Below are 55,928 nucleotides of genomic sequence, written 5' to 3' on the forward strand. Positions count from 1 at the left end.
GACTCGAGGCCATGCGATTTCCGTTATCGAAGGTGAAAGACCTAGCGGCTTACTGGGGATAAAACGTATACCAGCAAGAAGATTTGTACAAATCGTTTTGCGCCCAATGCCGCATCAAAAAGGGTGAAACTCCTTGAATGCTGGCGCATTTTGTCAGCGAATCGATAATCTTGGATAAATTTTCTTGTACGAAATTTGTGTTTTGTACAATTTTATTCCGGGCTCGTACAATTCTCTGCCGGGTCGCCGCGGCTCGATTGCGTCATAATGGCCGCCTTTGTACGCCATTGGAGTCCCCATGAAAGTCGCCATTCTGTCCGGGTCGGTCTACGGCACCGCCGAAGAGGTCGCGCGCCACGCCAAGCGCCTGCTGGAAGCCGCCGGCCTGGAAACCTGGTTCGAGCCGCGCGCCACGCTGGAAGCGCTGGTCGCCGCCGACCCGCAGGCCTTCCTGACCGTGACCTCGACCACCGGGTTGGGCGAGCTGCCGGACAACATTCAGCCGCTGTACTACGCCATCCGTGACCGCCTGCCGAACTGGCGCGGCCTGCCCGGCGGGGTGATCGGCCTGGGCGACTCCAGCTACGGCGACACCTTCTGTGGCGGCGGCGAGCAGGTGCGCGAGCTCTATGGCGAGCTTGGCGTGCGTGAAGTGCTGCCGATGCTGCGCCTGGACGCCAGCGAGACGGTCACCCCGGAAACCGACGCCGAGCCCTGGATCGCCGATTTCATTGCCGCGCTGAAAGGCTGATGCACCCGCGCGTCCGGCAGCTGATCGAGACCCTGCAGCTCGCCCCGCATCCGGAGGGCGGCTTCTATCGCCGCGTCTTCGAGTCGCGGCTGGCAGACACGTCGGGCCGGCCAAAATCCTCGGCGATCTTCTTTCTCCTGCCCGCCGGCGCGGTGAGCCGCTGGCACCGGGTCGATGCCGACGAGCTCTGGCATTGGCACGAAGGCGGCTCGCTCGAATTGCTGGTGGCAGAAGCGCCGGAAGCCGAAGTTCGTCGCGAAATCCTCGGACCGGTGGGCGCGGGCAGCCTGCCGCAACGCGCGGTGCCTGCCTACGCCTGGCAGGCGGCACGCTGCCTGGGCGATTACGTGCTGGTGGGCTGCACGGTTTCGCCGGCTTTCGAGTTCGCCGGGTTCGAACTGCTCGCGGGCGATGTCGAGGCGCAGCGCGAGTGGCCGCGGTTGATGGCGGAGTTTCCTGAGCTGGTCTAAGTCGCCGCGCAGTCTGTAGGAGCGGATCTCATCCGCGAACGGCCACGCACGGTGTTTCCCCGACGGAGCGCGCCATACGCGCGATTTCGCGGACAAGGTCCGCTCCTACGAAGGGCAGTACACCGCAGGCTTCACGGGCGGGGATGCAACGGAAACTCCTCCAGCAGCGCCAGCCACGCCTTCGCCGCGTGCGATAGATAGGCGCCGCGGCGCCACATGAAGCAGATGTCCCAGCGCAGGTCCGGCTCGCTCAGCAGCACCCGTTTCACCCCCGGCCTTTCCACTTCCTTCGCCACAGCCCTCGGCAGCAACACCACCCCTTGTCCGGCGGCGACCAGCGCGCCGAGGAAGTCCGCCTGGCCGCTGCGGCCGCCTTCGCGGGGCTCGAAGCCGGCCTCGTGGCAGGCGCGCAGCAGGCGGTCGTTGAGGGTGAAGCTCTGCTGGTAAAGCAGGAAGGGCGTGTCGGCCAACTCGCCGAGGACGATGCTGTCGCGCCCGGCGAGCGGGTGCTCCGCCGGCAGCAGCGCATCCAGCGGCTCGTTGCAGAAGGGCTGCCAGTCGAAACCCGGATCGTTCGGGGTGAGCGCTCCGGCCAATTCCAGTTCGCCGGCGTGCAGCGCCTGCTCCAGGCTCTTGCTGCCGCCTTCCACCAGGTGCACCTGGATGTGTGGATAACGCTTGCGGTACTCGGCGAAACGCCAGGCGAACAGGGCGTCGGCGCCGAGCAGCGGCAGGCCCAGGCGCAGTTCGCCACGCCTCATCTGGCTGAGGTCGTCGAGCTCGGTATGCAGCTCGCGTTGCAGGCGCAGCATCTCTTCGGCACGGCGCAACACCACTTCGCCGGCGGCGGTCAGGCGGACGTGCGGGCCGCTGCGTTCCAGCAGTTGCACGCGCAGGCTCTGCTCCAGCTGGGCGACCTGCTTGCTGATCGCCGACTGGCTGGCGTGCAGTTGCACCGCCGCCTGGGTGAAGCTGCCCTGGCGTACCACTTCGGCGAAGCTGCGTAGCTGGCGGAATTCCATTTTGGAATGGCCTCGATTCGAACAATTCGTTTTGGGGATGGTAGACCCGGACTTATCCTGAACGCCATCCCGAACCCATGCCAGGCAGGCCCCGAAATGATCCGTCGCATCGCTCGTCTGAGCCTCGAACTCGCTGCACTGGCCGCCATCTGGTGGTTCGGCGGCTGGCTGGCCAAGGCCGCCGGCCTGCCGCTGCCGGGCGGGGTGATCGGCCTGGGCCTGCTGCTCATGCTGTTCGCCAGCGGGGCGATCCGCCCGAGCCTGCTGCAGGGCGGCGCCGGCCTGCTGCTGGCGGAGATGCTGCTGTTCTTCATCCCCGCGCTGATGAGCCTGCTGGATTACGGCCCGCTACTGCGCAGCGAGGGCTGGAAGATTCTCCTGGTGATCATGTGCAGCACCCTGCTGGTGATGCTGGTCACCGCGCTGTCGGTCGAAGGGATGTACCGCTGGAGGTTGCGCCATGAGTCTCGATAAGCAAGCCCTGTTCTGGTTGGCGCTGACCCTGGGCGGCTACCTGTTCAGCCGCCAGCTTTACCAGCGCGTGCGCTGGTACGGATTCGCGCCCATCGTGTTCGTCCCCGCGCTGCTGTTCGCCGTTGCGATCCCGCTGCACGCGCAGTACGCCGACTATTCCCGCGACACCAACTGGCTGGTGGCGCTGCTCGGCCCGGCCACCGTGGCGTTCGCCGTGCCGATCTGGCAGCAGCGTGCGTTGCTCGCTCGCAACTGGCCGGCGCTGCTGGTCGGTATGTGTGCAGGCTCGGCGGTAGCCATCGGCAGTTCCTGGGCGCTGGCCAATGCGCTGGCGCTGGACAACCAGGTGGCGCTGTCGCTGGTGCCGCGCTCGATCACCACGCCGCTGGCGATGGAAATGTCCCACGACCTGGGCGGCGTGCCGGAGTTGACGGCCGCCTTCGTGATGATCACCGGGGTGTTCGGCGCCCTGGCCGGCGGCCTGCTGATGAAGCTGCTGCCGCTGCGTTCGACTCTCGCACGTGGCGCGCTGCTGGGGGTTGGCGCGCACGGTGCTGGCACTAGCCGGGCTTATGAGTTCGGTGGCGAGGAAGGTTCCACCGCGGGGCTGCTGATGGTCCTTACCGGGCTGTTCAACCTGCTGCTGGCGCCGGCCGTGGCGCTCTGCCTGTAGCTTCGTAGGATGGCGTTGAGCGGAGCGAAACCCATGCCGCATGGGTTTCGTACCTCAACCCATCCTACGCATCCTGGAATTCCTCATCATACATAGGATGGGACTGTCAGACCCCCGACAGTTCCGTCATCCACGTCTCACTAGACTGCCCCCATCGAACAACAACAACCGATGAGGACAGCCCCCATGAATGCCGCCACTCCCGCTCCTTCCGTCAAGGACCAGGTATCCGAGGCCGAATGGCAGACCCGCGTGAATCTCGCCGCCTGCTACCGGCTGATCGCCCTGCACGGCTGGGACGACCTGATCTTCACCCACATCTCCGCGCGAGTGCCGGGCACCCACGATTTCCTCATCAACCCGTACGGCATGATGTTCCACGAGATCACCGCTTCCAGCCTGGTGAAGGTCGATCTCTCCGGCAAGAAGCTGATGGACAGCCCTTACGACATCAACCCGGCCGGCTACACCATCCACAGCGCTGTGCATGAAGTGCGCGACGACGTCGATTGCGTGCTGCACATCCACACCGCCGCCGGCATCGCCGTTTCGGCGCAGAAGCAGGGCCTGCTGCCGCTGTCGCAGCAGTCGCTGTTCGTGCTCTCGAGCCTGGCCTACCACGGCTACGAAGGCGTGGCGCTGAACCATGACGAGAAAGGCCGCCTGCAGGCCGACCTGGGCGACAAGAATTTCATGATCCTGCCCAACCACGGCCTGCTCACCGCATTCCCGACCATCGCCGACGCCTTCCTCGGCATGTTCACCCTGCAGCGCGCCTGCGAGGCGCAGATCATGGCGCAGAGCGGCGGTGTCGAACTTATCCACATTCCGCAGCAGATCCTCGATGGCGCCAAGGCGATGGTCGCCGGTGTCACCCGCAGCAAGCAGGGCATGGGCGGGCAACTGGCCTGGCCGGCGCTGCTGCGCAAGCTCGACCAGCAGATGCCCGGGTACGCCGAGTGATGGGCCTGGCCGGCATTCCCCTGGGCGACTGGCGCGCCCAGGGGAGCACCTTCGATTTCAACGGCCACGCCATCCGTTACTGGTCGGCCGGCAGCGGCGAACCGCTGCTGCTGATCCATGGTTTTCCCACCGCCGCCTGGGACTGGCACTACCTGTGGCAGCCGCTGACCGCGCGCTACCGGGTGATGGTCTGCGACATGCTCGGTTTCGGCGACTCGGCGAAACCGCGCAAGCATGACTACCGCATCCTCGAACAGGCCGATCTGCAGGAAGCCCTGTTGCGGCACCTGGACGTGCACGAGCCGGTGCACCTGCTGGTCCACGACTACGGCAACAGCGTTGCGCAGGAGTTGTTGGCGCGGCACGAGAGCGGAAAATTCCGCCTCGCTTCCTGCGTGTTCCTCAATGGCGGTTTGTTCCCCGAGACGCATCGCGCGGTGCTCTCGCAGAAGCTGCTGCTCAGTCCGCTGGGCGGCTTCTTCGGACGCTTCTTCGACCGCGCCAAGCTGGCCGCCAACTTCGCCAAGGTGTTCGGTCCGCGCACCCAGCCCAGCAGCGATGAGCTGGACGCGTTCTGGAGCCTGATCGCCTTCAACGACGGGCCGAAGGTGATGCACCGCCTGATCCACTACATCCTCGACCGCCGCGAACACCGCGAGCGCTGGGTCGGCGCCATGCAGAAGACCCGCGTGCCGCTACGCCTGATCGACGGGCCGGTCGATCCGATCTCCGGCGCGCACATGGTCGAGCGTTACCGCGAGCTGATTCCCCAGCCGGACACGGTGATGCTCGAGGGCATCGGCCACTACCCGCAGACCGAGGCCCCGGAGCAGGTGCTGGCGCACTACCTGGCGTTCCGCGAACGCCTCGCCCCGCTCGCCAAGCGCGCCTGAAACCCGCGTGGGGCGGGTGCCGGTGCGCCGGCATCATCCCCTCGCGTTATCGAGCACCATTCAGGTCCGGCGTCTTGGTTGTGACCGAAATGCGCTTACCCGACACTCGATAAATACTTACCTGCCACGGAGTTCCAACCATGAGTGATGCCCTGCGTTTCGATGACAAGGTCGTGATCGTCACCGGCGCTGGCGGCGGCCTCGGTCGTGCCCACGCCCTGCTGTTCGCCAAGCATGGCGCCAAGGTGGTGGTGAACGACCTGGGCGGCAGCACCCATGGCGAAGGCGCCAACGCCTCGGCGGCCGACCGTGTGGTCGCGGAGATCCGCGCCGCCGGCGGCACCGCAATCGCCAACCATGACTCGGTCACCGACGGCGACAAGATCGTCCGCCAGGCCGTGGAAGAGTTCGGTCGCATCGACGTGGTGGTGAACAACGCCGGCATCCTGCGCGACAAGACCTTCCACAAGATGGAAGACGCCGACTGGGACCTGGTCTACAAGGTCCACGTCGAAGGCGCCTACAAGGTGACCCGCGCCGCCTGGCCGCTGATGCGCGAGCAGGGCTACGGCCGGGTGATCTTCACTGCGTCCACCTCGGGCATCTACGGCAACTTCGGCCAGTCCAACTACGGCATGGCCAAGCTCGGCCTCTACGGCCTGACCCGCAACCTGGCGCTGGAAGGCCGCAAGAACAATATCTTCGTCAACGCCATCGCCCCCACCGGTGGCACCCGCATGACCGAAGGCCTGATCCCGCCGCAGGTGTTCGAGCAGCTCAAGCCCGAACTGGTCAGCCCGCTGGTGGTGTACCTGGGCAGCGAGCAGTGCCAGGAAACCTCCGGCCTGTTCGAGGTCGGCGGCGGCTGGATGGGCAAGGTGCGCTGGGAGCGCAGCCTGGGCTTCGGCTTCGATCCGCGCGAAGGCTTCGATGCCGAGGATGTGGCTGCCCACTGGCAGCAGATCACCAGCTTCGAGGACGCCGTGCATCCGGCGGACAACGTCGAGGCGCTGCGCGAGATGATGGCCAACCTGCAGAAATACGTCGGCTGATCGGGACAAGCGGACGGGCGGAACGGCCAGAGTGCTGTCGCCCGCGCCGCGACGCAGTAAGGTGAAAGGCCGGCGCAAGCCGGCCTTCGCTTTTTCCGCCTGCCCTGGAGTCCGCCATGAGTGTGATCGTCGAGAAGAATGGCCCGGTTACCACCCTGATCATCGATCGCCCGGCGGCTCGCAATGCGGTCGACCGTCCCACCGCCGACGCCCTGAGCGAGGCTTTTCGCGAATTCGAGGCTGACCCGCAAGCGCGCGTCGCCGTGCTGACCGGCGCGGGCGGCACCTTCTGCGCCGGCGCCGACCTGACGGCGGTGGCCGAAGGCGGCGAGCGACGCAACCGCCTGGAAATGGAAGGCGATGCGCCCATGGGGCCGAGCCGCATGCACCTGACCAAGCCCTTGATCGCTGCCATCGAAGGCTATGCCGTGGCCGGCGGACTGGAGCTGGCGCTGCTTGCCGACCTGCGGGTGATGGCCGAGGACGCGGTGTGCGGGGTGTTCTGCCGGCGCTTCGGCGTGCCGCTGATCGACGGCGGCACCGTGCGCCTGCCGCGCATCGTCGGCCAGGGCCGGGCGCTCGACCTGATCCTCACCGGCCGCCCGGTGGCCGCGCAGGAGGCCTTGAACATGGGCCTGGCCAACCGTGTGGTTGCCAAGGGCGAGGCGCGTGCCGCGGCAGAGGACCTGGCACGGGAGATCGCCGAGTTTCCCCAGGGCTGCATGCTGGCCGACCGCGACAGCGTCTACACGCAGTGGAACCGCTCGCTAGACGTGGCGATGGCCAATGAGTTCCAGGGTGGCCTTATGGTCATCCGCAGCGGCGAGACCCAGGCCGGCGCGCAGCGTTTCGCCAACGGAGAGGGGCGCCACGGCAAGTTCTGAAAGACATGAAAAAGGGCGGCTGGCGCACGCGCGCCAGCCGCCCTTTTTCATTCATCAGCCGAGGAACTGTTCCGCGTGGTGGCAGGCCACCTGGCGCTCGTCGAGCAGTCGCAGCTCCGGCACTTCCGCCTTGCAACGCTCGGTTGCGTAGGGGCAGCGCTTGTGGAAGGCGCAGCCGCTCGGCGGGTTGAGCGGATTGGGCAGCTCGCCCTGGATGCGGATCTTCGGCTTGTTCGGGTCCGGGTGGATTGCCGGGGTGGCCGACAGCAGGGCGCGGGTGTAGGGGTGCAGCGGGCGCTCGTAGAGCTTGTGCGCCGGCCCCATTTCAGCGGGGCGGCCGAGGTACATCACCAGCACGCTGTCGGCGACGTGTTCGACCACCGCCAGGTTGTGCGAGATGAAGACGTAGGCGGTGCCGTACTCCTGCTGCAGGTCCATGAACAGGTTGAGCACCTGCGCCTGGATCGACACGTCGAGCGCCGAGGTCGGTTCGTCCGCCACCAGCACCTTGGGCCGCAGCATCATGGCGCGGGCCAGGGCGATACGCTGGCGCTGGCCGCCGGAGAACATGTGCGGGTAGCGCTGGTAGTGCTCGGGGCGCAGGCCGACCTGCTGCATCATCGCCTGCACCCGCTCGCGGCGTTCGGCGCGCGACAGGCTGGTGTTGATCAGCAGCGGCTCGCCGAGCTGGTCGCCGATCTTCTGCCGCGGGTTGAGCGAGGCGTAGGGGTTCTGGAAGACCATCTGCACGTCGCGGCGCAGTTGCTTGCGCTGCTCGGCACTGGCGCCTTTCACTTCCTGGCCGGCGATCTGCAGCGAGCCTGCGGTCGGCTCCTCGATCAGCGTCAGGGCGCGCGCCAGGGTCGACTTGCCGCAACCGGATTCGCCAACCACGGCGAGGGTCTTGCCGGCTTCCAGCTCGAAGGACACGCCATTGAGCGCGCGCACCAGGGCGGTCGGCTTGAACAGGCCCTGGGAGATCTCGTAGTGGCGGGTCAGGTCGCGGGCGGTCAGTACGGCGCTCATCGGGCCACCTCGGCTTTGGCAATCAGGTTCAGCGGGTAGAAGCAGCGCACCGCGCCACGTTCATGCGCCTGCAGGGCAGGGCGGGTGCTGCGGCAGTTGTCGTGCACGTACGGGCAGCGCGGCGACAGCAGGCAACCCTGTGGACGGTCGTAGCGGCCGGGGACGATGCCGGGCAGGGTGGCCAGGCGCTCGGCGCCCTGGCTGTGCTCCGGAATGGCCTTGAGCAGCGCCTCGGTGTATGGATGGGTCGGCAGGTCGAACAGTGTCGGCACTTCGCCGATCTCCACCGCCTGGCCGGCGTACATCACGCAAACGCGCTGGGCGGTTTCGGCGACCACGGCGAGGTCGTGGGTGATCAGGATCAGCGCCATGCCCTGGTCGCGCTGCAGGTTCAGCAGCAGCTCCATGATCTGCGCCTGGATGGTCACGTCCAGCGCGGTAGTCGGCTCGTCCGCGATCAGCAGCTTGGGTTCGCCGGCGATGGCCATGGCAATCGCGACGCGCTGGCTCATGCCGCCGGACAGCTGGTGCGGGTAGGCGTCCAGGCGCTGCGCGGCCCCGGGGATCTCGACCCGTTCGAGCAGCTCGATGGCGCGCTGGCGGGCAGCCTTGCCGCGCAGGCCGAGGTGCAGGCGCAGCACTTCCTCGATCTGGTAGCCGACCGTGTAGCTGGGGTTGAGCGCGGTCATCGGGTCCTGGAAGACCATGGCGATGTCCTTGCCGACGATGCGCCGACGCTCGCGGCCCTTGAGTTTGAGCATGTCGGTGCCGTCGAAGCGCATGCGCTCGGCGGTGACCTTGCCGGGGGCGTCGATCAGGCCCATCAGCGCCATCATGGTTACCGATTTGCCGGAGCCGGACTCGCCGACGATGGCCAGCACTTCGCCCTTGTCGACGCTCAGGTCGAGGCCATCGACCACGGGCACGGCATCGGCGCCGCCGAAGCGCACCGAGAGGTTCTTCAGTTCGAGGAGGCTCATACGGCGGTCTCCATCAGGTATTTCTTATTGGTGTGGGGAGCGTGCAGGTTCGCTCCTGCGCAGCGCGGGAAGGTCTTCATGGTCGTCGTCCTCACGCCGCGCTCTTCAGTTTCGGGTCCAGCGCATCGCGCAGGCCGTCGCCGACCAGGTTGATCGCCAGGACGCTGAGCAGGATGGTCAGGCCGGGCAGGCTCACCACCCACCAGGCGCGCTCGATGTAGTCGCGGGCGGAGGCCAGCATGGTGCCCCACTCGGGGGTCGGCGGTTGTACGCCGAGGCCGAGGAAGCCCAGGGCGGCGGCGTCGAGTATCGCCGAGGAGAAGCTCAGGGTGGCCTGCACGATCAGCGGCGCCATGCAGTTGGGCAGCACGGTGACGAACATCAGGCGCAGGGTGCCGGCGCCGGCGAGGCGCGAGGCGGTGACGTAGTCGCGGTTCAGTTCGCTCATCACCGCGGCGCGGGTCAGGCGCACGTAGGAGGGCAGCGAGACCACGGCGATGGCGATCACGGTATTCATCAGGCCTGGGCCGAGCACGGCGACGATGGCCACGGCCAGCAGCAGCGAGGGCAGCGCCAGCATGATGTCCATCAGGCGCATGATCACCGGGCCCAGGCGGTTCGGCGAGAAGCCGGCGAGCAGGCCCAGGACCAGGCCGGGCACCAGCGAGATCACCACCGAGCTCAGGGCGATCAGCAGCGACAGGCGCGCGCCATGCATCAGGCGCGAGAGCATGTCGCGGCCGACTTCGTCGGTGCCCAGCAGGAACTGCGCGTTGCCGCCCTGCATCCATACCGGCGGGGTCAGCAGGAAGTCGCGGAACTGCTCGCTCGGGTCGTGCGGGGCGACCCAGGGCGCGAAGAGCGCGCAGAAGATGATCAGGGCGATGAACAGCAGGCCGCCGACGGCGCCCTTGTTGTGCGCGAAGGCTTGCCAGAACTCCTTCAGCGGCGATGGGTAGACCAGACTCGGGTCGCTGGCGGGAGCGGTTTGCACGGTGCTCATGTCGGGCTCCTCAGCGCTGATGGCGGATACGCGGGTTGACCAGGCCGTAGAGGATGTCCACGACGAAGTTCACCAGGATGACCAGGGTGGCGACCAGCAGGATGCCGTTCTGCACCACCGGGTAGTCGCGGCGGCTGATGGCGTCGATCAGCCATTTGCCGATGCCCGGCCAGGAGAAGATGGTTTCGGTCAGCACGGCGCCGGCGAGCAACGCGCCGACCTGCAGGCCGAACACGGTCAGCACCGGGATCATGGCGTTGCGCAGGGCATGGATGAACACCACGCGAGCCGGCGACAGGCCCTTGGCGCGGGCGGTGCGCACGTAGTCCTCACGCAGCACTTCGAGCATCGCCGAGCGGGTCATGCGGGCGATCACCGCGAGCGGGATGGTACCCAGCACGATGGCCGGCAGGATCAGGTGGCGCAGGGCGTCGACGAAGGAGCCTTCCTGGTCGGAGAGCAAGGTGTCTATGAGCATGAAGCCGGTCTTCGGCTCGATGTCGTAGAGCAGGTCCAGGCGTCCGGAAACCGGCGTCCAGCCCAGGGTCACGGAGAACAGCATGATGAGGATCAGGCCCCACCAGAAGATCGGCATCGAGTAGCCGGCCAGGGAGATGGTCATCACCCCGTGGTCGAACAGCGAACCGCGCTTGAGCGCGGCGATCACCCCGGCCAGCAGGCCGAAGACACCGGCGAAGAGCATTGCCGCGATGGCCAGCTCCATGGTCGCCGGGAACAGGGTGAGGAATTCGTGCCAGACGCTGTCGCGGGTCACCAGCGATTCGCCGAGGTTGCCGTGGGCGAGGTTGCTGACGTAGTCGAAGTACTGCAGGTACAGTGGCTTGTCGAGGCCCAGGCGGTGCATGGCTTCGGCGTGCATCTGCGGGTCGACGCGGCGCTCGCCCATCATGACCTCGACCGGGTCGCCCGGGATCATGCGGATCAGCGCGAACGTCAGCAGGGTGACGCCGAAGAAGGTCGGGATGAGCAAGCCGAAGCGGCGTGCGATGAAACTCAGCATGGTGGTGGAGGACTCCTCATCGCGCGGCTCGCCGCCGGGATGCTGGCGGGGGCCGGTTTCTTGTTACTTCACCTGGATGGCGGCGAAGTTCTTCTGGTCAGGCGGGCCTTTGGTGTGGCTCGCGCCGCTGCGCTGGCGCGCATTCAACAGCTTAGGATGCGCCAAACGAACGCAAGGCGCTTGCGCGGGGAATTTCTTTGTCGCTTTTTCATAAACTTGTGCCAAAAATGACCGTTCATCGGGTGTTTGTTCGCGTCGAGTAAGAAGGTCGATTTTCCGGTCGCGCTAGTCGGCGCACGAAGACGTTCGTCGCACGCAGGCGTGCGGCGGGCGATTCAGGGGCGCTGGCTGGTGCCGTGCGGACGCCGGAGTACGGATGGGCAGAAGGAAGGGGCCGTGGGCGAGCCGTTGGCGGCTGGCATGGGCGGGGAGATTCGACGCTGCATAAGCGTGCCTAACCTCATTGTTGTTGTTCTGAGGGCCTGCCTGCGGCGTTGTGCACCGCGCGGGGCGAGAGCCGCCGGGATGGCCGGCGGCGGGCGAAGGCGGAAATTAAGTCATGCTGAAATCAAGATCAACCTGAAATTCAGTATGGCTTCAAAAAGGCGACCGACGCTCAGTTGCCGGGGTGCTCGCCGAACAGCGGCATGGTGGTGACGGTGAGCACTTCCGCGGCGCCCTCGCCGACATTGCGCAGGCAATGACTCTTGCCGGCATCGAAGTGCACCGAGTCGCCGGGGCCCAGCGGGTAGGCGTGGCCGTCGATGGTGTAGACGATGTGGCCGCTGAGCACGTAGGCGAATTCCGCTCCTTCGTGGGCGATCAGTTCCGACTGGTAGCCCGCCGGCATGTTCATCTTCACGGCGTTGAGCAGGTTGCCCGGGAAGCTGCTCGACAGCCGCTCGTAGGCCAGCGGCTGGCCCTCGATGGTGTAGCGCACGCGCTCGCCGTGGTGGGAGTCGGGCTGCGGCTGCTGCGGCTGGTCGAACAGCGAGTTGAGCGGCACGCCGAGGGATTTGGCGATGCTCGCCAGGGACGAAATGGATACGCCGGTAAGGTTGCGCTCGGCCTGGGACAGGAAGCTGGCGGTGAGGCCGGACTCGGCGGCCACCTGGTTCAAGGTCTTCTTCACCGCGCGCCGATAGCGGCGCAGGCGTTCTCCGATTCGATCGACGGTCATGTGCAAGGCTCAGCGTGGAATGCCGGCCAGTATACCGGCCGGTTCTGCCGCTTGGAGCGGCGCGCGGTAGCGGTGGCCATTCGGCAGAAATTTAAGTGGGACTGAATAATTGGCATTGACCGGATATTAAGCCCTACTTAAATTTCGTGCGATTCCACGTATTCGAGGTAAGGCGAAATGACTCTGGGCGTCGGGGGAAGCACTCCCCAGCAAGCACTGGCGCGGCTGCATGACATGACGGCGGGTGCCGAGGCCATCGGCCTGGCCGAGTACCGCACGCGGGTGGCCCGGCTGCAGGGGCAGATGCGCCAGCGCGGGCTGGCCGCGGTGTTCGTCGATGCCGGCGCCAACCTGCGCTATTTCTCGGGTGTGAAGTGGAGCCCCAGCGAGCGCATGGTCGGCCTGCTGGTGCCCGATATCGGCGAGCCGCAGTACATCGCCCCGGCCTTCGAGGAAGGCACGGTACGCGACTTCCAGATCCTCCCCGGGGCGATCCGCACCTGGCAGGAGCACGAAAGCCCCTATCGCCTGCTGTGCCAGGTCCTCGCCGAGTGGGGCGTGCCCGCCGACGGCCGCGTAGGCCTCTGCCCGAGCCTGCCGTTCGGCATGTTCGAGCGCCTGCGCCGGGTCGCCGGGGCGCCCGAGTTCGTCGACGCCAGCGCCGCCGTCGAGCATTGCCGCCAGCGCAAGTCGCCGGCCGAGCTGGCGCTGATGCAGCGCGCCAAGGACATGACCCTGGAGGTGCACAAGGCCGCCGCCAGCATCCTGCGCGAGGGCATTACGCCCGCCGAAGTGACCCGTTTCATCGAGGAGGCCCATCGCCAGGTCGGCGCCAGCGGCTCGACCTTCTGTATCGTGCTGTTCGGCGAAGACAGCGCCTTCCCCCACGGTGTGCGCCAGCCGCGCCCGCTGCGCAAAGGCGACATGGTGCTGATCGACACCGGCTGCCAGCTGCACGGCTACCAGTCGGATATCACCCGCAGCTACGTCTTCGGCACGCCCAGTGAGCGCCAGCGCGCGATGTGGAACCAGGAGAAGGCGGCCCAGCAAGCCGCCTTCGAGGCCGCCACGCTCGGCGCGCCCTGCCAGGTGGTGGACGCTGCCGCCCGCCGCAGCCTGGAGGCCGCCGGCCTGGGCCCGGACTACGCGCTGCCCGGCCTGCCGCACCGCACCGGCCATGGCATCGGCCTGGAGATCCACGAAAGCCCATACCTGGTACGAGGCGAGGAAACCCTGCTGGACATCGGCATGTGCTTCAGCAACGAACCGATGATCTGCGTGCCCGGCGAGTTCGGCATCCGTCTGGAAGACCACTTCTACATGAGCGCCGAAGGCCCGCGCTGGTTCACCCAGCCCAGCCATTCGATCGACGATCCGTTCGGCCTGCAGGCCTCGTAGGAGCGGATCTCATCCGCGAATTCTCCGCTCCGAGTTTCCCTGTAGGAGCGGGCCACGCCCGCGATTCGCGGACGAAGGCCGCCCCTACAATGGAGGCGCCAGGACTTTCGTCCGCGTGAATCCCACCCTGTAGGAGCGGATCTTATCCGCGAATTCTCCGCTCCGAGTTTCCCTGTAGGAGCGGGCCACGCCCGCGATTCGCGGACAAGGTCCGCTCCTACGAAGAGCGGTACGGCGCCTCAGGGCGCCAATTCGACCCGCGCGAAGTTGTTCGAGCCCAGCGGGCTCAGGGTGAAGCCCTTCACCTTCGGGCTGAGCACCACGAACTGCTTCGGATAGGCCAGGGCGATCCACGGCGCTTCGCGCTGGAAGATCGCCAGTGCCTGGCGATACAGGTCGGCGCGCGTCGCCTGGTCGGTGCTGGCGCGGGCCTGGCGCAGCAGTTCGTCGAACTGCGCGTTGCACCAGCCTGAAAGGTTCTCGCCATTGCGCGCCGCATCGCAGGACAGGTTGGGCGTGAGGAAGTTGTCCGGGTCGCCGTTGTCGCCGACCCAGCCCATGAACAGCAGGTCATGCTCGCCGCGCTTGCCGCGGCGGATCAGCTCGCCCCACTCGTAGACGCGGATGTCGGCGCGGATGCCTAGCTTGCCCAGGTCTTCCTGCAGCATTTGCGCGCCTATTCCAGGGTTGGGGTTGGTCGGCCCGCCGCCCGGGCGGGTCCAGATCGACAGTTTCAATCCGGGTTGGATACCCGCTTCGGCGAGCAGCTTGTGCGCACGCTCCAGGTCGCGCGGCCAGCCCTGCAGGCTCGGGTCGGAGCCCCACAGTGTCGGCGGATAGGGCGCCACCGCCGGGCTGGCGCCGCCCTCGCCGAACTGCGCCGTGCGGTAGGCGTCGCGGTCGAAGGCGAGGTTCAGCGCCTGGCGTACGCGTACGTCGTCCAGCGGCTTGTGCCGGGTGTTGAGGGCGACGTAGGCGACCAGCAGCGAATCCAGTTCGGCCACCTTCAGTTTCGGTTCCTGGCGCAGTGCCGGGATGTCGGTCGGGCGCGGGTAGAGCGCGACCTGGCAATCGCCGGCGCGGATCTTCTGCAGGCGCACGCCAGGGTCGGGAGTGATCGACAGCAGCAGGCGGTCGACCTTTGGCGTGCCGCCCCAGTAGGTCGGGTTGGCGGCGAAGCGCACCAGCGCGTCCTTCTGGTAGCGCTGGAAGACGAAGGGACCGGTACCCACCGGCAGGTTGTTCAATTGCTCGGCCTTGCCGGCCTTGAGCAGCAGGTCGGCGTACTCGGCCGAGTAGATGGAAGCGAAACCCATGGCCAGGTCGGCGAGGAAGGGCGCCTCGGGGTGGCGCAAGGTGAAGCGCACGCGGTTGTCGTCGAGCTTCTCGATGCGTTCGATCAAGCCCGGCAGCCCCATCGAGGTGGCGTAGGGGAAACCGCGTGGCGCCAGGCGGTGCCACGGATGCTTGGGATCGAGCTGGCGCTGGAAACTCCAGAGCACGTCGTCGGCATTGAACGGGCGGCTCGGGGTGAAGTAGTCGGTGCGCTGGAACTGTACGTTGCGGCGCAGGTTGAAGGTGTAGCTCAGGCCGTCGGGGCTGATCTCCCAGCTCTGCGCCAGCGCGGGCGCGACCTGGGTGGTGCCGGGGGCGAATTCCACCAGGCGCTCGTAGACCGTCTCGGCGGCGGCGTCGGCGGTGGTGGCGGCGGTGTACTGGGCGATGTCGAAGCCTTCGGGGCTGGCTTCGGTGCAGACCACCAGCGTCTGCGCGCTGGCCAAGGAACAACAGAAGAACAACGCCAGGGCCGCCCACATGCGGCGACCCTGGTGTCGTTGCTGGAAATGTCCTTGGTGCATGCCGGTAACGGAAAACGGCCGCCTTGCGGCGGCCGTCTGCCTTACTTGCCGACGCTCACGCCATAGAAGGAGTTGAGCGCGAAGGGACTGATCTTGAAGTCCTGCACGGTTTTACGCATCGGCTGGTACACGGTGGAGTGGGCGATCGGGGTGATCGGCACCTGCTCCTTGAGGATGTGCTGGGCCTGCACGTACAGCTCGGTGCGCTTGGCCTGGTCGGTGGTGCGCTTGGCCTCGGTCACGAGCTTGTCGTAGGACTTGTCGCACCATTTGGAGAAGTTGTTGCCGTTGATCGCGTCGCAGCTGTACAGGGTGCCCAGCCAGTTGTCCGGGTCACCGTTGTCGCCGCTCCAGCCGATCAGCATGGCGTCGTGCTCGCCGGCCTTGGCGCGCTTGATGTACTCGCCCCACTCGTAGGTGACGATCTTCGCCTTGATGCCGACCTTGGCCCAGTCGGCCTGCAGCATCTCGGCCATCAGCTTGGCGTTGGGGTTGTACGGGCGCTGCACCGGCATGGCCCAGAGGGTGATCTCGGTGCCTTCGGGCACGCCGGCCTTTTTCAGCAGCTCCTTGGCTTTTTCCGGGTTGTAGCCGGCGTCCTTGATGCTGTTGTCGTAGGACCACTGGGTCGGCGGCATGCCGTTCACGGCGAGCTGGCCGGCGCCCTGGTAGACGGCGTCGATGATCGCCTTCTTGTTCACCGCCATGTCCAGCGCTTCACGCACTTCCAGCTTGTCCAGCGGCTTGTGCAGCACGTTGTAGGCGATGTAGCCGAGGTTGAAGCCCGGCTGCGACGGCATGTTCAGGTTCGGGTCCTTCTTCAGCGACTCGAGATCGGCCGGACGCGGGAAGAGGGTGATCTGGCACTCGTTGGCCTTGAGCTTCTGCATGCGCACCGAGGCGTCGGTGTTGATCGCGAAGATCAGGTTGTCGACCTTGACCTCGCCGGGCACCCAGTAGTCCTTGTTGGCCTTGAAGCGGATCATCGCGTCCTTCTGGTAGCGACTGAACACGAAGGGACCGGTGCCGATCGGCTTCTGGTTGATGTCGCTGGCCTTGCCTTCCTTCATCAGCTTGTCGGCGTACTCGGCGGACTGGATGGAGGCGAAGCTCATGGCCATGTTCTGCACGAACGCGGCGTCGACATCGTTGAGGGTGAACTTGACGGTGTTGTCGTCGACCTTCTCCACCTTGGCGATGTTGGTGTCCATGCCCATGTCGGTGAAGTAGGGGAATTCGGTCGGGTACGCCTTACGGAAGGCGTTGTCCTTGTTCAGCATGCGGTCGAAGGTGAAGACCACGTCGTCCGCGTTGAACTCGCGGCTCGGCTTGAAGTACTCGGTGGTGTGGAACTTCACGCCCTTGCGCAGGTGGAAGGTGTAGGTCTTGCCGTCCGCCGAAACGTCCCAGCTCTCGGCCAGGCCCGGGATGACCTTGGTGCCGCCGCGCTCGAACTGAGTCAGACGGTTGAAGATGGTTTCCGCAGTGGCATCGAAATCGGTGCCGGTGGTGTATTGGCCCGGGTCGAAGCCCGCCGGGCTGCCCTCGGAACAGAACACCAGGTTGCCCGCGGCGTGGGCGAAGGGCGCACTGGCGATCAACCCAGCGGCGATCATGGAGCGGATGACGGCATTCTTGCGCATGCTGACCTCTGTTTATTCTGGTTGTCATCGAGGCACGACCTTGTGGGCCGTGGTGGGCCGAAACTATGCACGCCACATGCCGGGTGCAAGGGTCTCTTTGGCCACAGTGTAGAAGTTGTGACGAAGTCATAAGGGAATGTCGCAAAAACGCAAAACGACCGAATGGTCACCTTGTGGCGTCGTCCTCGCGGGGGCGGGCGGCAGCGCGGGAGAGGGCGCCCCGGAGCGGCTCCGGGACGCGTGGGGAACGAGTCAGGGCATCTGCACTTCGATGGTGCCGTCGGCGCTGACGGTGACCTGGCTGGTGCCCGCCTCGATCTGCGGCGCCGGGGCATAGCCGGCGGCATCGGCCTTCATCGTCGCCATGCGCATCACCGGCATCGGACGCGGCGCGCCGGCGCTGTTCAGGTTGAGGTTCACCAGGCGGTAGTCCTTGCCGCCGAGGGCGCTGGTCAGCAGTTGCGCGCGGGCCTTGAAGGCGGCCACGGCGTTCTTCATCAGGTTGTCTTCGTTCTGCTGGCGGGTGGCGTCGGCGATGCTGAAGCTCATGCCGCCCATCTTCAGCTTGCCCAGCAGGTCGGCGCTGAGCTGCGAGAGGGCGGCGAAGTCGGCACTTTCCAGGCGCACTTCGGCGCGCTCGCGCCAGGCGGTGATCTTCTGCCCCTTGTCGTCGTAGACCGGGTAGCTGTTGCGGCTGCCCAGGCTGACGGTGACGTTCTTGACCTTGCGTGCCTGGGTCACAGCTTCGTTGATCGCGGTGGTGGTCGTGGCGGCGAGCTTGGCCGGGTCGCTGGCCTGCTCCTCGCTGTACAGGGTTACCTGCATCAGGTCGTGGGCCACCTCCTGGCTGGCCTCTGCGTGCAGGCTGACCAGGTTGTAGCGCGGCTCGTCGGCCACGGCGGACAGGCTGGTGGAAACCAGCGCGATGGCGGCGGCGAGGCTGGCGAGGGATTTCTTCATGGTGGACATGCGTAGCTCCTTGGTCCTGTTCGAGTCCCGGATGCAGGGTAGCGGACCCTGCGCGCGGACAGTCAGACCCTTTGACGCAGGTCTGGGTTCGCACGGGTTGATTCGCGATAGGCTTTGTTGTCGTTATGCTGTGTCGCTTTGACGCAGAGAGAGGGGAAGGGGCTTGGCTATACTCGCGCAAATTCCGGAATTCACCATGCGCACACCGGTTTTCCAGTTATCAGCCAGCCGGCAGAACCTGCTGCACCTGACGCTTATCCGCGTCCTCGTGCTGGCCGCCCAGGCCGGTTCGGTGGGCATTGCCTACAAAGCCCAGCTGATCCAGCTGCCCTGGATGGCACTGGGCGTGACCCTGGCCATCTCTCTGGTGTTCTGCATCGCCACCGCCCTGCGCCTGCGTGGCCCCTGGCCGGTGACCGAGGTGGAGTATGCCGTCCAGCTGGCCTGCGACCTGCTGATCCACAGCGCCCTGCTGTATTTCTCCGGCGGCTCCAGCAACCCCTTCGTTTCCTATTACCTGGTGCCGCTGACCATTGCCGCGGCGACCTTACCCTGGGTCTACACCATCGTCCTCGCCGGGCTCGCGCTGGCCGCGTACACGGTGCTGCTGGTGTGGTTCCATCCGCTGAACATTTCCCCGGGCCAGCGCGATTACCTGCTGATCAACGGCATGTGGCTGAGCTTCGCCCTCGCCGCCGGGCTGATAACCTTCTTCGTCGCGCGCATGTCCCAGGCCCTGCGCCGGCAGGAGCAGATAGTCGCGCAGCGCCGCGAGGAGAGCATGCGCGACCAGCAGCTGCTCGCCGTGGCCACCCAGGCCGCCGGCGCCGCCCACGAGCTCGGCACGCCGCTGGCGACCATGAAGGTTTTGCTCAAGGAGCTGCGCCAGGCGCATCCCAATGATCCAATGCTGCAGGAAGACCTGGCCCTGCTGCAGGAGCAGGTCAGCCTGTGCAAGGAGACCCTGCAGCAACTGGTGCGCGCCGCCGAGGCCGACCGTCGCCAGGCGATCGAGGAACAAGGCGTCAACCAGTGGCTGGAGGCGACCCTGCAGCGCTGGCACCTGATGCGTCCAGAAGCCACCTACCGCTACCAGAACCTCGGTCGCGGCAGCGCGCCGCGCCTGACCCCGCCCACCGACCTCAGCCAGGCCCTGCTGAACCTGCTAAACAACGCCGCAGACGCCTGCCCGGACGACCTCGACATTCGTCTGGACTGGGATGCCACGGACATCTGCCTGAGTATCCGTGACCACGGCCCGGGGGTTCCCCTGGCCATCGCCGAGCAACTCGGCAAACCCTTCTTCACCACCAAGGGCAAAGGCTTCGGACTGGGCCTTTTTCTCAGCCAGGCCAGCGTTACCCGCGCCGGCGGCACGGTGAAGTTGTATAACCATGAAGACGGCGGCACGCTTACCGAGCTGCGCCTGCCGCGTAGTTACGGTGTGGTCTGATCCACGCGCGAGGAAGTACCCCAATGAGCGAAGAAATCCTGTTCGAAGGCGAAGAGCAACCCCACCTGCTGCTGGTGGATGACGACGCCACTTTCACCCGCGTGATGGCACGCGCCATGAGCCGTCGCGGCCTGCGCGTGTCGGTCGCCGGGTCCGCCGAGGAGGGGCTGGCGCTGGCCAAGGAAGACCTGCCCGACTACGCCGTGCTCGACCTGAAGATGGACGGCGACTCCGGCCTGGTGCTGCTGCCCAAGCTGCTGGAGCTGGATGCCGAGATGCGCGTGGTGATCCTCACCGGCTATTCGAGCATCGCCACCGCCGTGGAAGCCATCAAGCGCGGCGCCACCAACTACCTGTGCAAGCCGGCCGACGCCGACGACGTGCTCACCGCGCTGTTGTCGCAGCACGCCGACCTGGATTCGCTGGTGCCGGAAAACCCGATGTCGGTCGACCGCCTGCAGTGGGAACACATCCAGCGTGTGCTGGCCGAGCACGACGGCAACATCTCCGCGACCGCCCGCGCCCTGGGGATGCACAGACGAACTTTGCAGCGTAAGCTGCAGAAGCGCCCTGTAAGGCGTTAAGTAATTCATAAGACAGGGAGCGCCAACTGAGCGCTCCTTCTTTTTTGTGCCTGTGCCGAGCCCGACCCGATGACCGATAGCGCCGAGTACCGCGCCGCGAACGATGCCGTTCGCGGGCACTTCTTTTCCCAAGTCTGGAAGTTGACCGCGCCCTACTGGCGCAGCGAAGAGAAGGGCGCCGCCTGGCTGCTTCTGATCGTGGTGATCGCCCTGTCGCTGGTCGGCGTAGCCGTCTCGGTGTGGCTCAACAGCTGGTACCGCGACTTCTACAACGCCCTGCAGAACAAGGACCTCGACGCCTTCATCCGCCTGGTCCTGTACTTCTGCGGCATCGCCGCCGCGGCCATCCTGATCGCCGTGTATCGCCTGTACCTGACGCAGATGCTCACCATCAAGTGGCGGCGCTGGCTGACCGAGAAGCACTTCTCCACCTGGCTCGGCGACAAGAACTACTACCGCCTCGAACAGCGCGGCTTCACCGACAACCCCGACCAGCGCCTGTCCGAAGACCTCAACAACTTCACCGACACTACCCTGACCCTCGGCCTGGGGCTGATTCGCAACCTGGTCAGCCTGGTGTCGTTCTCGGTGATCCTCTGGGGCGTCTCCGGCAGCATCGAGCTGTTCGGCATCAGCATCCCCGGCTACATGTTCTGGGCCGCGCTGCTCTACGCCCTGGTCGGCAGCTGGCTGACCCACCTGATCGCCCGCCGCCTGATTCAGCTGAACAACCAGCAGCAGCGCTTCGAGGCGGACCTGCGTTTCGGCCTGGTGCGCATCCGCGAGAACGCCGAGAGCATCGCCCTGTACAACGGCGAGCAGAGCGAGAACGAGCGGCTGATGACGCGCTTCCGCAACGTCTGGGGCAACTTCTGGGAACTGATGAAGGTGCAGAAGCGCCTGACCTTCTTCAGCTCCGGCTACGCGCAGATCGCCATCATCTTCCCGCTGGTGGTCGCCGCGCCGCGCTACTTCGCCGGCAAGATCCAGCTCGGCGAGCTCATGCAGATCAACTCCGCCTTCGGCAACGTCCAGGACGGCCTGAGCTGGTTCATCGACGCGTACGCGAGTCTGGCCAACTGGCGCGCCACCTGCGACCGTCTACTGAGCTTCCGCAACGCCATGGCCGAGATCGCCCACGAGTCCGAGAACATCGAGGTGCACAGCGCCGGCGAGCGCCTGCAGCTCAAGCACCTGAGCCTGCGCCTGGGCGACGGCACCGTGCTGCTGGAGCCGACCAACCTGACCCTGGAAGCCGGCGAGCACGTGTTGATCAGCGGCGCGTCGGGCGCCGGCAAGAGCACCCTGCTGCGCGCCATGAGCGGGCTCTGGCGCTACGGCAACGGGCAGGTGGTGATGCCGGCCGAACGCAGCCTGTTCGTGCCGCAGAAGCCCTACCTGCCGATCGGCAGCCTGAACGCCGCGCTCTGCTACCCCGAAGAAGCCGGCCAGCACAGCCCCGAGCGTCTGCGCGAAGTGCTGCGCCTGTGCCGCCTGGAGCAACTCTGCGGTCGCCTCGACGAAGCCCAGCACTGGCAGCGCCTGCTCTCGCCGGGCGAGCAGCAGCGCCTGGCCATCGCCCGAGCGCTGCTCTTTGCACCGCGCTGGTTGTTCCTCGACGAGGCCACCTCGGCGCTGGACGAAAACGATGAGACCGCGCTCTACCAGGTCCTGCGCGAACAACTGCCCGGCGTGACCCTGGTGAGCATCGGCCACCGCGCCGACCTCAGACGCTTCCACCCGCGCCAGCTGCGCCTGGAAGACCGCCACCTGCGCGAAGTCGAGGTCGTGCTTCCGGCCTGATCGGCTCGATAACCCCGGCGCCGCCCTGGCGCCGGGTGCATTCGGCGACAGGGGCGGCGTATCATCGCCGCTCTTGTCCGCCCGGCGCGCCTCCCTCCCATGCTCGCACTGCTGCTCCAGACCTTCGGCATCACCGCGCCGGTGTTCTCCATGCTGTTCCTCGGCGTCCTTCTGCGCCGTATCGGCTCGATAGATCCGCCCTTCATCAACACCGCCTCGGCCCTGGTGTTCAATGCCACCATGCCGGTGATGCTGTTCCTCGGCATCTACCACTCCGACCTGCACCGCGCGGCGAGCCCGGCGGTGATGCTGTATTTCTGCCTGGCCACCCTCGGCGGCTTCCTGGTCGCCTGGGGCTGGGCGATCTGGCGGGTGCCGCGCGAGGACCGTGGTGTCTACGTGCAAGGCGCTTTCCGAGGCAACAACGGCATCGTCGGGCTGGCGCTCGCCACCAGCCTTTATGGCGAACATGGCCTGGCATTGGGCTCGGTCCTCGCCGCCCTGGTGATCCTTTGCTACAACACGCTCGCCACCGTGGTCCTGGCGATCTACAGCCCGGTGCTCAAGTCCGACCCGCTGAGCATCGCCCGCCAGGTGCTGGTCAACCCGCTGATCCTCGGCGTGCTGGCGGCGCTGCCGTTCGCCTGGTGGGGCATCCACTTGCCTGCGTGGCTGCTGACCTCCGGTGAATACTTCGCGCGCATGACCCTGCCGCTGGCGCTGATCTGCATCGGCGGCACCCTGTCGCTGCCGGTGCTGCGCAGCAGCGGGCCGCTGGCGCTGAGTGCGAGCCTGATGAAGATGGTCTGGCTGCCGGCGCTGTGCACCTCAATCGCCTGGTTGTGCGGGTTCCGCGGCGCCGAGCTGGGCGTGCTGTTCCTCTATTTCGCCAGCCCTACGGCGGCGGCCAGCTTCGTGATGGCGCGCGCCGCCCAGGCCAATGCCGAACTGGCGGCGGCCATCGTCGTGGTCACCACCCTGGCCGCCGCGCTTACCACCAACCTCGGCCTGTTCATCCTGCAGTGGGGCGGCTGGATCTGAAGACACCGGGCGCGGGATTGCCCACTGCGTCGCCGTGTCACGCAAATGTTGCTCCACGCCCGGTAACGGGCGGTTACACTTGTCCTTCCTACGCCGCGCGACAAAGGATTGCTCATGCGTCTCAAGGAATTCGCCCTTGGCCTGCCTCTTCTGCTGGCGTTCTGCTGGCAGGGATCGGTTTGCGCCGATCCTTCTGCCGAGCTCGACGGCCCGGCGGGCGGCTGGCGCTATTCCGGCCTGCTCGACGACCTCGACAGCCCACGCGTGGCCTATCCCACGCCGCCCATCGACCGCGGCGGCGTACGCGGCCGCAGCCTGATCGAAGGCCGCCTCAAGCAGCTGGCCGGCATCGACCGCGCCCAGCGCCTGGTGGTCAATGGCAACCCGCTGCCCCTCTATACCGACGCCGAAGGGCGCTTCGTCCGGCCCTACGCCTTCGGCAGCGGCTCCAACAGCGTCGAGGTGGCCAGCGCGGACGGCCAGTCGCTCAAGCGCGTGCAGTTCTACGAAGCCAACCCCGGGCGCCTGCCGCCGCGCATCCGCGTGGCACTTGGCTGGAACGACCCCAAGGCGGAGCTCGACCTGCACATCATCACCCCCGATGGCCAGCACGCCTTCTGGGCCGCGCCACGGCTGAACAACGGCGGCGGCCTCGACCCCGACGGCGTCGACGGCCCCGGCCCGGAGATGTTCACCATGGCCGCGCCGCTGCACGGCACCTATCTGGTGTACGTCAACTACTGGGGCAACCTGAACGACCAGGGCTATAACTTCCAGGCTGGCAGCAATCAGCAGGACGTCATCACCGCCCAGGTCAACCTGGTGTTCAACGAAAACAGCGTCGACGAGAAGCGCGAAACCTTCGAGGTGCCGCTGCGCACCATCGGCGACCTGGTTCTGGTCAAGTCCTTCACCTATTGAGAGCCGTCCCTGCCAGGGATGAAACGGGATCGAGCGAGCATGAGCGACAACACCCCCTCCAGCCCTACCACCCCCCAAGCCAACGCCGCGCCTGGTGTACCGCGCTGGCCGCTGATCCTCTTCGGCCTGGTGGTGGTCATGCTGATTCTCGGCGGCCTGCTGCTGCGCTACGTCATCCTGGCGCCGCAGCCGGGCGTGGTGCAGCCGCTGCAGCCGCCGCTGGCCAATGCCCGCGAGCGCGACCTGTTGCACCCGGACGCCCTGATCGAGAGCGTTTCCCTCAGCCGCCTGCCCGGGGAGCTGCTGCAGGTGCCGCTGCTGCGCGACACCCTGACCGAGGACTTCGTCTTCTACTACGAGAACAACGCCGACCGCCTGGGGCTGGCCGGCAGCCTGCGGCGCATCGTCTACGAACACGACCTGACGCTGCAGGACAGCCTGATCGAGGAATTGCTCGACCAGCCCGCCCAGGTAGCCCTGTGGCGCGGCGCCGATGGCCGCCTGAGCGACTTCCTGGTGGTGATGAAGCGCGGCGGCCTGGCCAAGCTGCTGGAGCCGCTGGCGCACATCGCCACCGACGACAGCCAGCTGCGCAAGGTCGGCGATATCAAGGTCGGCAGTAGCAGCACCGGGATCTATCGCCTGCGCTACAACGCGCAGAAATTCATGCTCTTCGCTTCCCGTGGCGACTACCTGGTGCTGTTGTCGAACCCGCACATGCTCTTCACCCAGGCCAAGGACGACGACCTCGGCGAGCCGGACAAGGCGTTCGCCAGCCAACTGGCCACCCTGCTCGCGGGCGACGACGTCCTGCCGGGCGCCTTCGGCCTCGGCCCGCGCGGCGAGCTGAGCCAGCGCGTCAGCCTGGGCGCCGGCGCCCTGGCCATGGGTTACCAGAAATTCATCCCGGCCTTTGGTGGCGTGCGCTTCGACAAGGACGCCAAGGGCTGGAGCAGCTACCTCGCGCTGAACCCCGTCGAAGGCCAGCCGGACCTCGACTTCAGCTCCGTGTGGAAGGCCATGCCGATGGGCGCCAGCGCCTGCGTGGCGCTGCCGGTCACGCCGGGCCTGTACGACAAGCTGCTGGTGCGCCTGGGCGCCGATCGGAAGATGGCCGAAGCCTTCTCCGGGCACCTCTCCGGCGCTGCCGGGCTGTGCTGGTACGCCGATTCGCGGCTGTACACGCCGCTGCTGGTGGCGACCTTCAGCGCACCGCCGAGCCCCGAGCTGGACGCCGACCTGGGCAAGCTGTTCGGCAATCTGGTCGGCGCCTACGAGGCCAATGCCGAGGGTGGCAGTTTCCCGGTCGAGGAAGAGAACAGCGGCGACACCCGCAAGTGGCTGCGCCAGGTCAGTTCGCGCTTCGGCCAGTACCCGGCCAACCAGGCGGAGAACCCGGACGCCGTCGGTGGCGGCGCCTTCTTCCGCGTCGGTATGGCGCGGCAGGGCAGCACGCTGTTGTTCTCCCTCGACGACCGCCTGCTCGACAAGGGCATGGGCGCCCTCGCCAAGCGCTTCCCGCCGCTGGCCGACGTGCTGCCCAAGGATGCGCTGGTGCCGGCCTACCTGGCGCCGCAGTCGTTGTCCGCGCTGCTGCAGCAGGAAACCCTGGACAGCCTGCCGCAGGACATGGAGCCGGTGTTCCGCAACGCCGCCGACAGCCTGCTCCTGCCGCGTCTGAAGACCTTCGCCGGTTTCGGCGGCTATGCCCTCGGCCTGCCGGCCGGCAGCCGCGCCGAACACCCCTGGCAATGGCTGCCGCTGCAGTGGCGCGCGCTGTGAAGCCACGCGCATTACTGCTCGCCTTGGGACTGTGGGCCGCGCAAGCAGCCCAGGCCTCCACGGCGACGCTCGATCCCGAACAATCGCAGGTGTTCCGCGCCTGGTTCGTGCGTATCGCCGAGGAGCAGCTGCGCCAGGGGCCGACGCCGCGCTGGCACCAGCAGGACTGCGCCGGCCTGGTGCGTTTCGCCGCCAACGAGGCGCTCAAGCCGCACGACGCCAAGTGGCTGCGCGCCAACGGCCTGGACAACCGCTACCTGCCCCCGGAACCGGCGCTGACCGACGAACAGCGCGCCCTGGCGCAGCGCTGGCAGCAAGGCGGCGGGCAGGTCGGCCCCTACGTCAACGCGATCAAGCTGATCCAGTTCAACAGCACCTTCGTCGGCCGCGACCTCAACCAGGCGCGGCCGGGCGACCTGATTTTCTTCGACCAGGGTGACGACCAGCACCTGATGATCTGGATGGGCCGCTACATCGCCTACCACACCGGCAGCAGCACCCCCACCGACAACGGCATGCGCTCGGTCAGCCTGCAACAACTCATGACTTGGAAGGACACCCGATGGATACCCGATCCCGCCAATCCCAACTTCGTCGGCGTGTACCGCTTGTCCTTCCTCGCCCGATGAAGCTGCTCGCGCTGGCTGCCGGCCTGGCCCTGGGTGGCCTGCTGCTGGGCGCGCCGCAGACGCTGCGGGCCGACGACGAGGTGCCGGCGAGCAACTACACGCCCATGAGCGGGGAGTCGTTCTTCCTGCTCGCCGACAGCAGCTTCGCCACCGACGAAGTGGCCAAGGTGCGCCTCGAAGCGCCGGGCCGCGACTACCGCCGCTACCGCATGGAGGGCTACGGCGGGGCGGACATCCGCGTCTACCGCATCGACCAGCCGCTGGACTTCCTCAAGCGCCAGAAGAACCTGCACCGCGTGCTGTCCGAAGGGCAGTTCAAGGGCGAGGGCCTGTCCAACACCCTGGCCTACCTGTGGGACAACTGGTACCGCAAGTCGCGGCGGGTGATGCAGCGCGCGTTCTCCTACGAGTCGCGCAAACAGGTCACCGACGTGGTGCCTGAGCTGAAGATGGGCAACGCCATGAAAGCGCCCACGCCCTATGATGCACAGCCGCAGTACGCGCCCATACCGGGGCTGCCGATGGTCGCGCAGTTCCGCTATCCGCTGTGGGACGCCAAGCCCATCGAGCCGCCGAAGGACGTCAAGCTGGCCGGCTCTTCCAGCGAGTTCATCAACGTCTCGCCAGGCAATGTCTACATCCCGCTGGGCAAGCTGAAACCGGGCCTGTACCTGGTCGAGGCGATGGTCGGCAAATACCGCGCGACCACCGTGGTGTTCGTCTCCAACACCGTTGCGGTGAGCAAGATCGCCGGCAACGAATTGTTGGTCTGGTCGGCGCGCAAGCATGAAGGCACGCCGGTGCCGGAAACCCAGGTGTTGTGGACCGACGGCCTGGGCGTGATGAGCAGCGGCAAGACCGATGGCGACGGCCTGATCCGCCTGCAGCACACCAGCCCCGAGCGCTCCTTCGTGATCGGCGAGGACAAGGAAGGTGGGGTCTTCGTCGCCGAAAACTTCTATTACGACAGCGAAATCTACGACACCAAGCTCTACGCCTTCACCGACCGCCCGCTGTACCGTCCCAGCGACTGGGTGTCGCTGAAGATCCTCGGCCGCGAGTTCAAGAGCGCCCGCGATTCCGCCGCGCCGCAAGCCGCGCCGGTGAAGCTGAGCGTGATCGACGCCGCCGGCACCACGCTGCAGACCCTCGACCTGCAGCTCGACCCGAAGGCCGGCACCCAGGGCCGCTTCCAGCTGCCGGACAACGCGGTGGCCGGCGGCTACGAGCTGCGCTTCGACTATCGCGGGCAGACCTACAGCAGCGCCTTCCGCGTCGCCGAATACATCAAGCCGCACTTCGAGATTTCCCTCGACCTCGCCAAGCCCGACTTCAAGACCGGCGAAGCTGTGAAGGGCAACCTCATCCTGATCTACCCGGACGGCAAGCCAGTGGCCAATGCGAAGCTGCAGCTGAGCCTGCGCGCGCAGCAGCTGTCGATGGTGGACAACGAACTGCAGTACCTCGGCCAGTTCCCGGTGGAGCTGAAGAGCGCCGAGCTGAGCACCGACGCCCAGGGCCGCGCGGCGGTAGAACTGCCGGCGGCGGACAAGCCCAGCCGCTACCTGCTGACGGTGTTCGCCAGCGACGGCGCGGCCTACCGGGTGAAGACCAGCAAGGAAATCCTCATCGAGCGCGGCGCTGCCCGCTACAGCCTGGCTGCACCGCAGCGCTTCAGCGCGGTGGGCGACAAGGTCGAGTTCAGCTACGCCGCCGAACAGCCCACCGAGCTGAAGCCCAAGAGCTTCCGCTGGGTGCGCCTGGAGGACCGCACCACGGGTGACGGCGATGCCGGCGATGGCAAGTTCAGTATCGCCTTCGACAAGCCCGGTACCTACAGCATCGAGCTGCGCGACGCCCAGGGCCAACTGCTCGGCGGCACTGGCCATTCGGTGAGCGGGGAGGGCGTGAAGGCAGTGCCGGGGACGGTCGAAATCATCCTCGACAAGCCGGAGTACCAGGCCGGCGAGGAAGCCCAGGCGCTGATCACCTTCCCCGAGCCGGTGGACGACGCGCTGCTCTCGCTGGAGCGCGACAAAGTCGAGGCCACTGCGCTGCTGTCCAAGGGCGGCGACTGGCTCAAGCTGGAAAAGCTCAACGCTACCCAGTTCCGCGCGCGCATCCCGGTGAAGCCGGACTTCTCGCCGAACCTGACCTTCTCGGTGCTCTACACCAAGGGCGGCGACTACAGCTTCCAGAACGCCGGGATCAAGGTGACGGTGCCGCAGGTGCAGATCGCCATCGCCACCGACAAGGAGCGCTACGAGCCGGGCGACACCGTCAACGTCGACCTGACCACCACCTACGCCGGCAAGCCGGTGTCCAGCCAGCTCGCGGTCGGCGTGGTCGACGAGATGATCTACGCCCTGCAGCCGGAAATCGCCCCGGGCATCGACCAGTTCTTCTACCACCCGCGCCGCAACAACGTGCGCACCAGCGCCAGCCTGGCGTTCATCAGCTATGACGTGGCCCTGCCGGGCAGCGCCAGCGCGCCGGGCCGCACTAATCGCAGCGAGCGTGGAGTGAAGGTGCTGGAGCGTCCGCGCCGCGAGGATGTCGACACCGCCGCCTGGGAACCGAAGCTCACCACCGACGCCCAGGGCAAGGCGCACTTCAGCTTCCGCATGCCCGACTCGCTGACCCGCTGGCGCATCACCGCGCGGGCCATGGATGGCAATGGCCAGGTCGGACAGAAGAAGCAGTTCATCCGCTCGGAGAAACCGCTGTACCTGAAATGGAGCGGCCCGACGCGCTTCCGCGCCGGCGACAAGCCGGACCTCGGCCTGTTCGTCTTCAACCAGGGCGAGCAGCCGGTGAAGGCCGACCTGCTGGTGCGTTACGCCGGTCAGGAGCAGACCCAGACACTCGACCTGGCCAAGGGCGTCAACTACGTGCGCCTGCCGGCCCAGGCCCTGAGCGATGGCGAGTGGAGCGCCGAGTTGCGCCAGGACGGCCAGGTCCGCGACAGCCTGGGCGTGCGCTTCGCCTTGAACGCCGATGGTTGGCAGGTGCTGCAGGCCAAGCCCCTGCAACTGGCCGGGCAGAACACCGCGCTGCAGTTGCCGGCCGACGCCCGCGATATCCGCCTGCGCCTCGATGACAGCGCCGCTGCGTTGTTCCGCGGCAGCCTCGACGACCTGCTGGCCTATCCCTACGGCTGCGTCGAGCAGACCGCCAGCCGCCTGTTGCCGCTGAGCGTGGCCTATCCGCTGCTGTCCGGCGGCGAGCCGCGCGTGCGCGACCGCCTGCGCCTGATCATGCAGAACAGCCGGCTGCGCCTGGTGCAGATGGCCGGCCCCAACGCCTACTTCACCTGGTGGGGCGATGGCGCGGACGGCGACGCCTTCCTCACCGCCTATGCCTACTACGCCGACTGGTACGCCAGCCGCGCGCTGGAAATCAGCCTGCCGCCGGAGCACTGGCAACGCGTGCTCGAGCTCTACGCCAAGCTCGCCGACCAAACCCCTCTGCTGCAGCGCGCGCTGATCCTGGGCTTCTCCCGCGACATGCAGCTGCCGGTGCAGACCCTGGTCGGTGGCCTGCTCGACGACCTGGCCAAGGCCGGCGAAGGCGAGGATGTGAAGTTGCCTACCGATGCCGAAGTCAGCCTGGTGATGGCCGCGCCGGATTCGCGCCTCGGCCTGGCCGTGGCGCGCGTGCTGGCGGCCGACCTGGCGAAGGGCGCCAAGGTGCCGCTGCCGGATGCCTTCGCCAAGCAGCTGGATGGCGCACGGCAAACCCTCGGCCAGAGCGATCAGCCCTTCGCCCAGGCGGTTCAGCTTTCGCTCGCCGCGCCCGATGCGAGCCGCGCCCGCGCGTTGCTGACGCGCCTTGGGCCGCAACAGTCCACCCTCGAACGCGCCCTGGCACTGACCTGGCTGCAACGGGCCCTGGTCCAGGCTCCGGCCGCTGCGCCACTCAAGCTGGGCAAGGACTGGGCCGAGCAGCAAGGCCCCAGCGGCGAGCGTTATTGGCTGTGGCAGGGCCAGGGCGTGCCTGCCGAGCTGGCCCTGGAGTCCGCGCCGGCGCGTAGTGTCGCCGCCTCGCTCAACTACCGCAGCGCCGAAGCGCCGGCCAGCCAGCTGCCGGTCAGCATCAGCCGTCGCCTGCTGCGCCTGGTGCCGGGCGACAAGGCGTTCAACTTCAAGGTCGAGGAACTGGGCGACAAGCCGATCTCCAGCGACGAGTTGTACCTCGACGAGGTGACGGTGAAGACCGAGCAGGCCAATGCGCTGCGCTACGGCATGCTGGAAGTGCCGCTACCGCCGGGCGCCGACGTCGAGCGCACCACCTGGGGCATCCAGATCAGTGGCCTGGGTGGCACCGAGGCGACCAGCCTGGAGCGCGCGCGCAACGAGCCGGGCGACCTGCACTACGGCATCCCGGTGGACAGCCTCGCCGGCGAACTGCGCTTCCGCCACCTGGTGCGCTTCTCGCAGAAGGGCGAGTTCGCCCTGCCGCCGGCCCGCTACGTGCGCCTCTACGCGCCGTCCGAACAGGCCCTGGAGCAGCAGCCGGCGCTGGCCAAGGTGAAGGTGCAGTAATGCGCCGACGCCTGGCGTGGCTGCTGCTACTGCTGCCGCTGTGTGCGGCAGCAGCGCAGCCGCCCGTGCAGTTGGCCCTGCGCACCGCCCAGGGCGATCAACTGCTGCGCCTCGACCGCCAGCAGGTGCTCGCCCGCGAGCCGCTGCCGGCCGATCTGCGCACGCCGCTGGGCAGCCTGTGGAAGCTGTTCGTCTTCGCCTGGCTGGTGGACACCGGTCAGCGCGAGCCGGACTACGCCTGCAAGGGCCAGTCGAAGGAAGAGGTTTACTGCTGCTCGGCCGGCCAGAGCATCGGTCGCGACCAGGCATTGGTGAAGTCCTGCGGCCTCTACTACCACCCGGCGCGCATTGGCCTCGATGCGACGAGTTGGCGCAAGTACTGGCAGGCGCGGCAGGCGCCGGACTGGCTGCTCGACCTGGGCAAGTTGCAGCCGCAGACCGAAGTGCCGGTGCATGAATTGCTCGATGCGCTGGCGCACCTGCCCGCCCAGGCCGAGGCGCGCCGCGTGCTGCTGGACGTGGTGGTCGGCGCCGATGAGGGCCGCGCCGTGGCAAGCCTTGGCGGACGCCTGCGGGTGAAGACCTGGAGCTGGCTCGACGACCACGACCCATTATCCCGCCGCGGCGGCTTCGCCGGCTGGCTGGTGGACGGCACGCCGATCTGGGCTGGCGGCCCGGGCACCAGCAAGACGCTGCTGGCGCAGTATTCCGAAGTGCTCGGCACGGCCTTGCCGACGCCCTGGCCGAGCGAGCCGGGGCGCTGTGTGGAAGTGGCGCTGTTCAGCCGCTATCCGCTGAGCGATGTGCTCGATGCGCAGAAGCGTCCGGCCCCGGCCGGGGCGCTGAATGGCGACTACCGGGTGAGCTTCGCCAACGGCAACGACCTGGATATCCACAGCGCCGGCGAACTCTTCCTGCAGCGCGATGGCTCGCCGCAGTTGGTGGCGCGCCTGGATCGCGAGGAGTACGTCGCCCGCGTGCTGCAGCGCGAGGCTTCGGCAACGCCCATCGAGGCATCGCGCGCCTTGGCCGTGACCATCCGCAGCTACCTGCTGCAGAACGCCGCGCAGCAGGGCGAATGCCTGAGCATCGACGACAGCAGCCAGCGTCAGCGCGTGGCGCCGCGCCCGGCCACCACTGAGATGCGCGCCGTAGCCGCCTTCACCGACGGCCTGGTGCTGGCTGGAAGCCCGGTCACCTATCACTCCGAACTGGCGGGTCCGTCGCGTCTCTCCTGGCAGGACGCGCAGGCCCAGGCGGCCAATGGCTTGCGCTTCGACGCCATCCTCGCCCGCGCCTTCCCGCGCGCCAGCCTGAGCGCCTGGGGCAACCCGCTGGCGGCCTGCCAACCGCTGCCGGCGGCAGAGGATTGGCTGCGCAAGCAGCGCCGCGAATGGCGTCCCCAGCTGGAAACGGAACCTGGTTACGAGGAATTGCAGCGCTTCGCCGTGTGCCAGCTGTCGTCCGGACGTCCGTACGTCGACCGCGAGCGCCAACGCATCTACGTGCGCGGCCTGTACTCGCTGCAGGACCGCCTCGACCTCACCCACGAATACCTGCACCTGGCCTTCCAGGCGCACCCCAGCGGCCAGGACGAAGGCTTCGTCGAAAGCCTCGCCCGCCGCCTGTTACTGGAATGATCGCCATGAAACCGCGTGCGTACCTGCTCCTTTCCCTGTTCGTGCTGCCCGGCCTGGCCCTGGCGGCCGACGCCGGCATCCGCCTGGACACCCCGGTCGGCGGCTGGCGCGCCGGAAACGGCGAGGGCGCCAGCTTCCGGCAGACGGTGAACTACCCAGCGTCCTCGGTGAACACCCCTGCCGACCAGTCGATGACCGCGCGGATCAAGGGCGAGATCGCCAACGCGCCCAAGGACAAGCCGGCGACTCTGGTGGTCAACGGCGTGGCCATGCCGCTGAAGATCGGCGAGGACGGTGGTTTCGATCGGCCCTATGCCTTCCCGGCGGGCAGCAACAGCCTCGAAGTCATCAGCCCGGACGGCCAGCAGCGCAAGCGCGTGCAGTTCTTCCACGGCGGCGGAGGCGGCGAGGTGCCGGCCAAGCTGCGCGTGCTGCTGTCCTGGGACAGCGACAACACCGACCTCGACCTGCACCTGGTGACGCCCGACGGCGGCCACGTCTGGTACGGCAATCGCAGCCTGCCCAACGGCGCCACCCAGGACGTCGACGTGACCACCGGCTACGGCCCGGAAATCATCGCCACGCCGACCCCGCTCAAGGGCCAGTACCTGGTCTACGTGAACTACTTCGGCGGCGGCTACAGCGCGGACAGCGAGAGTGGCGATGTGGAGGCGGCGCAACCGCTGACCACGGCGCGGGTGACGATAGTCACGGAGGAGGGCACACCGAACGAGAAGCAGGAGAGCTTCCTGGTGCCGATGCGCCAGCCGGGGGAGCTGACGCTGGTGAAGCGGTTCAGTTATCCCTGATAGCCCACCAGGGGCTCATCGTAGGAGCGGATCTTATCCGCGAACATCCCCGCACCGATTTCATCCTGTAGGAGCGGGCCATGCCCGCGAATCGCGGACAAGGTCCGCTCCTACAGGTGCATCGGGTCGAGGCTCAGGCCTTCTGATCCGCCTGCCACGCCTCGATCACTTCCTGCGCCGCGCGGAAGGCGTCGATGGCCGCCGGGACACCGGCATAGACCGCGCAGTGCAGCAGCGCCTCGCGAATCTCTTCCACCGTGCAGCCATTGTTCAGCGCGCCGCGCACGTGGCCTTTCAGCTCCTGCGGGCACTTCAGCGCGGTGAGCGCGGCCAGGGTGATCAGGCTGCGGGTCTTGCGCGGCAGGCCTTCGCGGTTCCAGACGCCGCCCCAGGCGTGTTCGTTGACGAACTCCTGCAGCGGCTGGGTGAAGTCGGTGGCGTTGTTCAGCGCGCGGTCGACGAAGGCGTCGCCCATCACTTCGCGGCGGACCTGCTCGCCGGGGATTCGGTTGTCGCTCATGAGTGCTCCTAGTCGAGTGCTTCCAGGCGTACCGGCGCGGTGCCGGCGCGCAACATGTCGAGACGTTCGGCGGCGCCGCGCGACAGGTCGATGATCCGCGAACGGCTGAACGGTCCACGGTCGTTGACCCGCACCACCACGCTGCGGCCGTTGTCGAGGTTGGTGACCTTCAGGCGGGTGCCGAAGGGCAGGGTGCGGTGCGCGGCGGTCAGCGCGTGCTGGTCGAAGCGCTCGCCGCTGGCGGTCTTCTTGCCGTGGTGCGCGCGGCCGTAATAGGACGCCGTGCCCTCGGCGTGGTAGCCGTGGGCCGACTCGCTGTCATAGGACGAGCTGGCGCAACCGGCCAGCAGGGCCAGGCAAGCGATGAGGGCGAGGGAGCGCAGCATCGGACCTCCGGACGAAAAAACGCCGGGCAAGCCCGGCGTCAGATTGAAGTGTGGGCTCAGCTTTCGAGCTTCTTCTTCAGCAGTTCGTTCACTTGGGCGGGGTTGGCCTTGCCCTTGGCGGCCTTCATGGCCTGGCCGACGAAGAAGCCGAACATCTTGCCGCGTTTGGCTTCGTCGCTGGCGCGGTATTGCTCGACCTGCTCCGCGTTGGCGGCCAGAACGTCGTCGAGAAGTTTCTCGACGGCGCCGCTGTCGGTGTTCTGTACCAGGTCCTTGGCCTTGATGATCTCGTCCGGCGAACCTTCACCTTCGGCCATGGCGGCGAAGACGGTCTTCGCGGCCTTGCCGTTGATGGTGCCGTCCTTCAGACGCAGGATCATCTCACCCAGGTGCTGGGCCGAAACCGGCGACTGCTCGATCTCCAGGCCGTCCTTGTTGAGCAGGCTGGAGAGCTCGCCCATCACCCAGTTGGCAGCCAGCTTGGCGTCGCCGCAGATGCCTTGCACCTGCTCGAAGTAGTCGGCCATCTCGCGGCTGGCGGAGAGCACGCTGGCGTCGTAGGCGGACAGCCCGTACTGGCTCTCGAAGCGCTCGCGCTTCTGGTCGGGCAGCTCCGGCAGCTTGGCGCGCAGGTCTTCCAGGAAGCTGCGCTCGATCACCACCGGCAGCAGGTCCGGGCAGGGGAAGTAGCGGTAGTCGTTCGCCTCTTCCTTGCTGCGCATGGAGCGCGTTTCGTCCTTGTTCGGGTCGTACAGGCGGGTTTCCTGCACGACCTTGCCGCCGTCCTCGATCAGCTCGATCTGGCGCTGCACTTCGTGGTTGATCGCCTTCTCGATGAAGCGGAAGGAGTTGACGTTCTTGATCTCGGCACGGGTGCCGAACTCGGCCTGGCCCTTCGGGCGCACGGAGACGTTGCAGTCGCAGCGCAGCGAGCCTTCGGCCATGTTGCCGTCGCAGATGCCCAAGTAGCGGACCAGCGCGTGGATGGCCTTCACGTAGGCCACCGCTTCCTTGGCGGAACGGATATCCGGCTCGGAAACGATTTCCAGCAGCGGGGTACCGGCGCGGTTCAGGTCGATGCCGCTCATGCCGTGGAAGTCTTCGTGCAGGCTCTTGCCGGCGTCCTCTTCCAGGTGTGCGCGGGTGATGCCGACGCGCTTGACGGTGCCGTCTTCCAGGGTGATGTCCAGGTGGCCCTTGCCGACGATGGGGTGGTCCATCTGGCTGGTCTGGTAGCCCTTGGGCAGGTCCGGGTAGAAGTAGTTCTTCCGGGCGAAGACGTTACGCTCGGCGATCTCGGCGTTGATCGCCAGGCCGAACTGGCAGGCCATGCGCACGGCCTCGGCGTTGAGCACCGGCAGGGTGCCGGGCATCGCCAGGTCGATCAGGCTGGCCTGGGTGTTCGGCTCGGCGCCGAAGGTGGTGGCGCTGCCGGAGAAGATCTTCGATTGGGTGGCGAGCTGTGCGTGGATTTCCAGCCCGATCACGGTTTCCCATTGCATGTCGTAATCCTTCCTCAGAATCCGGCCGGTGCCTGTTTGTGCCAGTCGCTGACCTGTTGGTACTGGTGCGCGACGTTGAGCAGGCGGCCTTCCTGGAAATACGGGGCGAGCAGCTGCACGCCGACCGGCAGGCCGTCGACGAAGCCCGCGGGCATCGACAGCCCCGGCAGGCCGGCGAGGTTGGCGGTGATGGTGTAGATGTCTTCCAGGTACTGGGCGACTGGGTCGTCGTTCTTGGTGCCGAGCTTCCAGGCCGGGTTCGGCGTGGTCGGGCCGAGGATGACGTCGACTTCGCCGAAGGCATTCATGAAGTCGTTCTTGATCAGCCGGCGAATACGCTGGGCCTTCAGGTAGTAGGCGTCGTAGTAGCCGGCGGACAGGGCGTAGGTGCCGACCATGATGCGGCGCTTCACTTCGGCGCCGAAGCCTTCGGCGCGCGAGCGCTTGTACAGGTCCTGCAGGTCTTTCGGGTCTTCGCAGCGGTAGCCGTAGCGCACGCCGTCGAAGCGCGACAGGTTGGAGCTGGCTTCGGCCGGGGCGATCACGTAGTACGCCGGAATCGCGTGCTGCATGTTCGGCAGGGAGATTTCCTTGACCACGGCGCCGAGCTGCTTGAGCTGCTCGACCACGGCCATTACAGCGGTGCCGATGCGCGCGTCCAGGCCGGCGCCGAAGTATTCCTTCGGCAGGCCGATGCGCAGGCCGGCCAGCGGCTGGTTCAGCGCAGCCAGGTAGTCATCGACCGGCTGGTCGACGCAGGTGGAGTCCTTCGGATCGAAGCCGGCCATGGCGCCGAGCATCAGCGCGCAGTCCTCGGCGGAGCGGGCCAGGGGGCCGGCCTGGTCGAGGCTGGAGGCGTAGGCGATCATGCCCCAGCGCGAGACGCGGCCGTAGGTCGGCTTGATCCCGGTGAGGTTGGTCAGCGCCGCCGGCTGGCGGATCGAGCCGCCGGTGTCGGTGCCGGTGGCAGCCGGAATCAGGCGCGCCGCGACAGCTGCGGCGGAGCCGCCGGAGGAGCCGCCCGGTACGCGGGTCAGGTCCCAGGGGTTCTTCACCGGGCCGTAGTGGCTGGATTCGTTGGCCGAGCCCATGGCGAACTCGTCCATGTTCAGCTTGCCGAGGGTGACGGCGCCGGCACTGGCCAGGCGTTCGACCACGGTGGCGTCGTAGGGCGAGACAAAATTATCGAGAATCTTCGAGCCGCAGCTGGTGCGCACGCCTTTCGTGCAGAACAGATCCTTGTGGGCGATGGGCGCGCCGAGCAGGGCGCCATTTTCACCAGCGGCGCGCCGCTGGTCGGCAGCCTGGGCCTGGGCGACGGCGGCGTCGGCGGTGACGCTGATGAAGCTGTTCAGCTGCGGATCGAGTTGCTCGATGCGGCTCAGCAGGGCACGGGTCAGCTCTTCGGCGGAGAACTGTTTGTCGGCGAGGCCGCGGGCGACTTCGGCGAGGGTCAGTTGGTGCAGCATGGGTCCGTGTCCTTCCTTATCACTCGATCACTTTCGGAACCAGGTAGAGACCGGCTTCGACGGCCGGAGCGATGGCCTGGTAGGCCTCGCGGTGGTTCTCTTCGGTCACCTGGTCGGCGCGCAGGCGCTGGGTGGCTTCCAGCGGGTGGGCCAGCGGCTCGACGCCGTCGGTGTTCACGGCCTGCATCTGGTCGACCAGGCCGAGAATGTCGTTCAGGGTCTCGGTGGTCCGTTGGATTTCGGCTTCTTCCAGGCCCAGGCGGGCCAGGTGGGCGATTTTCTCCACATCGGAGCGTTCAAGCGCCATCGGGGGTCTCCAGGCTAGAGCGGCCAGCGACCGATGGACGCGTGGCCGACGGAACGGGGCGCGGGAACGGAACCCGCAGCGGGCGGTCATAGGGCCGCAGGGACGGGGCCACCAGGGGCCGCGAAAGCCCAGCAATCTACCATATTGCCGCCTTGCCCAAAATCCCCGTCGTTGTTAGAGTTTGCCGCACTTTTTTCCTGCGTATTTTTCACCCACGCATCGCCCCAGGGTTTCCTTTCCATGTTCAAAAAACTGCGTGGCATGTTCTCCAGCGATCTGTCGATCGACCTGGGTACGGCCAATACCCTTATTTATGTGCGTGAGCGCGGCATCGTCCTCAATGAGCCGTCGGTCGTCGCGATCCGCAACCATGGCAATCAGAAGAGCGTCGTCGCCGTCGGTACCGAGGCCAAGCGCATGCTCGGTCGTACCCCCGGCAACATCTCCGCCATTCGTCCGATGAAAGACGGCGTGATCGCCGACTTCAGCGTCTGCGAGAAGATGCTGCAGTACTTCATCAACAAGGTGCACGAGAACAGCTTCCTGCAGCCCAGCCCGCGCGTGCTGATCTGCGTGCCGTGCAAGTCCACCCAGGTGGAACGCCGCGCCATCCGTGAATCGGCCCTCGGCGCCGGTGCCCGCGAGGTGTACCTGATCGAAGAGCCGATGGCCGCTGCCATCGGTGCCGGCCTGCCGGTCGAAGAAGCCCGTGGTTCCATGGTCGTCGACATCGGCGGCGGTACCACCGAGATCGCCCTGATCTCGCTGAACGGCGTGGTCTATGCCGAATCCGTACGCGTTGGCGGCGACCGCTTCGACGAAGCCATCGTCACCTACGTGCGCCGCAACTACGGCAGCCTGATCGGCGAATCCACCGCCGAGCGCATCAAGCAGGAAATCGGCACCGCCTTCGCCGGTGGCGAAGTCCGCGAAGTCGACGTCCGTGGCCGCAACCTGGCCGAAGGCGTACCGCGCAGCTTCACCCTGAACTCCAACGAAGTTCTGGAAGCCCTGCAGGAATCCCTGGCGACCATCGTCCAGGCGGTCAAGAGCGCCCTGGAGCAATCGCCGCCGGAACTGGCCTCGGACATCGCCGAGCGCGGTCTGGTGCTGACCGGTGGTGGCGCCCTGCTGCGCGACCTGGACAAACTGCTGGCCCAGGAAACCGGCCTGCCGGTGATCGTCGCCGAAGACCCGCTGACCTGCGTGGCCCGTGGCGGCGGCAAGGCGCTGGAAATGATGGATCGTCACTCCATGGACCTGCTCTCCACCGAGTGAGTGGAGAGTCATTAGTGGCGGTTGAGGTTTCGTCGCTCGCAACGAAGCTGCGACCGCCCCTAGACAGCTAGGAGCCGGTTATCAAACCGCTATTCTCCAAGGGCCCCTCGCTGGGCGTGCGCCTGCTGGTGCTCGCTGTCCTCTCGGTGAGCCTGATGGTGGTCGATGCGCGTTTCGACTACCTCAAGCCGCTGCGCAGCCAGATGGGCCTGGTGCTGACCCCCTTCTACGGTGTCGCGGACCTGCCGGTGCGTGCCTGGGAAGGCGTGCGCGACCAATTCACCAGCCGCAGCACGCTGCTGGCCGAGAACGAGCGGCTGAAGGCGGAATCCCTGCTGATGCAGCGCCGACTGCAGAAGCTGGCCGCCCTCACCGAACAGAACGTGCGCCTGCGCGAACTGCTGAACTCCGCCGCGCTGGTCGACGACAAGGTCCTGGTCAGTGAGCTGATCGGCGTCGATCCCAACCCCTTCACCCAGCGCATCCTCATCGACAAGGGTGCGAAGGACGGCGTGTTCCAGGGCCAACCGGTGCTCGACGCCAGCGGCCTGATGGGCCAGGTGGTCGAGGTCATGCCTTACACCGCTCGCGTCCTGCTGCTCACCGACACCACCCACAGCATTCCGGTACAGGTCAACCGTAACGGCCTGCGCGCCATCGCCGTCGGCACCGGCAACCCGGAGCGCCTGGAATTGCGCTACGTCGCCGATACCGCCGACATCAAGGAAGGCGACCTGCTGGTCAGCTCCGGCCTCGGCCAGCGCTTCCCGGCCGGCTATCCGGTGGCGGTGGTCAAGGAAGTGATCCACGACTCCGGCCAGCCGTTTGCAGTGATCCGCGCCGTGCCGACCGCGAAGATGAACCGCAGCCGTTACGTACTGCTGGTGTTCAGCGACAGCCGTACCCCGGAGCAGCGCGCCAACGACGCCGCCGAAGCCCAGGCCGAGGCTGATCGCAAGGCCGCCGAGGGTGGCCAGCCTGCAACGCCGGCCGCAGCCCCCGCTACCGGCACCCCGGCTGCACCGGCTGCACCGGCTGTACCGGCTGTACCGGCTGTACCGGTCGCGCCGAATGCTGCGCCGACCAGCCATGAGGCCGGCCATCCGCAAGGCGCCGCGGCCGGCAAACCGCCTGCAAGCACTACCGCCGGGCATGGCACGCCCGCGGGTCAAACCGAGCAAAGGAATCGTCACTGATGCCCGCCCTGGGACCGCGCAACAGCTGGTTCATCTGGTTCAGCCTGGCACTGGCGCTGCTGCTGTCGGTCGCGCCCATGCCCGGCTTCATGGAGATCGGCCGGCCGCTGTGGCTGGCGATGTTCCTGACCTTCTGGGTGCTGATGGTGCCGCAACGTGTCGGCCTGCTCACCGCCTGGGTCTGCGGGCTGGCCGAAGACGTGCTGTATGGCAGTCTGCTCGGACAGAACGCACTGATCCTCAGCCTGATCATCTTCCTGGTGCTGGCCCTGTACCAGCGTCTGCGCCTGTTCCCGGTTTGGCAGCAATGCCTGGTGCTGATGGTCGTCTACGGCCTGGCGCAGCTGGTCCAGTTGTGGCTCAACGCGCTGACCGGCAACCGCCCGCCGACCCTGGCCTTCCTCCTCCCGGCGCTGGTCAGCGGCCTGCTCTGGCCCTGGGTGGTGATGGTGCTCAAGGGCCTCGGCCAGCGCCTGAAAGTCTATTAATACCTGCTTCGCCGCCGCCCGCAGGGGCGCGCGACGAGGGTTTCTCCTTGGGAGTCGCTGATGCCTCAGCTTTACCTGGCCTCCAGTTCGCCGCGCCGGCGCGAGTTGCTGACGCAGATTGGCCTGTCCTTCAACCTGGTTTCCGGCAATGTCGACGAAACGCCGCTGCCCGACGAGGCCCCGGCGGTCTATGTCGAGCGTCTGGCGCGCTGCAAGGCGCAGGCCGGACTGACTATGCTTGCCCAGCGCCCCGACGTCTGTGTGCTGGGCGCCGACACCGCCGTAGTGCTCGATGGACGCATCCTCGGCAAGCCGAAGGATCGCGAAGACGCCCTGGCCATGCTGCAGGCGCTGTCCGGTCGCGAGCACCAGGTGCTGACCGCGGTGGCGGTGGTCGACCGCGACCGTTGCGAGGTCCGGGTGGTCAGCAGCGACGTATCCTTCCGTGCGATCAGCGAAGCCGAAGCGGAGGCCTACTGGGATACCGGCGAGCCCCACGACAAGGCGGGCGGCTACGCTATCCAGGGTTTGGCGGCTATCTTCGTCAAGCGCGTGGAAGGCAGCTACAGCGCGGTGGTGGGCCTGCCATTGTGTGAAACAGCGGAACTGTTGGCGGACTTCGCAATCCCTTGCTGGCAGTCTTGAACACGAAGTAGCGCTAGCGATCCGGGCGCGATAAGGAAGGGCGCATGAGCGAAGAGATCCTGATCAATATCACGCCGATGGAATCGCGCGTGGCGGTGGTGGAAAACGGTGTCCTTCAGGAAGTCCATGTCGAGCGAACCCTGCGCCGCGGGATCGTCGGCAACATCTACAAGGGCAAGGTGGTCCGCGTGTTGCCGGGCATGCAGGCGGCCTTCGTCGACATCGGCCTGGAGCGTGCGGCCTTCATCCACGCCGCGGAGATCTCCAACCGCGAAGGCAGCGCGGTAGAGAGCATCAGCGCCCTGGTCCACGAGGGCCAGAGCCTTGTCGTGCAGGTCACCAAGGACCCGATCGGCACCAAGGGCGCGCGCCTGACCACGCACCTGTCGATTCCGTCGCGCTACCTCGTATACATGCCGCGCACCAGCCACGTTGGCATTTCGCTGAAGATCGAGGACGAGCAGGAGCGCGAGCGTCTCAAGCAAGTGGTGGCCAAGTGCGTCGAGGCCGAAGGCATAGTCGAGCAGGGCGGTTTCATCCTGCGCACTGCCGCCGAGGGCGCCGGTGAGGACGAGATCCTTGCCGATATCCGCTATCTTCGCCGACTTTGGACTCAGATCGACGTACAGATGCAGACGGTCGGTGCGCCGACCATGATCTACGAAGACCTCTCCCTGGCCCTGCGCACCCTGCGCGACCTGGTCAATCCGCGCATCGAGAAGATTCGCGTCGATTCACGGGAGAACTTCCAGAAAATCACGCAGTTCGTCGACGAACTCATGCCGGAAATCGCCGATCGCCTGGAACACTACCCCGGCGAGCGGCCGATCTTCGACCTCTACGGGGTCGAGGACGAGGTGCAGAAGGCCCTGGAGCGCAAGGTCCTGCTCAAGTCCGGCGGCTACCTGATCATCGACCCGACCGAGGCGATGACCACCATCGACGTCAACACCGGCGCGTTCGTCGGCCACCGCAACCTCGAAGAGACCATCTTCAAGACCAATCTCGAGGCGGCTACCGCCATCGCTCGCCAGCTGCGCCTGCGCAACCTCGGCGGGATCATCATCATCGACTTCATCGACATGGAAGACGAGGAGCACCGCCGCCAGGTCCTGCGGACCCTGGAGAAGCAGCTCGAGCGCGACCATGCGAAGACCAACATCATCGGCATCACCGAGCTGGGCCTGGTGCAGATGACCCGCAAGCGCACCCGCGAAAGCCTGGTGCAGGTGCTCTGCGAGCCCTGCCCGAGCTGCCAGGGGCGCGGCATGCTGAAGACCGCCGAGACCATCTGCTACGAGATATTCCGCGAGATCCTCCGCGAGGCGCGTGCCTACCAGGCCGATTCCTACGTGGTGCTGGCCAACCAGAAGGTGGTCGACCGGCTGCTCGACGAAGAGTCGGGCAACGTCGCCGATCTCGAGATGTTCATCGGCCGCACCATCAAGTTCCAGGTCGAGCCCATGTACTCGCAGGAACAATATGATGTCGTCCTGCTCTGAAGCGCGCGCCTGAGATGGAGCGCTTCGGCCGCTACTTCGCGCGCCTGTTGCGTCTGCTGCTGGGGCTCTGCGCCCTGGTGCTGGTCCTGCTTGCCCTCTACGTCAGCCTCGGGCGCCAACTTGCGCCATTGCTCGGCGAATACCGCAATGACCTGGTCGAGCAGGTCAGCGCGCGGCTCGGCATGCCGGTCGAGATCGGTGCGCTGGAGGGCAGTTGGCAGGGCTTCGGTCCGGTCATCACGGTACACGACATCCAGGTCGGCGTTGGCAGTGACGCGCTGCGCCTGGAGCACGTGCGCCTGACCCCGGACCTCATCGCCAGTGTGCTGGCGCGCCAGCCACGAATCGACAGCCTGGAACTGCAGGGCCTGCAACTGAGCTTCCGCGAGGGCGACGATGGCCACTGGTCGGTCGAGGGGCTGCCGCAGCGTTCGGGCGGGACCGACCCGCGCCAGCTGATCGACCTGCTGCTGACCCCGCGCCGCCTCACGCTGCTGGACAGCCAACTGACCCTGCTGCCCCACGACGGCCCGTCGTTGAGCCTGACCTACCTGGGACTGACCCTGCACAGCGGCGTCTTCGGCCAGCGCCTGGACGGCCGCGTGACGCTGCCCGATGGCCAGCCAGTGGCCTGGCGCGTGGATGCACACGTCGATCGCGGCGACTGGCAGCGCAGCTCCGCCGACTTCTACCTGAGCCTGCCGCAGAGCGACTGGGCGAAATGGCTGCCGCCCAGCCTGACCCGGCAATGGCGTATCCACCAGCTCGAAGCTGGCGGCGAGTTCTGGACGCGGGTCGAGAAAGGCCGGGCGAACGCCGCCGTGGCCCGACTCAATGCGCCGCAGATACAGGCGTCGTTCGATGGGCGCGAGCCGGTGAAGGTCGCCGACCTGGGCGTCGGGCTGTATTTCCAGCGCGAGGGCGATGACCTGCGCCTGCGCGTCAGCGACCTGGCGGGCAACCTCGGCGGCCAGCGCTGGGGCGAGGTGGAAATGGACCTCGCACTGCAACGCAAGGGCGAAGAGCACTGGCAACTTCGCGCCGATCGTCTCGATCTCGGCCCGCTGCTGCCGGTGGTGGAAAGCCTGGCGCCGATGCCGGACAAGGCCGTGGAGTGGCTGCGTGGGCTGCAGCCCAAGGGCGTCCTGCACAACCTCAATTTCGATTACTGGCCGCAGCGCCAGGGCCCGGAGCGCCTGGGTTACGCCTTCAACCTCGAAAAAGTCGGCGTCGCCGCGTTCCACGAAGTGCCGGCGGTGGCCAACGTCGACGGCACCTTCAGCGGCAACCTCGGCGGCGGCCAGCTGGACGCCAATGCCCAGGACTTCACCCTGCACCTGGCGACCCTGTTCCCCGAGCCCTGGCGCTTCCGCACCGCCAACGCACGGCTGTTCTGGCGCTGGGACGACCAGGCATTCACCCTCGGCAGCCACCTGATGAAGGTGGAGAGCGACTACGGGCGCCTGGGCGGCGACATGCTGATCCGCCTGATGCATGACCACGAGCAGGAAAGCTACATGGACCTGCGCGTCGGCATGAGCGAGGGTGACGGTCGCTACACCCCGCTGTTCCTGCCCACCGTGCTGCCGGAGATGAGCAAGGATCTGGCGCACTGGCTGACCACCGCCATCAAGGGCGGCCGCGTCGAGCAGGGCTACTTCCAGTGGCAGGGTTCGCTGAAGAAGGGCGCGGCGCCGGAAGACCATGCCATGAGCCTGTACTTCAAGGTGCATGATGGCGAGCTGGACTATCAGCCCGGCTGGCCGGCCTTGAGCCAGGCCGAAGGCGAAGTGTTCGTCGAGGACAGCGGCGTGCGGATCCGCGCGCAATCCGGGCGCATCCTGCAGAGCCAGGTGCGCGATGTGGCTGTGGATATCCCCCATGTGCCGGCGGGCGAAGTCAGCCGCCTGTATGTCGATGGCGATGTCGACAGCAGCCTCGGCGACGGCCTGAAGATCCTCCAGGAATCGCCCATCGGCGTGCAGCAGACCTTCGCTGGCTGGGAAGGCGAGGGGCCGCTGCAGGGGCACCTCAAGCTCGACATTCCGCTGGCCAAGGCTCAGGCCACGAAGTCGCAGGTGGTGGTCGACTTCTCCACCGACAAGGCGCGGCTGAAGATCGCCAAGCCCGTCCTGGAGCTGAGCCAGCTCAAGGGCGACTTCCGCTACGACACCGCGAGCGGCCTGAGCGGGCAGAAGATCAGCGCCCAGGCCCTCGGTTCGCGGATCGCCACGAGCATTCGCGCCGAAGGCGCGCCCGGTGCGCCGCGTAGCCGTATCCTGGCCAACGGCCAGGTGCCGCTGAAGAACCTGCTCGACTGGGGCGGCGTGAAGCAGGCGCTGCCGCTCTCCGGACGCATTCCGTTCAAGCTCGACCTGCTGATCGCCGGCAAGGACAGCCAACTGCAGGTCGATTCCGACCTCAAGGGCCTGGCCATTGACCTCCCGGCGCCGCTGGGCAAGGCCGTCGACGAAGCACGCCAGAGCCAATGGCGCATGACCCTGGACGGCCCCGAGCGGCGCTACTGGGCGACTTACGGCAGCAATGCCAGCCTGGCATATGCGGCGGCGCCCGAGCAGCCGCTAGCGGGTCGCGGCATGCTCCTTCTGGGCGGCGATCCAGCTGTGCTGCCCAACACGCCCGGCCTGCAGGTGCGCGGCAAGCTGGACAGCCTGGACGCCGATGCCTGGATTGCCTTCGCCAAGCAGTACGCCAACACGCAGGCCCAGGGCGCTGCGGGCCTGGTGTCCGGCGCGAACCTGCAGATCGGCAGCCTCCACGGGTTCGGCGGCAGCATGGACAACCTTGGCGTAACCCTCGCGCGCAGCGACGGCGCCTGGAATCTCGGGCTCAAAAGCAGCGTGCTGGACGGCCAGGTGCAGATCCCGCAGGGCGGCAGCCAGCCGATCCAGATTCGCCTGCAGCGGCTGGACCTGCCGAAGAACCCCACCAGCGACCTGGCGGCCGCGCCGACGGTGGCCCAGGACCCGCTGGACAAGGTCGATCCGCGCAGCCTGCCGGCCATGGATGTGGCCATTGCCCAATTGTCCCAGGGCGGCAAGGCGATAGGTGCGTGGAACTTCAACGTGCGGCCGACGCCCAGCGGCACCACGTTCAACAATGTCGATCTCGACATGCGCGGCCTGAAGGTGCGCGGCACCCTGCGCTGGGAAGGCCTGCCCGGCAGTACGCGCAGCAGCTTCAAGGGTGGGCTGGACGGCAAGAACCTGGCCGACGTGCTCAAGGCCTGGGACTTCGCGCCCACCGCCACCAGCGAGCGCTTCCGCCTGGACATCGATGGCGGCTGGCCGGGCTCCCCGGCCTACATCAGCCTGCGTCGCTTCGGTGGGCGAATGGATGCGGACATGCGCAAGGGCCAGTTCGTCGATGTCGAGGGCGGGGCCAACGCGTTGCGGGTGTTCGGTCTGCTCAACTTCAATGCGATCAACCGCCGCTTGCGCCTGGACTTCTCCGACCTGTTCGGCAAGGGCCTGAGCTACGACCAGGTGAAGGGCGTGCTGAGCGCCACCGATGGCGTCTACCTGACCCGCGAGCCGATCAAGCTCAGCGGCCCGTCGAGCAACATCGAGATGAACGGCACCCTCGACATGGCCCACGACCAGATCGACGCCAAGCTGCTGGTGACCCTGCCGCTGACCAACAACCTGCCGCTGGCCGCGCTGATCGTCGGCGCCCCGGCGGTGGGCGGTGCGCTCTTCGTGGTCGACAAGCTGCTGGGCGACAAGGTCTCGCGTTTCGCCAGCGTGGAATACAGCGTCATGGGGCCGTGGCAGAACCCCAACATCAGTTTCCGCAAGCCGCTCAAGAAACCCTGACGAGCAGAGCCGGGGCCCATCGGTTAGGATGAACGCCATCCGTTGTCGGAGAACCGCATGTCCATCGCCGTGATCCAGATGGTCAGCCAGGACGATGTCCTGGCCAACCTCGCCGCCGCCCGTCGCTTGCTCGAACAGGCTGCCGAAGGGGGCGCCCGCCTCGCCGTGCTGCCGGAAAATTTCGCCGCCATGGGCCGCCGCGACCTGGCCGACCTCGGGCGTGCCGAGGCACTCGGCGAAGGCCCGATCCTGCCCTGGTTGAAAAGCACTGCCCGCGACCTCAGCTTGTGGATAGTCGGCGGGACCATACCGTTGCCGCCTGAAGATCGGCCGCAGGAGAAGGCCAACGCGTGCTCGTTGCTGTTCGACGAACGCGGCGAAAGGGTGGCGCGCTACGACAAGCTGCACCTGTTCGATGTGGACGTGGCCGATGCGCGTGGCCGCTATCGCGAGTCCGACGACTACGCCTTCGGCGACCGTGTGGTAGTTGCCGATACGCCAGTGGGGCGCCTCGGCCTGACGGTCTGCTACGACCTGCGCTTCCCCGAGCTCTATACGCGACTGCGTGAAGCGGGCGCCGAGCTCATCAGCACGCCTTCGGCGTTCACCGCGGTAACGGGCCAGGCACACTGGGAAATACTCATCCGCGCCCGCGCCATCGAAACCCAGTGCTACGTGCTGGCTGCGGGGCAGGGCGGTAGCCATCCACGCGGTCGCGAAACCTGGGGCCAGTCGGCCATCGTCGACCCCTGGGGACGCATCCTCGCCGAACAGGCCAAGGGCGAAGCGGTGCTGCTGGCCGAGCGCGACAGCGAAGAACAAGCGGCGGTCCGGCAGCGCATGCCGGTGGTCCGCCATCGCAGATTCTATCCGCCGGCCGAACCCGGTCCGGCGCCTACGGAGTGACTATGAGCGAGTTGTTGTCATCGGTGAGCCAGCAGCTGCTGGCCCCGGGCGGACTGGATATCGACGGCCTGCAACCGATCCTGCACGAGCTGAGCGGCCCGGGTATCGACGCCGCCGACCTGTACTTCCAGAGCCAGGTTTCCGAGTCCTGGATGCTCGAAGACGGCATCGTCAAGGAAGGCAGCTTCCATATGGACCAGGGCGTTGGCGTGCGCGCGCAGTCGGGCGAGAAGACCGGCTTCGCCTACAGCAATGCCATCAACGCCCAGGCCCTGAGTGAGGCGGCGCGCGCCGCGCGTTCGATTTCCCGCGCTGGGCAGAACGGCAAGGTGCAGGCGTTCCGCGCCACGGTGCCGCCGCGCCTGTATGCCGGCGACAACCCGCTGGACGTACTCAGCCGCGCCGAGAAGGTCGAGCTGCTGCAGAAGATCGATGCCGCCACCCGCGCGCTCGACCCGCGCATCCAGCAGGTCACCGTGAGCCTGGCCGGTGTCTGGGAGCAGATCCTCGTCGCCGCGGCTGATGGTTCGCTGGCAGCGGATATCCGCCCGCTGGTGCGCTTCAACGTCAGCGTCATCGTCGAGCAGAACGGCCGTCGCGAACGCGGTGGCCACGGCGGCGGCGGGCGTACCGACTACCGCTACTTCCTCCAGGAAGACCGCGCCATGTCCTACGCCCGCGAGGCGCTGCGCCAAGCCCTGGTCAACCTCGAGGCGGTACCTGCACCGGCCGGCACCTTGCCGGTGGTGATGGGCGCCGGCTGGTCAGGCGTGCTGCTGCACGAAGCGGTCGGCCACGGCCTGGAAGGCGACTTCAACCGCAAGGGCAGTTCGGCCTATAGCGGGCGCATCGGCGAGAAGGTTGCGTCGAGCCTGTGCACCATCGTCGACGATGGCACCCTGGCTGGACGTCGCGGCTCGCTGTCGGTGGATGACGAAGGCACTCCCACCCAGTACAACGTGCTGATCGAGAACGGCATCCTCAAGGGCTACATGCAGGACAAGCTCAATGCCCGCCTGATGGGTGTGGCGCGCACCGGCAACGGCCGCCGCGAGTCCTATGCGCACCTGCCGATGCCGCGCATGACCAACACCTACATGTTGGCCGGCCAGAGCGAGCCGGACGAAATCATTGCCAGCGTGGAGAGGGGCATCTACTGCGCCAACCTCGGCGGTGGCCAGGTGGATATCACCAGCGGCAAGTTCGTCTTCGCCACCAGCGAGGCCTACCTGATCGAGAACGGCAAGATCACCCGTCCGGTGAAGGGCGCGACCCTGATCGGCAACGGTCCGGAAGTGATGGGCCGGGTGTCCATGGTGGGCAACGACATGGCCCTGGACAGCGGTGTGGGTACCTGCGGCAAGGACGGCCAGTCGGTACCGGTGGGTGTCGGCCAGCCGACCCTGAAGATCGACGGCATTACCGTAGGCGGGACCGGCGCCTGAGGCGCCGGTGTGCTCAGGCTTATCGCAGGCCGCGTTTGAGCTCGTCGAGTTCGCGGATGTACTTGAAGATCTTCCGCGCTGCGGCTGGCGGTTTGTTATGAGCCGCTTCGTGCTGGGCGTGGCGGATCAGCTGCAGCAGGTGCTGGCGATCGCTGTCCGGATACTCGGCGAAGAATGTCGAGAGGGCTTCGTCGCCGCCGTCGATCAGGCGGTCGCGCCAGCGTTCGAGGGCGTGGAAGCGCTCGTTGTACTGGCGGGTCGAGCTGTCCAGCTGGTCGAGCAGCGCGACTATGGCTTCGAGGTCCTGGTCGCGCATCAGCTTGCCGATGAACTGCCGGTGGCGTTTGGCGGCGGCGTGGGCCTTGTGCTTGGGTGCCTCGTCGAGCGCGCGGCGCAGCGGTTCGGTGAGCGGCAGGCGGTCGAGCATGTCGGGCTTGAGCGCGGTCAGGCGCTCGCCGAGGTCCTGCAGGGCGTGCATCTCGCGTTTTACTTGCGTCTTGCTCTTCTCTCCGAACAGCGAGTCGTCGTCTTGATAATCAGCCATGGCGGTGGTCCAGTGGAAAACGCCGCCATGATAACCAGTCGAGGGCCGATTGTCCGGCCCGCCCGCGGTCTGCCGGCGCCGAAGCAGCCGGTCGCGGGACAGAACAGGAGTGTTGCGCAATGAGTGAACAGGCCAAGGCAGTCGGCCCGGAAGCGCTTCCGGAACTGCGCGAGCAGGTCGAGCGGATAGTCGCCGAAGCGAAGCGTCAGGGCGCCAGCGGCTGCGAAGTGGCGGTGTCGCTTGAGCAGGGGCTGTCCACCAGCGTGCGCCAGGGCGAGGTGGAGACCGTCGAATTCAACCGTGATCAGGGCTTTGGAATCACCCTGTACGTCGGGCAGCGCAAGGGCTCGGCGAGCACGTCGGCGACCGGCGAGGCAGCCATCCGGGAAACCGTGGCGGCGGCCCTTGCCATCGCCAAGCATGCATCCGAGGACGAATGCGCCGGGCTGGCCGATCCGGCGTTGATGGCCCGCGATCTGCCGGATTTGGACCTCTATCATCCCTGGGACCTGAACCCGGATCAGGCAGTCGAGCGCGCCCTGGCCTGCGAGGCGGCAGCATTCGCCACCGATGCGCGGGTCACCAAGGCCGACGGCACTACGCTGAATACCCACTATGGCTGCCGCGTTTACGGCAACAGCCACGGTTTCATAGGCGGCTACGCCAGTTCGCGGCATAGCCTGAGCTGCGTGATGATCGCCGAGGGTGAGGGGCAGATGCAGCGCGATTACTGGTACGACGTGAGTCGCCGTGGCGACCTGCTCGATAGCCCGGAGAACATTGGTCGTCGTGCTGCTCAGCGTGCTGCGCTGCGTCTGGGCGCGCGTCCGGTTCCAACCGCGGAAGTACCGGTGCTGTTCGCTCCGGAGGTCGCCGTGGGGCTGTTCGGCCACTTCCTCGGTGCCATCTCCGGCGGCAGCCTGTACCGCAAATCGTCCTTCCTCGAAGGATGCCTCGGCCAGAAATTGTTCCCGGAATGGCTGACCCTCGATGAGCGTCCGCTGTTGCGTGGCGCCCTGGGCAGTGCCTCCTTCGACAACGATGGCCTGGCGACCTACGCGAAGCCTTTCGTGGAGAACGGCGAACTGGTGTCCTACGTGCTTGGCACCTATTCCGGCCGCAAGCTGGGCATGCCGAGCACCGCGAACGCAGGCGGCGTGCATAACCTCTTCGTCAGCCACGGCGATGAAGACCAGAAGGCGCTGCTGCGCCGCATGGGGCGCGGCCTGCTGGTCACCGAGTTGATGGGGCAGGGCGTCAACCTGGTTACAGGCGACTACTCCCGCGGTGCGGGCGGTTACTGGGTGGAGAACGGAGAAATCCAGTTCCCGGTGCAGGAAGTCACCATCGCAGCCAACCTCAGGGACCTCTTCGCCAACATCCTCGCGGTGGGCAACGACGTCGAGAATCGCGGCAACCTGCATACCGGCTCGGTGCTGGTGGAGCGCATGATGGTCGCCGGCAACTGATACGTTGCCGGAGCAAAGAAAAAGCCCGCCAGATGGCGGGCTTTTCATGTCGAGGCGAACTTACTCGCCTTCGTCGAAATAGTTGTTGATCAGCTCGGTCAGTGCCTGCAGCGCTTCGTTCTCCTGTTCGCCTTCGGCGAGCAGGTGCAGATTGGTCCCCTTGCCGGCGGCGAGCATCATGACCGCCATGATGCTCTTGCCGTCCACGGTGTTTTCCGGGCTGCGGCCCACACGAATCTGGCAGGGGAAACGACCGGCCACGCCGACGAACTTGGCGGCAGCGCGGGCATGCAGACCGAGCTTGTTGATGATGGTGATTTCGAGGGCGGGCATCGCGAGGGGGCTGTCCTTTTTTCGGGTCGCTTGCTAGCTCAGGTCGCGGTGGCGAATCTGCACGTTCTTCAGGGTATCTCTCAGCGCCTTGCCGATCCGCTCGGCCAGAAACACCGAGCGATGATGGCCGCCCGTGCAGCCGATGGCAATGGTGACGTAGGCGCGGTTGCTCGCAGCAAAGCGCGGCAGCCATTTGTTCAGGTACGCCAGGGTGTCCTGGAACATCTCCTCCACGTCGGGCTGCTCGGCGAGATACTCCTGCACTTCCTTGTCGAGGCCGGAAAGCTCGCGCAATTCGGGCTTCCAGTACGGGTTGGGCAGGCAGCGCACGTCGAACACCAGATCGGCGTCCACCGGCATGCCGCGCTTGAAGCCGAAGGATTCGACGAGGAAAGCGGTGCCGAGCTCCGGCTTGTTCAGCAGGCGCAGTTTGATGACGTCGCGCAACTGGTAGAGGTTGAGGTTTGTCGTGTTCAGCTTGAGATCGGCGAGATCGGCGATCGGGCCTAGCAGGTTCGTCTCGTCGGCGATGGCTTCGGCCAGCGAGCGGGTATCGGTGGTCAGCGGGTGGCGCCGGCGGGTTTCCGAAAAGCGCTTGAGCAGCGTTTCGTCATCGGCGTCGAGGTACAGCACGTCGCACTGGATGTGCTTGTCGCGGGCTTCCTGCAGCAATTCGGGGAAGCGCTTGAGCTGGCTCGGCAGGTTGCGCGCGTCGATCGACACGGCAACTTGCGGGTGCATCAGTTCTGTGTGCAGCAGGGCGCGCTGTGCCAGATCGGGCAGCAGGCTGGCCGGCAGGTTGTCGATGCAATAGAAGCCGTTGTCTTCGAGGACGTTGAGGGCTGTACTTTTGCCCGAGCCGGAGCGGCCGCTGACGATGATCAGGCGCATGGTCAGTGGCCGTTCTGTACGTCCACGACGATTCGGTACAGCGCCTCGCCATCGGTGGCGTGACGCAGGCGATCGCGCACTTCGGATCGGTCGAGCATGGAGGCGATCTGCCGCAGCAGCTCCAGGTGCTCTTCGGTGGCGGCCTCCGGTACCAGCAGTACGAAGACCAGGTCGACAGGGGCGCCGTCGAGGGCGTCGAAATCGACAGGGGTGTCCAGGTGAAGGATGGCGCTGATTGGCGCCTTGCAGCCGGTCAGCCGGCAATGCGGAATGGCGATGCCATTGCCGAAGCCGGTGGAGCCCAGGCGTTCCCGGGCTACCAGGCTTTCGAAGATGGCTTGTGCGTCGAGCCCCGGCAGGTCGTGAACGACCAGGTTGGCGATCTGTTCGAGGACGCGTTTCTTGCTGCCTCCCGGCACGCTCACGAGGGAGCGGCCGGGGGTCAGGATTTGCTCAAGTCGGATCATAGAGGGGGGTTAGCGGACTCCAACGCCCTGTTGGCGTTCGAGGTACTTTTCCTTGTGTTTGATCAGTTGGCGATCGAGTTTGTCGGTCAGAAGGTCGATGGCTGCGTACATGTCTTCATGTTCGGCGCAGGCCACCACCTCACCCCCGGAGATATGCAGCGTGGCTTCGATTCGCTGTTTCAGCTTTTCGACCTCCATGATGACCTGAACATTGGTGATCTTGTCGAAGTGGCGCTCCAGTCGGCCGAGTTTTTCGACCACATAGTCGCGCAGGGCGTCGGTCACATCCAGTTGATGGCCACTGATGTTGACTTGCATACCGCTTTCTCCTTATTGCCCGTGTATAAGTGGCAGGTTAATGCAACCTGCCGCCGGAACACTTTGGCTTGGGTCAATCAGACCAGTCGCTTGCGCTCGCTGGATGGAGCTATACCGAGAGATTCGCGGTACTTGGCGACGGTCCGTCGTGCCACTTGAATGCCCTGTGCCTCCAGTAAACCAGCGATCTTGCTGTCGCTCAACGGCTTTTTCGGACTTTCTGCCGCGACCAGTTTCTTGATGATCGCGCGGATCGCGGTGGACGAGCACTCGCCCCCTTCGGAGGTGCTGACGTGGCTGGAGAAGAAGTACTTCAGCTCGAAGATGCCACGCGGCGTGTGCATGAATTTCTGCGTGGTGACGCGCGAGATGGTCGACTCGTGCATGCCCACCGCTTCGGCGATGTCGTGCAGCACCAGCGGTTTCATGGCCTCTTCGCCGTACTCGAGGAAGCCGCGCTGGTGCTCGACGATCTGGGTCGCGACCTTCATCAGCGTTTCGTTGCGGCTCTGCAGGCTCTTGATGAACCAGCGCGCCTCTTGCAGCTGGTTGCGCATGAAGGTGTTGTCGGCGCTCGAGTCGGCGCGGCGTACGAGGCCTGCATATTGCGAGTTCACGCGCAGGCGCGGTACCGCTTCCTGGTTGAGCTCTACCAGCCAGCGCTCGTTGTGCTTGCGTACGATGACGTCGGGCACCACGTACTCGGCTTCGCCCGACTCGATCTGCGAGCCGGGGCGTGGATGCAGTGACTGGATCAGCTCGATGGTTTCGCGCAGCTCGTCTTCCTTGAGCTTCATGCGGCGCATCAGCTGGCTGTAGTCGCGGCTGCCGAGCAGGTCGAGGTGATCGCTCACCAGGCGCTGCGCCTCGGTGAGCAGGTAGGTGTTCTCAGGCATCTGGCGCAGTTGCAGCAGCAGGCATTCGCGCAGGTTGCGCGCGCCGACACCCGCCGGCTCCATCTGCTGGATGCGGCGCAGGACTACTTCCACCTCGTCCATCTCGACGTCGAGTTCGGGGTCGATGGAGGAGAGAATGTCGTCGAGGGATTCTTCCAGGTAACCGTCGTTGTTGATGCCGTCGATGATGCTCAGCGCGATCAGGCGATCGGTATCGGACATCGGCGCCAGGTTGAGCTGCCAGAGCAGGTGGCTCTGCAGGCTTTCGCCGGCGGAGGTGCGGGCGGTGAAGTCCCACTCGTCGTCATCGCTGCTGGGCAGGCTGCTGGCACTGGTCTGGTAGATGTCTTCCCAAGCCGTATCCACCGGCAGCTCGCTCGGGATGCGTTCGGCCCACTGGTCGTCGTCCAGGCTGTCCACGCTGGGCGTGGTGCTTTCCTGGTAACTGTCGGTCTGGGTGGTGGTGCTGGAGGCAGCTTCGGCGCCTTCGCCCATCGGGTCGCTGCCGTCGTAGTCGTCACCGTCCTCCTGGCGCTCGAGCATCGGGTTGGACTCCAGGGCCTCCTGGATTTCCTGTTGCAGGTCCAGGGTGGAGAGCTGGAGCAGTCGGATGGCCTGTTGCAGCTGCGGCGTCATCGTCAGCTGCTGGCCCATCTTGAGGACTAGCGATGGTTTCATGGCTGGAACTTGGCACCTTGTTCGCCGGCGCGGAGTGCGCCTATCCACGACTACGGACGCTGCCTTGGTCGATTCGTTCAGAATCGTCGCGGCGCCGCTAGGAAGCAAGTTATATGCCTGAAATTTTGTTACTTGCCTAGCCTTGAAACATTTCTCCAGACGTGGGTGGAGGGCTTGGCAGAGAGGCGGGAGGAGGTGCCTGCCGGGCCTTTGTGGCCCGGCGGCGTAGGGCTTAGAGGCGGAACTCGTGGCCCAGGTAGACTTCCTTGACCAGTTCGTTGGCCAGGATGGTTTCCGAGTCGCCTTCGGCAATCAGTTGGCCGTCGTTGACGATGTAGGCGGTCTCGCAGATATCCAGGGTCTCGCGGACGTTGTGATCGGTGATCAGGATGCCGATGCCCTTGGTCTTGAGGTGATGGATGATCTGCTTGATGTCGCCCACCGAGATCGGGTCCACGCCGGCGAAGGGTTCATCGAGCAGGATGAACTTGGGCGAACTGGCCAGGGCGCGGGCGATTTCCACGCGGCGGCGTTCACCACCGGACAGGCTCATGCCAAGGTTGTCGCGGATGTGGTGGATGTGGAATTCCTCGAGGAGTCCGTCGAGGGCCTCCTTGCGACCGGCTCGATCGAGGTCCTTGCGGGTCTCGAGGATGGCGCTGATGTTGTCCGCCACCGACAGCTTGCGGAAGATCGAGGCTTCCTGCGGCAAATAGCCGATGCCGGCGCGGGCGCGGCCATGCATCGGCAGGTTGGTGACGTCCTGGTCGTCGATGCGGACCAGGCCCTGATCGGCGCGCACCAGGCCGACGATCATGTAGAAGCAGGTGGTCTTGCCGGCGCCGTTGGGGCCGAGCAGGCCGACGATCTGCCCGCTGTCGATGCTCATGCTGACGTCGCGGACGACCTGGCGACCCTTGTAGCTCTTGGCAAGGTGTTGCGCGGTTAGGGTAGCCATTACTGGGCCTGGTCCTGCTTCTTCTTGGGCTGGATGACCATGTCGATGCGCGGGCGCGGCGTGGTCACCGGGGTTCCGGTGGCGCGGCCGGCATTGACGATCTGCCGTTCGGTGTCATAGACGACCTTCTCGCCTTCGAAGGTGTTGCCCTCCTGGATCACCTTGGCCTGGTCGATCAGGATCACTCGGTTCTGCGCTACGAAGTACTGGATGGTCAGGCCGTAGGCCTTGGTGAGTTCCTTGTCCGGCGCCGGCTTCTGCTCGAAATACGCAGGCTTGCCGACCGAGGTGACTACCTCGATATCGCCGTTCTTGTTCTGCTTGAGGGTCACTGTGTTGCCAGTCAGCTTCATGCTGCCCTGGGTGACCACCACGTCGCCCTTGTAGACTGCGACGCCTTGCTTGTCGTCCAGCTCGGCGCTGTCGG

The 55,928-nt window shown here is 66.4% G+C and carries 50 protein-coding genes and 1 pseudogene (2 of these 51 running past the window's edge); 28 read left to right on the top strand and 23 right to left on the bottom strand.

Features of this window, described 5'->3' with window-relative positions:
* A protein-coding gene (folM, locus tag ACA097_RS18360) for a dihydromonapterin reductase (RefSeq protein ID WP_371365090.1) crosses the window boundary here: on the bottom strand, positions 1-13 show its start. 698 nt of this gene lie to the left of the window's left edge; the window shows 13 of its 711 coding nt (coding positions 1-13); it begins with the start codon at positions 11-13; its stop codon lies beyond the left edge, outside the window.
* Between the two features lie 285 nt (positions 14-298).
* Here folM and ACA097_RS18365 point away from each other — a divergent pair, with 285 nt between their 5' ends.
* Both ACA097_RS18365 and ACA097_RS18370 read left to right on the top strand, forming a co-directional pair.
* Positions 299-751, top strand: a complete 453-nt coding sequence (locus ACA097_RS18365) for a flavodoxin (RefSeq protein ID WP_371365092.1) — start codon at positions 299-301, stop codon at positions 749-751.
* Positions 751-1,221, top strand: coding sequence for a cupin domain-containing protein (locus tag ACA097_RS18370; protein WP_371365094.1), 471 nt, complete (start codon positions 751-753; stop codon positions 1,219-1,221). The genes ACA097_RS18365 and ACA097_RS18370 overlap by 1 nt, the downstream gene beginning before the upstream one ends.
* 131 nt (positions 1,222-1,352) lie before the next feature.
* Here ACA097_RS18370 and ACA097_RS18375 read toward each other — a convergent pair whose 3' ends face one another.
* Positions 1,353-2,243 carry a LysR family transcriptional regulator gene (locus tag ACA097_RS18375; RefSeq protein WP_371365096.1) on the bottom strand — a complete coding sequence of 297 codons (891 nt, stop codon included), beginning with the start codon at positions 2,241-2,243 and terminating at the stop codon, positions 1,353-1,355.
* A 96-nt stretch (positions 2,244-2,339) separates the two neighbouring features.
* Here ACA097_RS18375 and ACA097_RS18380 point away from each other — a divergent pair, with 96 nt between their 5' ends.
* From ACA097_RS18380 to ACA097_RS18405, 6 genes are all read left to right on the top strand, one after another.
* Positions 2,340-2,717: a CidA/LrgA family protein gene (locus ACA097_RS18380; RefSeq protein ID WP_371365099.1), complete on the top strand. Its 378-nt coding sequence runs from the start codon at positions 2,340-2,342 to the stop codon at positions 2,715-2,717.
* Entirely contained in the window at positions 2,704-3,390 is a 687-nt protein-coding gene (locus ACA097_RS18385) for an LrgB family protein (protein ID WP_371365101.1), read from the top strand. Before ACA097_RS18380 ends, ACA097_RS18385 begins: the two co-directional genes overlap by 14 nt.
* A 186-nt stretch (positions 3,391-3,576) precedes the next feature.
* Positions 3,577-4,353: a class II aldolase/adducin family protein gene (locus tag ACA097_RS18390; RefSeq protein WP_043254740.1), complete on the top strand. Its 777-nt coding sequence runs from the start codon at positions 3,577-3,579 to the stop codon at positions 4,351-4,353.
* Positions 4,353-5,246, top strand: a complete 894-nt coding sequence (locus ACA097_RS18395) for an alpha/beta fold hydrolase (RefSeq protein WP_160288992.1) — start codon at positions 4,353-4,355, stop codon at positions 5,244-5,246. Before ACA097_RS18390 ends, ACA097_RS18395 begins: the two co-directional genes overlap by 1 nt.
* Before the next feature lie 140 nt (positions 5,247-5,386).
* The gene (locus ACA097_RS18400; protein WP_043254736.1) at positions 5,387-6,298 is read left to right on the top strand and encodes an SDR family oxidoreductase; all 912 of its coding nucleotides are present in this window, start codon (positions 5,387-5,389) and stop codon (positions 6,296-6,298) included.
* A gap of 116 nt (positions 6,299-6,414) precedes the next feature.
* Positions 6,415-7,182 (top strand): crotonase/enoyl-CoA hydratase family protein, encoded by a 768-nt coding sequence (locus ACA097_RS18405; protein ID WP_371365104.1) that lies wholly within the window; start codon positions 6,415-6,417, stop codon positions 7,180-7,182.
* A gap of 54 nt (positions 7,183-7,236) precedes the next feature.
* Here ACA097_RS18405 and ACA097_RS18410 read toward each other — a convergent pair whose 3' ends face one another.
* The 5 genes from ACA097_RS18410 to ACA097_RS18430 form a co-directional block, all read right to left on the bottom strand.
* A complete protein-coding gene (locus ACA097_RS18410; protein WP_043254732.1) occupies positions 7,237-8,208 on the bottom strand; it encodes a peptide ABC transporter ATP-binding protein in 972 nt (323 codons plus the stop codon).
* The gene (locus tag ACA097_RS18415) at positions 8,205-9,188 is read right to left on the bottom strand and encodes an ABC transporter ATP-binding protein (RefSeq protein ID WP_043254730.1); all 984 of its coding nucleotides are present in this window, start codon (positions 9,186-9,188) and stop codon (positions 8,205-8,207) included. The genes ACA097_RS18410 and ACA097_RS18415 overlap by 4 nt, the downstream gene beginning before the upstream one ends.
* A gap of 91 nt (positions 9,189-9,279) precedes the next feature.
* Positions 9,280-10,191 (bottom strand): ABC transporter permease subunit, encoded by a 912-nt coding sequence (locus tag ACA097_RS18420; protein ID WP_371365106.1) that lies wholly within the window; start codon positions 10,189-10,191, stop codon positions 9,280-9,282.
* Between the two features lie 10 nt (positions 10,192-10,201).
* Positions 10,202-11,212 (bottom strand): ABC transporter permease subunit, encoded by a 1,011-nt coding sequence (locus ACA097_RS18425; RefSeq protein ID WP_043254725.1) that lies wholly within the window; start codon positions 11,210-11,212, stop codon positions 10,202-10,204.
* Between the two features lie 616 nt (positions 11,213-11,828).
* Positions 11,829-12,392: a helix-turn-helix domain-containing protein gene (locus tag ACA097_RS18430; protein WP_371365108.1), complete on the bottom strand. Its 564-nt coding sequence runs from the start codon at positions 12,390-12,392 to the stop codon at positions 11,829-11,831.
* A gap of 177 nt (positions 12,393-12,569) precedes the next feature.
* On the opposite strand from ACA097_RS18430, the gene ACA097_RS18435 reads away from it, so the two are divergent.
* A complete protein-coding gene (locus tag ACA097_RS18435; RefSeq protein WP_371365110.1) occupies positions 12,570-13,790 on the top strand; it encodes a M24 family metallopeptidase in 1,221 nt (406 codons plus the stop codon).
* Between the two features lie 239 nt (positions 13,791-14,029).
* Here the strand turns inward: ACA097_RS18435 and ACA097_RS18440 are convergent, their stop codons facing one another.
* From ACA097_RS18440 to ACA097_RS18450, 3 genes are all read right to left on the bottom strand, one after another.
* Complete coding sequence (locus ACA097_RS18440; protein WP_371365112.1) at positions 14,030-15,607, bottom strand: ABC transporter substrate-binding protein; 1,578 nt, start codon at positions 15,605-15,607, stop codon at positions 14,030-14,032.
* Positions 15,608-15,690: 83 nt separating this feature from the next.
* Positions 15,691-17,292: an ABC transporter substrate-binding protein gene (locus ACA097_RS18445; RefSeq protein ID WP_043254719.1), complete on the bottom strand. Its 1,602-nt coding sequence runs from the start codon at positions 17,290-17,292 to the stop codon at positions 15,691-15,693.
* 252 nt (positions 17,293-17,544) lie between these two features.
* A complete protein-coding gene (locus ACA097_RS18450; protein WP_371370539.1) occupies positions 17,545-18,252 on the bottom strand; it encodes an SIMPL domain-containing protein in 708 nt (235 codons plus the stop codon).
* Positions 18,253-18,457: 205 nt separating this feature from the next.
* On the opposite strand from ACA097_RS18450, the gene ACA097_RS18455 reads away from it, so the two are divergent.
* The 10 genes and pseudogenes from ACA097_RS18455 to ACA097_RS18500 all read left to right on the top strand — a co-directional run bounded on the left by ACA097_RS18455 (position 18,458) and on the right by ACA097_RS18500 (position 33,467).
* Positions 18,458-19,714 carry an ATP-binding protein gene (locus ACA097_RS18455; protein WP_371365114.1) on the top strand — a complete coding sequence of 419 codons (1,257 nt, stop codon included), beginning with the start codon at positions 18,458-18,460 and terminating at the stop codon, positions 19,712-19,714.
* A 23-nt stretch (positions 19,715-19,737) separates the two neighbouring features.
* Positions 19,738-20,298 carry a response regulator transcription factor gene (locus tag ACA097_RS18460; RefSeq protein WP_043254713.1) on the top strand — a complete coding sequence of 187 codons (561 nt, stop codon included), beginning with the start codon at positions 19,738-19,740 and terminating at the stop codon, positions 20,296-20,298.
* A gap of 69 nt (positions 20,299-20,367) precedes the next feature.
* A complete protein-coding gene (locus tag ACA097_RS18465; protein ID WP_371365116.1) occupies positions 20,368-22,101 on the top strand; it encodes an ABC transporter ATP-binding protein/permease in 1,734 nt (577 codons plus the stop codon).
* Positions 22,102-22,200: 99 nt separating this feature from the next.
* Positions 22,201-23,142: an AEC family transporter gene (locus ACA097_RS18470; protein WP_371365118.1), complete on the top strand. Its 942-nt coding sequence runs from the start codon at positions 22,201-22,203 to the stop codon at positions 23,140-23,142.
* Between the two features lie 114 nt (positions 23,143-23,256).
* Positions 23,257-24,063 carry a YfaP family protein gene (locus ACA097_RS18475; protein WP_043254708.1) on the top strand — a complete coding sequence of 269 codons (807 nt, stop codon included), beginning with the start codon at positions 23,257-23,259 and terminating at the stop codon, positions 24,061-24,063.
* 39 nt (positions 24,064-24,102) lie between these two features.
* Positions 24,103-25,845: a DUF2138 domain-containing protein gene (locus ACA097_RS18480; protein WP_371365120.1), complete on the top strand. Its 1,743-nt coding sequence runs from the start codon at positions 24,103-24,105 to the stop codon at positions 25,843-25,845.
* Positions 25,815-26,474: a DUF1175 domain-containing protein gene (locus ACA097_RS18485; RefSeq protein ID WP_371365122.1), complete on the top strand. Its 660-nt coding sequence runs from the start codon at positions 25,815-25,817 to the stop codon at positions 26,472-26,474. Before ACA097_RS18480 ends, ACA097_RS18485 begins: the two co-directional genes overlap by 31 nt.
* Entirely contained in the window at positions 26,471-31,018 is a 4,548-nt protein-coding gene (locus tag ACA097_RS18490; protein ID WP_371365124.1) for an alpha-2-macroglobulin, read from the top strand. The genes ACA097_RS18485 and ACA097_RS18490 overlap by 4 nt, the downstream gene beginning before the upstream one ends.
* Complete coding sequence (locus ACA097_RS18495; RefSeq protein ID WP_371365126.1) at positions 31,018-32,658, top strand: DUF2300 domain-containing protein; 1,641 nt, start codon at positions 31,018-31,020, stop codon at positions 32,656-32,658. The genes ACA097_RS18490 and ACA097_RS18495 overlap by 1 nt, the downstream gene beginning before the upstream one ends.
* A 15-nt stretch (positions 32,659-32,673) precedes the next feature.
* Positions 32,674-33,467, top strand: a pseudogene (locus ACA097_RS18500) (YfaP family protein).
* A gap of 133 nt (positions 33,468-33,600) precedes the next feature.
* Here ACA097_RS18500 and ACA097_RS18505 read toward each other — a convergent pair.
* From ACA097_RS18505 to gatC, 5 genes are read right to left on the bottom strand one after another with little or no spacing between them, the layout of a single operon-like run.
* Positions 33,601-33,987, bottom strand: coding sequence for a carboxymuconolactone decarboxylase family protein (locus ACA097_RS18505; protein WP_043254697.1), 387 nt, complete (start codon positions 33,985-33,987; stop codon positions 33,601-33,603).
* Positions 33,988-33,995: 8 nt separating this feature from the next.
* A complete protein-coding gene (locus ACA097_RS18510) occupies positions 33,996-34,373 on the bottom strand; it encodes a septal ring lytic transglycosylase RlpA family protein (RefSeq protein ID WP_043254696.1) in 378 nt (125 codons plus the stop codon).
* Between the two features lie 56 nt (positions 34,374-34,429).
* Positions 34,430-35,875, bottom strand: a complete 1,446-nt coding sequence (gatB, locus tag ACA097_RS18515) for an Asp-tRNA(Asn)/Glu-tRNA(Gln) amidotransferase subunit GatB (RefSeq protein ID WP_043254693.1) — start codon at positions 35,873-35,875, stop codon at positions 34,430-34,432.
* Between the two features lie 14 nt (positions 35,876-35,889).
* On the bottom strand, positions 35,890-37,344 hold the full coding sequence (gene gatA / locus ACA097_RS18520; protein ID WP_371365129.1) for an Asp-tRNA(Asn)/Glu-tRNA(Gln) amidotransferase subunit GatA: 1,455 nt from the start codon (positions 37,342-37,344) through the stop codon (positions 35,890-35,892).
* Between the two features lie 19 nt (positions 37,345-37,363).
* Complete coding sequence (gene gatC / locus ACA097_RS18525; protein WP_043254691.1) at positions 37,364-37,651, bottom strand: Asp-tRNA(Asn)/Glu-tRNA(Gln) amidotransferase subunit GatC; 288 nt, start codon at positions 37,649-37,651, stop codon at positions 37,364-37,366.
* A gap of 240 nt (positions 37,652-37,891) precedes the next feature.
* Here gatC and mreB point away from each other — a divergent pair, with 240 nt between their 5' ends.
* The 8 genes from mreB (at position 37,892) to tldD (ending at position 48,947) form a co-directional block, all read left to right on the top strand.
* Positions 37,892-38,929, top strand: coding sequence for a rod shape-determining protein MreB (mreB, locus tag ACA097_RS18530; RefSeq protein WP_043254689.1), 1,038 nt, complete (start codon positions 37,892-37,894; stop codon positions 38,927-38,929).
* A 128-nt stretch (positions 38,930-39,057) separates the two neighbouring features.
* A complete protein-coding gene (gene mreC / locus ACA097_RS18535; protein WP_371370540.1) occupies positions 39,058-40,125 on the top strand; it encodes a rod shape-determining protein MreC in 1,068 nt (355 codons plus the stop codon).
* Positions 40,125-40,613 (top strand): rod shape-determining protein MreD, encoded by a 489-nt coding sequence (gene mreD / locus ACA097_RS18540; RefSeq protein ID WP_043254688.1) that lies wholly within the window; start codon positions 40,125-40,127, stop codon positions 40,611-40,613. The genes mreC and mreD overlap by 1 nt, the downstream gene beginning before the upstream one ends.
* A gap of 60 nt (positions 40,614-40,673) precedes the next feature.
* Positions 40,674-41,258, top strand: a complete 585-nt coding sequence (locus ACA097_RS18545) for a nucleoside triphosphate pyrophosphatase (RefSeq protein WP_371365132.1) — start codon at positions 40,674-40,676, stop codon at positions 41,256-41,258.
* 44 nt (positions 41,259-41,302) lie between these two features.
* Positions 41,303-42,760, top strand: a complete 1,458-nt coding sequence (gene rng / locus ACA097_RS18550; protein ID WP_043254684.1) for a ribonuclease G — start codon at positions 41,303-41,305, stop codon at positions 42,758-42,760.
* A gap of 14 nt (positions 42,761-42,774) precedes the next feature.
* A complete protein-coding gene (locus ACA097_RS18555; RefSeq protein WP_371365135.1) occupies positions 42,775-46,596 on the top strand; it encodes a YhdP family protein in 3,822 nt (1,273 codons plus the stop codon).
* A gap of 57 nt (positions 46,597-46,653) precedes the next feature.
* On the top strand, positions 46,654-47,502 hold the full coding sequence (locus ACA097_RS18560) for a carbon-nitrogen hydrolase family protein (RefSeq protein WP_043254681.1): 849 nt from the start codon (positions 46,654-46,656) through the stop codon (positions 47,500-47,502).
* Positions 47,503-47,504: 2 nt separating this feature from the next.
* Positions 47,505-48,947: a metalloprotease TldD gene (tldD, locus tag ACA097_RS18565; protein ID WP_371365138.1), complete on the top strand. Its 1,443-nt coding sequence runs from the start codon at positions 47,505-47,507 to the stop codon at positions 48,945-48,947.
* Positions 48,948-48,966: 19 nt separating this feature from the next.
* Here the strand turns inward: tldD and yjgA are convergent, their stop codons facing one another.
* Positions 48,967-49,491: a ribosome biogenesis factor YjgA gene (yjgA, locus tag ACA097_RS18570; RefSeq protein ID WP_236658325.1), complete on the bottom strand. Its 525-nt coding sequence runs from the start codon at positions 49,489-49,491 to the stop codon at positions 48,967-48,969.
* A 119-nt stretch (positions 49,492-49,610) separates the two neighbouring features.
* On the opposite strand from yjgA, the gene pmbA reads away from it, so the two are divergent.
* Positions 49,611-50,960, top strand: coding sequence for a metalloprotease PmbA (gene pmbA / locus ACA097_RS18575; protein WP_043254677.1), 1,350 nt, complete (start codon positions 49,611-49,613; stop codon positions 50,958-50,960).
* Between the two features lie 60 nt (positions 50,961-51,020).
* Here pmbA and ACA097_RS18580 read toward each other — a convergent pair whose 3' ends face one another.
* The 7 genes from ACA097_RS18580 to lptA form a co-directional block, all read right to left on the bottom strand.
* Complete coding sequence (locus ACA097_RS18580) at positions 51,021-51,293, bottom strand: HPr family phosphocarrier protein (RefSeq protein ID WP_043254675.1); 273 nt, start codon at positions 51,291-51,293, stop codon at positions 51,021-51,023.
* A gap of 33 nt (positions 51,294-51,326) precedes the next feature.
* Entirely contained in the window at positions 51,327-52,184 is an 858-nt protein-coding gene (gene rapZ / locus ACA097_RS18585) for an RNase adapter RapZ (protein WP_043254673.1), read from the bottom strand.
* 2 nt (positions 52,185-52,186) lie between these two features.
* Positions 52,187-52,651: a PTS IIA-like nitrogen regulatory protein PtsN gene (ptsN, locus tag ACA097_RS18590; protein WP_043254670.1), complete on the bottom strand. Its 465-nt coding sequence runs from the start codon at positions 52,649-52,651 to the stop codon at positions 52,187-52,189.
* A gap of 9 nt (positions 52,652-52,660) precedes the next feature.
* Positions 52,661-52,969 carry a ribosome hibernation-promoting factor, HPF/YfiA family gene (hpf, locus tag ACA097_RS18595; protein WP_009617801.1) on the bottom strand — a complete coding sequence of 103 codons (309 nt, stop codon included), beginning with the start codon at positions 52,967-52,969 and terminating at the stop codon, positions 52,661-52,663.
* A gap of 77 nt (positions 52,970-53,046) precedes the next feature.
* Positions 53,047-54,543: an RNA polymerase factor sigma-54 gene (locus ACA097_RS18600; protein WP_371365142.1), complete on the bottom strand. Its 1,497-nt coding sequence runs from the start codon at positions 54,541-54,543 to the stop codon at positions 53,047-53,049.
* Between the two features lie 232 nt (positions 54,544-54,775).
* The gene (lptB, locus tag ACA097_RS18605) at positions 54,776-55,501 is read right to left on the bottom strand and encodes an LPS export ABC transporter ATP-binding protein (RefSeq protein WP_043254664.1); all 726 of its coding nucleotides are present in this window, start codon (positions 55,499-55,501) and stop codon (positions 54,776-54,778) included.
* Positions 55,501-55,928, bottom strand: partial view of a lipopolysaccharide transport periplasmic protein LptA gene (gene lptA / locus ACA097_RS18610; RefSeq protein ID WP_043254662.1) — the 3' portion only. 109 nt of this gene lie beyond the right edge of the window; 428 of the gene's 537 nt are visible here — the last part of the coding sequence; its start codon lies off the right edge, out of view; its stop codon occupies positions 55,501-55,503. The genes lptB and lptA overlap by 1 nt, the downstream gene beginning before the upstream one ends.

This window comes from Pseudomonas sp. QL9 (assembly GCF_041409665.1).
GTDB classification, from domain to species: domain Bacteria; phylum Pseudomonadota; class Gammaproteobacteria; order Pseudomonadales; family Pseudomonadaceae; genus Pseudomonas; species Pseudomonas knackmussii.

Excerpts from the sequence above, each read along its gene's own strand:
- ACA097_RS18365 (WP_371365092.1), top strand. The coding sequence starts at position 299 with ATGAAAGTCGCCATTCTGTCCGGGTCGGTCTACGGCACCGCCGAAGAG.
- ACA097_RS18370 (WP_371365094.1), top strand. The coding sequence starts at position 751 with ATGCACCCGCGCGTCCGGCAGCTGATCGAGACCCTGCAGCTCGCCCCG.
- ACA097_RS18375 (WP_371365096.1), bottom strand. The coding sequence starts at position 2,243 with ATGGAATTCCGCCAGCTACGCAGCTTCGCCGAAGTGGTACGCCAGGGC.
- ACA097_RS18380 (WP_371365099.1), top strand. The coding sequence starts at position 2,340 with ATGATCCGTCGCATCGCTCGTCTGAGCCTCGAACTCGCTGCACTGGCC.
- ACA097_RS18385 (WP_371365101.1), top strand. The coding sequence starts at position 2,704 with ATGAGTCTCGATAAGCAAGCCCTGTTCTGGTTGGCGCTGACCCTGGGC.
- ACA097_RS18390 (WP_043254740.1), top strand. The coding sequence starts at position 3,577 with ATGAATGCCGCCACTCCCGCTCCTTCCGTCAAGGACCAGGTATCCGAG.
- ACA097_RS18395 (WP_160288992.1), top strand. The coding sequence starts at position 4,353 with ATGGGCCTGGCCGGCATTCCCCTGGGCGACTGGCGCGCCCAGGGGAGC.
- ACA097_RS18400 (WP_043254736.1), top strand. The coding sequence starts at position 5,387 with ATGAGTGATGCCCTGCGTTTCGATGACAAGGTCGTGATCGTCACCGGC.
- ACA097_RS18405 (WP_371365104.1), top strand. The coding sequence starts at position 6,415 with ATGAGTGTGATCGTCGAGAAGAATGGCCCGGTTACCACCCTGATCATC.
- ACA097_RS18410 (WP_043254732.1), bottom strand. The coding sequence starts at position 8,208 with ATGAGCGCCGTACTGACCGCCCGCGACCTGACCCGCCACTACGAGATC.
- ACA097_RS18415 (WP_043254730.1), bottom strand. The coding sequence starts at position 9,188 with ATGAGCCTCCTCGAACTGAAGAACCTCTCGGTGCGCTTCGGCGGCGCC.
- ACA097_RS18420 (WP_371365106.1), bottom strand. The coding sequence starts at position 10,191 with ATGAGCACCGTGCAAACCGCTCCCGCCAGCGACCCGAGTCTGGTCTAC.
- ACA097_RS18425 (WP_043254725.1), bottom strand. The coding sequence starts at position 11,212 with ATGCTGAGTTTCATCGCACGCCGCTTCGGCTTGCTCATCCCGACCTTC.
- ACA097_RS18430 (WP_371365108.1), bottom strand. The coding sequence starts at position 12,392 with ATGACCGTCGATCGAATCGGAGAACGCCTGCGCCGCTATCGGCGCGCG.
- ACA097_RS18435 (WP_371365110.1), top strand. The coding sequence starts at position 12,570 with ATGACTCTGGGCGTCGGGGGAAGCACTCCCCAGCAAGCACTGGCGCGG.
- ACA097_RS18440 (WP_371365112.1), bottom strand. The coding sequence starts at position 15,607 with ATGTGGGCGGCCCTGGCGTTGTTCTTCTGTTGTTCCTTGGCCAGCGCG.
- ACA097_RS18445 (WP_043254719.1), bottom strand. The coding sequence starts at position 17,292 with ATGCGCAAGAATGCCGTCATCCGCTCCATGATCGCCGCTGGGTTGATC.
- ACA097_RS18450 (WP_371370539.1), bottom strand. The coding sequence starts at position 18,252 with ATGAAGAAATCCCTCGCCAGCCTCGCCGCCGCCATCGCGCTGGTTTCC.
- ACA097_RS18455 (WP_371365114.1), top strand. The coding sequence starts at position 18,458 with ATGCGCACACCGGTTTTCCAGTTATCAGCCAGCCGGCAGAACCTGCTG.
- ACA097_RS18460 (WP_043254713.1), top strand. The coding sequence starts at position 19,738 with ATGAGCGAAGAAATCCTGTTCGAAGGCGAAGAGCAACCCCACCTGCTG.
- ACA097_RS18465 (WP_371365116.1), top strand. The coding sequence starts at position 20,368 with ATGACCGATAGCGCCGAGTACCGCGCCGCGAACGATGCCGTTCGCGGG.
- ACA097_RS18470 (WP_371365118.1), top strand. The coding sequence starts at position 22,201 with ATGCTCGCACTGCTGCTCCAGACCTTCGGCATCACCGCGCCGGTGTTC.
- ACA097_RS18475 (WP_043254708.1), top strand. The coding sequence starts at position 23,257 with ATGCGTCTCAAGGAATTCGCCCTTGGCCTGCCTCTTCTGCTGGCGTTC.
- ACA097_RS18480 (WP_371365120.1), top strand. The coding sequence starts at position 24,103 with ATGAGCGACAACACCCCCTCCAGCCCTACCACCCCCCAAGCCAACGCC.
- ACA097_RS18485 (WP_371365122.1), top strand. The coding sequence starts at position 25,815 with ATGGCTGCCGCTGCAGTGGCGCGCGCTGTGAAGCCACGCGCATTACTG.
- ACA097_RS18490 (WP_371365124.1), top strand. The coding sequence starts at position 26,471 with ATGAAGCTGCTCGCGCTGGCTGCCGGCCTGGCCCTGGGTGGCCTGCTG.
- ACA097_RS18495 (WP_371365126.1), top strand. The coding sequence starts at position 31,018 with ATGCGCCGACGCCTGGCGTGGCTGCTGCTACTGCTGCCGCTGTGTGCG.
- ACA097_RS18505 (WP_043254697.1), bottom strand. The coding sequence starts at position 33,987 with ATGAGCGACAACCGAATCCCCGGCGAGCAGGTCCGCCGCGAAGTGATG.
- ACA097_RS18510 (WP_043254696.1), bottom strand. The coding sequence starts at position 34,373 with ATGCTGCGCTCCCTCGCCCTCATCGCTTGCCTGGCCCTGCTGGCCGGT.
- gatB (WP_043254693.1), bottom strand. The coding sequence starts at position 35,875 with ATGCAATGGGAAACCGTGATCGGGCTGGAAATCCACGCACAGCTCGCC.
- gatA (WP_371365129.1), bottom strand. The coding sequence starts at position 37,344 with ATGCTGCACCAACTGACCCTCGCCGAAGTCGCCCGCGGCCTCGCCGAC.
- gatC (WP_043254691.1), bottom strand. The coding sequence starts at position 37,651 with ATGGCGCTTGAACGCTCCGATGTGGAGAAAATCGCCCACCTGGCCCGC.
- mreB (WP_043254689.1), top strand. The coding sequence starts at position 37,892 with ATGTTCAAAAAACTGCGTGGCATGTTCTCCAGCGATCTGTCGATCGAC.
- mreD (WP_043254688.1), top strand. The coding sequence starts at position 40,125 with ATGCCCGCCCTGGGACCGCGCAACAGCTGGTTCATCTGGTTCAGCCTG.
- ACA097_RS18545 (WP_371365132.1), top strand. The coding sequence starts at position 40,674 with ATGCCTCAGCTTTACCTGGCCTCCAGTTCGCCGCGCCGGCGCGAGTTG.
- rng (WP_043254684.1), top strand. The coding sequence starts at position 41,303 with ATGAGCGAAGAGATCCTGATCAATATCACGCCGATGGAATCGCGCGTG.
- ACA097_RS18555 (WP_371365135.1), top strand. The coding sequence starts at position 42,775 with ATGGAGCGCTTCGGCCGCTACTTCGCGCGCCTGTTGCGTCTGCTGCTG.
- ACA097_RS18560 (WP_043254681.1), top strand. The coding sequence starts at position 46,654 with ATGTCCATCGCCGTGATCCAGATGGTCAGCCAGGACGATGTCCTGGCC.
- tldD (WP_371365138.1), top strand. The coding sequence starts at position 47,505 with ATGAGCGAGTTGTTGTCATCGGTGAGCCAGCAGCTGCTGGCCCCGGGC.
- yjgA (WP_236658325.1), bottom strand. The coding sequence starts at position 49,491 with ATGGCTGATTATCAAGACGACGACTCGCTGTTCGGAGAGAAGAGCAAG.
- pmbA (WP_043254677.1), top strand. The coding sequence starts at position 49,611 with ATGAGTGAACAGGCCAAGGCAGTCGGCCCGGAAGCGCTTCCGGAACTG.
- ACA097_RS18580 (WP_043254675.1), bottom strand. The coding sequence starts at position 51,293 with ATGCCCGCCCTCGAAATCACCATCATCAACAAGCTCGGTCTGCATGCC.
- rapZ (WP_043254673.1), bottom strand. The coding sequence starts at position 52,184 with ATGCGCCTGATCATCGTCAGCGGCCGCTCCGGCTCGGGCAAAAGTACA.
- ptsN (WP_043254670.1), bottom strand. The coding sequence starts at position 52,651 with ATGATCCGACTTGAGCAAATCCTGACCCCCGGCCGCTCCCTCGTGAGC.
- hpf (WP_009617801.1), bottom strand. The coding sequence starts at position 52,969 with ATGCAAGTCAACATCAGTGGCCATCAACTGGATGTGACCGACGCCCTG.
- ACA097_RS18600 (WP_371365142.1), bottom strand. The coding sequence starts at position 54,543 with ATGAAACCATCGCTAGTCCTCAAGATGGGCCAGCAGCTGACGATGACG.
- lptB (WP_043254664.1), bottom strand. The coding sequence starts at position 55,501 with ATGGCTACCCTAACCGCGCAACACCTTGCCAAGAGCTACAAGGGTCGC.